The sequence below is a fragment of the Roseomonas marmotae genome (genome assembly GCF_017654485.1).
In the GTDB taxonomy this organism is placed as follows: domain Bacteria; phylum Pseudomonadota; class Alphaproteobacteria; order Acetobacterales; family Acetobacteraceae; genus Pseudoroseomonas; species Pseudoroseomonas marmotae.
Map to the genome: position 1 here is coordinate 1 of NZ_CP061093.1, position 52,816 is coordinate 52,816.

The following is a 52,816-nucleotide window of genomic DNA, read 5'->3' on the forward strand; positions in this document are numbered from 1 at the left end:
CTTTTACTACAATTGCTTAATTCGGGTTCTTGTCGGCCTGGAGACGAGTCTCTGTCGGCGTCACGCCGAGCCATGGTCGGTGTCAGGACGAGTTTCTGTCTGCCAAAGGCCGAGGTTGCGTCGGCGTGGTGACGACAGGCTGAGGGGGCGTCGGCGTCACGACGAGTCCGTGCTGTGGATAACCCTGGCGTAACTCAGGCAAGACGGAGCCGGGCCAGATGTCGGCGTCACGACGAATCACGGTCGCCGTCACGACGAGAGGAGGCCCGAAAAGCTCGTCGCCACGCCGACATCCTGCAACCGGTGCTGGCATCGCGGGCATGCCTCCGCCACAAAGATCGGGTGCTCCCGGCCAGGGGCACAGGACGTGGCCAGAATGGCGGACCGATGGACGAGCAGCAGGCCTTCGAATTCGGACCGACCGACAGCCCCCTCGTGGGCAAGGTCAAGGGTGACCGCAATACCATGCGCTTCAACTTCTTCTCCCTGCGGCGGGAGAAGGAGACGGAGCTGCCACGCTACGACGACGGCAAGACCTGGATCGAGGTGGTTGGCACCAAGCACGGTGTCGCCTCGATCTGGGACAAGGAACTGCTGGTCTATTCCGCCTCACTCCTGGCCGACAAGATGAACCGGGGCGAGAAGCTGCAGCCCCGCATCACCTTCACCGCACATGACTTCTTCCTGACCACTGGCAGCTCACCAGGTGGCTCGGCTTACGAGCGGCTGGAGGAATCCCTGGCGCGGCTGAAATCCACCTTCATCCGCACCAATATTGAAACCGGTGGGGAAGGCGAGGATCGCGGCTTCGGCTGGCTCGACGAATACAAGATCCTCTACCGCCGCGGTAAGGACGGACAGAAGCACATGCGGGCGGTGGAGCTGACCCTCTGCTCCTGGCTGTTCCGCGCCATCGTGCAGGACAAACACTTCCTCACCTACAGTCCCAGGTATTTCGAGCTGCCGCCCGTCGCCAAGCGGCTCTACGAGATCGCGCGCAGCGGCCCGCCCGGCGGCTTCCGCATGAACCTGGCCAAGCTGCGCAATCGCGTCGGTACCAGCCAGGACCTGCGTCGCTTCAAGGCTGAACTCGCCGCCTATGCTACCCATAAACGCAGCCTTCCGGACTATGGTATCGCCCTGATCGACCCGCGCCTGCGCCGCGCGCTGGACAAAGGCTTCCCCAAGCCCAGCGGGCAGACGCCGCTGAAAGCCTGGATGGTGGCTTTCTATCCCACCAGCAATGTCACTTCGCTGGAGCCGCTGGAAGCCATGCCGATGCTGGAGGAAGACGAGCCTGAGGGGGAGCAGCCCCTCCTGCCGGCGACCTGACGTCCGGGCCGGGCCAGGGGGCGCTGCCTCCGCCCCCCCCTTGCAGGGTCCGGCTGGGAGCCCTCGAGGACCTCTGCGCCAGCCGCCGCGTCGCTCCACCGTCCTGGAGAGGCTATCCCCCTGCCAGGGAGGGCCTGGAGGAGGCGCCTCCGCCAGCCAGGGCATCCCTGGCAACCCCCACGGAGCCATCCCGCCGGAACACCGCTCCGTGGCGCATCAGGATCTGCTGAACCTTGGCCAGGGTGCGGCTGGTGACATTGCCCTCGCTCTCGATGCGGCTCAGCGTATTGACCGAGATGCCGGCCGCTCGCGACAGGTCGCGCAGCGTCAGCCCGACTGCCGCGCGGGCCATGCGGCACTGCGACGCGTTGATCAGCATGGCCATCAGGCTCAGCGCCCCGGCGTCAGGTTGATCTCGATTTCCCGCACCTCCAAGGTCGGCGAAGTGCCGATGCGCACACGCACCTGGCCGCCACGTGCCAGGCGGCGGATCTCCCGCAGGCAGGCATCCTGGATGCGCTGGGCGATGTCCTCTCCGAAATTCGCGGCACGGTCGCGGCTGACCTGCGCACGCAGCCGGGAGGCGGCCAGGCTGGCCGAGTTGCGGCGGTGATGAATCAGGCTGATGAGGGCGGCGGCCATGTCGATTTTCCGGGTTTGCGGCTGGGGGGTCAGGCGTGGCGGAACAGGCGGCGCAGCAATGCTGTCTCGGCCAGGGCAGACAGGAGGCCGGCACCCGTGGGCCGCCCCTCGCATGCCGCGGGCCGGGCCGGGCTGTTGCGGGTCTCGGCGAGGAAGCGGCCGGCGGCAGCACGGTAGGCGCGGCCGACCTCGGTTCCCGTCTCCAGGCTGACGGGACGGCCGGCATTGGAGGCGCGCAGCACCGTCGGGCTCTCCGGCACCACGCCCAGCAGCGGCATGGACAGGATGTCCTGGATGGCAGGGAGAGAGAGCATCTCGCCACGCTTCACCCGCTCCTCGCTGTAACGGGTGACGATCAGATGCTCCCGCACCGGCGCCAGCCCGGAGGCTGCGCGGCGGGAGCGAGCGGCGATATAGCCCATGATGCGGTCGGCATCGCGCACCGAAGTGACTTCGGGGTTACAGACGACGATGGCGTGGTCGGCGTGATGCAGCGCCATCATCGCGCCATGCTCGATGCCGGCGGGGCTGTCGCAGAGGATATAATCGAACTCAGGCGCCAGCAGGTTCATCACATGGTCGATGGCCTCCGGCGTCAGCGCCTCCTTGTCGGCGGTCTGCGAGGTGGCGAGGAGCTGCAGGCCAGGGATGCGCTTGTCCCGCACCAGTGCCTGGGAGAGCTTGGCAGTGCCATGGGCGACATGCAGGAAATCGTAGATCACCCGCTTCTCCACTCCCATCGCGAGGTCGAGGTTGCGCAGGCCCATGTCGAAATCCACCAGGCAGACCCTGTGGCCTTCCAGGGCCAGGGCGGCGCCGAAGGCGGCGGTGGTGGTGGTCTTGCCGACCCCTCCCTTGCCGGAGGTGACGGTGATGACGGTCGCGGACATCGGGATTCTCCCTGAGGTCTGTGGCGGGCGGAAGGGGGTCAGGGCAGGGGGGCGAAACGCAGCGCGCCTTCGGTCAGACTGACCTGGGCCGGGCGCTTGGCCCAGCCAGGCGGAAAGTCCTCGGCGCCGAGATAGAGGCCGGCGATCGAGACCATTTCCGCATCGAGAATTTTCGCAAAGATGCGGGCGGAGGAATCGTCCCCCAGACCCGCGCTGGCCGAGCCGCGCAGCGCGCCGTAGACGTGAATGCAGCCATCGGCCAGCAGCTGCGCCCCGGGCGAGACGGATTGCAGCACGATCAGATCCGCCTCCGCGGCATAGATGCGCTGGCCCGAGCGCACGGGTTCCTGGATGATGACGGGTGGGCGGCGGATGCGCTCTGCCGCGAGGCTCTGGCGCGGCCCGGCCTCCAGCACCCGGCCGAGGCCGCTCGCCAGCGCCGCCTGCTCCACGTCCTTGTCGCGGGCGCGGAAGGCGGCGGGCACCAGCCCACGCTGACGCAGCAGTGCCACGGCTTCCGCCACGCGCGGCGCGGCGGCGGCGGGCAGGGCGGTCAGGTCCAGGATGGCGGGGGCGTCGCGGAAGAGTTCCGCCATGCTGGCGAGGCGCGCCGAGAGAGCGCAGTCCAGCTCCTGTACCGCCACATCGGCAATCTCGACCGTCAGGAAGGGATGCACCCGCCCGCGCAGCCGTAGCGGTGTCCGGTCCGGGAAGGGCGGGGGAGGAAGGTCGCGGACGAAATTCGCGTCGGGCTGGGCAATGGTCATACGCGCAACCGCCTTCTCAGATGGTTCTATGAATTTCGCGAGATGCCCGATCACGGCCATCCACTCAGCCTGGAGCTGATGGGGTTACGACATGCGTATATTTTTCGCAAGGGCTTTCCGCAAGGCTCAGGCTGCCTGGAACAGCGGCGGCGCGGTGGTGGTCAGCCCGTCCAGCCGCGCCAGGGTTTCAGCCATCCAGCGCCGGAACATGGCCTGCCCGTCGTGGAAAGGACCATCGAGTCGGGACTGGGCCACGGGCAGGCATTGCCCCCGCAGCTGCGCCAGGGCCAGGCGGCGCAGCTGCAGTCGCAGGATGGGCGGCTCGGTGGCCTCCGGGGCTGGCAGGCCAGCCGCCTCGCGGAAGGCGGTGGGACTGCAGCGCGGCGGCGCCGTCTCCTCAGGCTCCGGCAGGGGACCCAATGGCCGCAACCGCTCGCCGTCCCAGGCCAGCAGCCGCTGGTCGTGGCGCGCCGCGCCCGGCGGTATGATGAAGCCCGGCACCTCGCCCGGCTGCAGTGCCAGCAGACCCCCCAGCCAGTCCAGCCCGGCCGAGAGCAGGACAGGGCAGGGCGGCAGGCTGGCCGAGGCCAGCAGCCGCGCCGTGCCATCCTCCTGCACCACGCGGGAGCCGCGCGTGGCATGGTCCAGGCTTTCCCCGACCAGCAGGCTGGCGGCGTCGGGATGACGGAAGAGCGGATGCGCCGCGGGCCGGCATGGGATGCTGCCCCCAAGCAGGGCCACAAGCGCCTGCGCCTCCTCCAGAGGCAGGGGATGGCGGAGCGGCGCGTCCAGTTCCAGCCGCGCCTCGCGGATCGCGCTCATGGCCGCGCGGGCTCCCGCGCCGCCATCTGCAGGCGACGCTCGGCCGCCGCCAGCGCCGCGTCCACCGCCACCCGGTCCGCCGTCACGCTATGGCGATGCAGCGCCAGCGGGGGCTCATCATGCGGGTCCTGCTCGACCAGCACGACCTCCAGCGGCCGGTCCGCGCTCACGCCGGCAAACAGCCCCTCCCGATACTGCACAACCACACGGGGCAGGCCATCCGGGCGCAGGAGCTCTTCCAGCTGCGACAGGGCCTGCTCGAATTCCTCACTGCTTCCCTCGACCTGCACGAGATCGAGGATCTCGCGGCCCTGCAGGACGAGGCTGGCCTCACCCGGGCCGCGGCGGCTGATCTCCATCCGGCTTCTCCTGAACTGACTTCAACCGCCTGGGGTGGTGCCATGGCGTGGCGTCGGCATGCAATTGTTTTTCGCATAACTGCCCGGTTGACGCTGTCCTGCCATGCCTGAAGATGCAACGATCTTCTCCGGTCCCCGCCCATGCCGCCTTTCAGCCTGCAGGACAGCCCGCTCGCCCGGGTCGCCGCTTATGACCTGACCGGCGCGGCCGGGCTGGCACTGCTGCGCCGCTTCGATGCCCAATGGCACCGGCTGCCGCCGGAGGAGCGGCCTGAGGCCCTGGACGGGCTGCGCATGGCCCTGCCCCTGGCAGAGCGGGCGGAGGGCCTGCTGGTGCTGCCCGGCGGAGCCCTGGCCTGGCGGGAGGGCCAGCGCGTGCTTCTCTGCGATCCCGCCTCCGCCATCGGCCTCTCCCCCGCGCCTGCCGGCCTTCGGGCGACGGCGCAGGCGGATGGCTGGACCATCGCTCATGCCGGGGATGGCCTGCGCCTGCTGGACGGGCGGGTTCTGTCCCCTCAGGCCGCGACCCTGCTGCCCCGGGCCGGCGCCCTGGCGCCGCTGCTGCCGGCTCTGGCGGAATGGCGTGGGCCGGCGATGATCCACTGGCAGGCCGGCGGGGCCGCCATCTGGGAAATGGTCCCGGCCCCGCCCGCCCTGGCCCTGGCCGTCAGTCTGGTCGGGGAAGTTCTTCAGCCGGGAGAGGGCCTGCCGGCGGCGTTCTGGGCCATGCAGGGAGGCGATGAGGTCTACCAGCACCTCGCCTCGGGCCTCGCTGCGCATCTGGACGAGTTGCTGGCCAGCGAAGTCAGCGATGCACTGCGCTTCGCCCTGGTGGCGAGATGGACCGATGGCGGGGAGAGCGTGTCGAGCCGCCTGGCCGACGGCCTGGCCATGCTGCCCAGCAGCTTCGGGCCAGATGCCATGTCGCCGCCGGGGCTGGCGCCCCTGGCCGGCTGGCCGCAGGCAGCGCGGCTGCGGGCGGGGCAAATGCTTTTCGGCCTTTCCGCGGCCGAGGCCGGTGGGCGCTGGAGTGCCGCCCTGCGTCGGGCCTGCCTCTCGGCCCTGCGCGAGAACGTGTCCGCTGAGGCCTCCCTGCTGACAGGGCCGGCGCTGACCGAACCCGTGCTCCTACACAGCCTGGCTGCCGACCGGCTGGTCCGCGCCACGGCGCAGACCATGGCCGCCCTGGCGCCGTTGGATGCCGCGGAGACGCCGCAGCGCCTGCTGCACCGTGCCGCGACACTCTCCCTGGCCCTGGGCGTGCCACTGCTGCTGGCAGTGCCGGGCTGGGGCCTCTGCCACTGGCTGGATCCGGACGGCGGCCCTGGTGCCGGCAACGCCCCCGCCTATGGGATGGGAGCTTTTCTGGAGGCATTCGAGGATTGAGCCGCCTGCGCGAAATCAGCGATGAGGCGCAGGAAGGTATTGCGAAAAAAATCTGGCTCATGAATGCTGCGCCGGCCCGCATCAGAAGGGGACAGGCGCATGAAGATCTTGGTGGTGGATGATTACCCGACGATGCGCCGCATCGTGCGAAATCTCCTTGATCAGATCGGCTTCAAGGATGTCGAGGAAGCCGGCAACGGCGCCGAGGCTTTGGAAAAGATCAAAATCGCCCGCTACGACATGGTGATTTCGGACTGGAACATGGAGCCCATGACCGGGCTCGAACTGCTGAAGCACGTCCGGGCTGATGCGGCCCTGGCCAAGACACCCTTCATCATGGTCACGGCTGAGAGCAAGACCGAGAATGTGGTCGCCGCCAAGCAGGCCGGTGCCTCCCAGTACATCGTCAAGCCCTTCACGGCGGAAACGCTGAAGGCGAAAATCGCTTCCGTGACAGGCTGAGAGGGAGCGGTGATCGTGGCACCACCCGTACCCGCCGGTCCACAGCAGGGGCTGGCACGCATCGCCGGCCATGTCGCTGCGATTTCCGGCGAGGTGGATCGGCTGCTCGGCCTGCCGATGGGCGGTGCCGGAGAGAACGAGACGCTGGCGCAGGCCATCACCGAGATGCGTGCCATGTCCAGGCTGCTGGCGGAGACGCGGGCGGAGATCGTCGGTCTCTCCCCGCCGCCGACCGGACTGGGCGATACGCTGGATGCCGTGGTGGCGGAAACCGAGCGCGCCGCCATGGAGATCATGCAGCAGGCCGAGCGCGCGCAGGCGGCGGCGAAGCGGCTGCAGACGAGCGCTTCCGATGACCGCGCCGCCCTGGTCGAGGTGGAGGATGCGGCCACCTGCATTCTCATGGCCTGCGCCTTCCAGGACATCACCGGCCAGCGCATCCGCAAGGTGCTCACGGCGCTGCGTCATGTGGAAGGCCGTATCGCTACGCTGGTGACCCTGATGGGCATCAGCCAGGAGGAACGGCCGGCCCGCGTCGTGCCCGACGCCGAGACCACCTTGCTCAATGGCCCGAGTTCGGATGCCGAAGGCGGCCTGGCGCAAAACGCGGTGGACGATCTGTTCAATTGACGTGCCGGCCATCCGCCCGGGCAGGGCGGGTGGCCGGCCGGACTTCAGCCAGGAAGAACTCTGATGGCGTTTTTGGTCGGCCAGGATCTGGTGGCCCTGCTGATGGGCCTCTCGCCGGAGGCGGCGCCGCGCCGCGCCGGCCTGCCGGCCGACCCGGCACAGGAATTCTCTCAACTGCTGGCCGGTCAGGCGCCGGAGATACCTGCCCCGCCAGCACCCGCCCTCCCGGCCAGCGGATCGGGACGCTTGCCCCCGGCGACGGCTTGGCCCTGGGAGACCCTGGCCGCCGCGGCCGAGGAAGCCGATGCGCTGGCCGGTGCATTCCATCTTCCGTCCATGTTGCCGGAAGGGTGGGACGGGGAGCGGGATGAGGTTCCCTGGCCTGAGGCTGCTGCGTCGGGCGCTGCTTCGCCTGACATGCCAGAGCCCGGGGCCGCGCCATGGCAGCCCCTGGTCCAGCCCCCCATCCCAGCCATCGCCGACCCGATGTCGCCGGTCCCCATATCCGCCGCGCTGCCCCACGCGGCCATACCCGCGAAGCCCGCCATGGCAGAGGAAATGCCCGCTGAGGCTGCCAGTCAGCCTTCCCCGGCGGCAGACTTCCAGGGTGATGACGGCGGGCCCGTCCAGGCGACTGGCGCCGCCTCTGGCGCGGCGGCCACGCTCCTGCTTGCCACCGGCGCCGAGCGCCGGCACGAGGGGCGGTGGGAATCCGGCCTCACCGCAGCAACGCTGCGGCCAGAGCGGGACTTCGATCCGCTGGAACCGAAGGCATCGCTCCCCAGGCCGCCCGAAGCTGCCAGCGCCGCCCCAGTGGCAGCGCTGGCCGGGGAAGCGCCTGGGGGCGGCCAGGTATCCGGCACCACACCCGGCCCCGGCGCTGCGGAGCCTGCCCCGACGCCACTGCTGCCCGCCGCGACGCTGCCGGAATCCCGGGGTGAGGCTCCGCGTCACACGGTGCCGGCCGCTCCGCCCACGCCCCGCCCATCTCCGATGGCCGAGGCAGGGCATCAGATCGCACTGCGCGCGGCCCGCGCCGCGGCCCAGGGGGTGGAGAGCATTTCGGTCGATCTGCGTCCGCCTGAACTGGGCCGGGTCGAGCTGCGCCTGACCTTCCAGGATGGCAGCGTGCAGGTCGCCCTGGCCGCCGAGCGCGCCGACACTTTCGAAGCCTTTCGCCAGGACCGGGCGAATCTGGAACTGCAGATGCAGCAGGCCGGACTGCAGCTCGGCGGCGGCGGGCTGGATCTGCAACACGGCCGATTGCCTCGTGAGGCTCCGGAACAGCCCCGGTCGGCCATTCCCGCCAATACCGGCGAGGCTCCGGCGGAAGAGGCCACACACGCCCCCCGCCCGCCTTCGGACAGCCTGATCGACCTTATCGCCTAGAAGCCCCTTCCGCAGGATCCCCTACCATGGTCACCAGCACCTCCGCCATCGGCGCGACGAGCAGCGCCAGCGCCGGCAGCAGCGCCGCAACGACCAGCCTCAGCAGCAGCAGCCAGGATTTCGATCGCTTCCTGAAGCTGCTGACGGCGCAGATGAAGTATCAGGATCCCATGCAGCCGACGGACCCCACGCAGTTCGTGGCGCAACTGGCGCAGTTCTCCCAGGTGGAGCAGCAGACCAAGAGCAATACCCTGCTGCAATCCATCCTGACGGAGGTCAGCGGCACCGGCAGCCTGGTGCAGACGGCCGGCCTGATCGGTAAGAGCGTGCAGACCGGCATCAGCCATGTCACCTTGCCCGCCACCGGCTCCGCCGCGCCGGTCAGCGTTTCGATTCCCACCACCAGCATCCTGACGAATCTGAGAATCGAGGTGCTGGACAGCAACAGTCATGTGCTGCGATCCCTGCCCGTGTCAAAGGGCGATTCCAGCTTCACCTTCGATGGCCGTGACGCCAATGGCAGCCGCCTGCCCGCCGGCAATTATCCGCTGCGCGTAGTGGGCGAGAATGCCGGGAATATCCGCCAGGATGCCGGCACCATCAGCAGCGCCGGCAAGATCACCGAAGTCCGCCGCGACCATGGCGGCAACTTCGTACTGGCGCTGGAGAACGGGAATACCGTCTCGCAGGACGACATCGCCCGCCTGACGCAATAGGCGCGCCCCGCGCGACGCCTCTTCAGCTGTGCAGCAGGCGCGTGATCACGACGTCCCGCAGCCCGTCCTCCCGCACCTGCGCCAGGCTGTCATAAAGGCTGTCCCGCAGTAGGGCCGGGTCAGTCTGGCCCGGCCGCAGCTGGTTGCGCTCCGACATGGCCATCAGTTTGCGGAGCACTGCCTGGCGCAGGCGTGGCGAGACATCCCTGAAGCCCTGGGTCTCGGCACTCCTGGTCTCCAGCGTGACGGAGACGACGACATAGCTCATCCGCCGGCCCGCCGCGGGCAGGTTCACGGTGAAATCTCCCAGCGCCAGGAACTCGTATTCCTTCTTTGCGGCCTCCGCTGCCACGGCCGGGCCGGCGCCCAGAGAGGAAGCCAGCAGCGCGGCGGCGAAGCAGCTCAGCAGGGCACGGCGGGACGACGATCTCGGCATGGCGGCACTCCGGCTCAGGGCAGCGCGAATGTCGCAGTGCACCCTGCGGACGGTCAACAAGAATGTCTCATTTTCTGTGACGCCGCTAAATTTATGCCTTGCGGCGCGCTGCACCCTGCTGTGCCCAGATGATGCCGATGACCCTGGCCACCGCCTCGAAATGCGCCGGCGGGATGGTCTCGCCCAGTTCCACTGAAGCATGAAGCGCGCGTGCCAGCGGCTTGTCTTCCACTACGGCCACACCGGCGGCCTCGGCCAGCGCGCGGATCCGCAGTGCCAGCGCATCGACGCCCTTGGCGACGCAGACCGGCGCATGGTCCTGCCCGCGCTCATAGCGCAGGGCCACGGCGAAATGGGTGGGATTGGCCAGCACCACCGTCGCCGTCGGCACATCAGCCATCATCCGCCGCTGCGAGCCCTGGCGCTGCTTTCTGCGCCGCGCGGCTTTCAAATGTGGGTCGCCCTCAGTGGAGCGCATCTCCTCCCGCATCTCCTGCAGGGTCATGCGCTGGCGCCGGGCATAGTGGAAGCGCTGAAAGCCGATATCCACAACCGCGATCACGGCCGCCACCAATGTCACCGCCCCCAGCACGGCGACGATCATCTGGAAGATGATGCCGGGGAAGGCCGCCGGGTCCAGCGCCGCCATGCCAGCGCTGTCACGGTAGAGCGGGCGGCCCACGATCCAGCAGGCCATCGCCACGGCTCCGGCCTTGACCATGTTCTTGCCGAACTCGAACAGGCTTTTCGGCCCGAGGATCCGCTTGAGGCCCGCCATCGGCGAGATGTGGGAGAACTTGGGCCGCAGCCGCTCCCCCGATACCACCACGGTATTCTGCAGCAGATGCGGCAGCAGCGCGCCTGCCATCAGCAGCCCGAAGACCGGCAGCAGCGCGATGGCCATGGCCTGTGCCACCGTTTGGCCGGCGGCGCGGAAGCCCAACGCGTTCAGGGCCAGGAAGGCCTCCGGCTGCTCGATCAGCGGCAGCAGCACCTCACCCACCCGCCGCGTCGCCAGGCCCCCGGCTAGGCCGATGGCCAGCAGCATCGCGGCATAGAGGCCGAAGTTGGAACCCTCACGCGAGGAGGGTACATCGCCCTTCTGCCGCGCCTGCTCCAGCTTGCGCGGAGAGGCGTCGAGGGTTTTCTCCTGGCCGCTTTCCTCCGCCATCAGCGCGGCAGGGTAAAGGCATCGGCATAGGCGCCGAGGCTCTCATGCAGGATGTCGGGCGCGACAGCGGCCAGCAGTTGCAATCCCACGAGCAGCAGCGCCGGGGCGCCGATCATGAAAACCGGCATGGTCGGCATGGCGCGGTTGATGCCGGCCATGGCGAGGTTGAAGAGCATGGCCAGCGCCAGGAAGGGCATGGCGAACTGCAGGGCCAGGCGGAAGCCGCGCGCCGCCATCTCCGCCACCATCTGCGCCGAGGGCGCCAGCGGCGGCGGCGCGCCCAGCGGCACCATGGCGTAACTCTCGGCCAGGGCACGCAGCCCGCTGTGATGCCCGCCGATGGTGAAGAGCGCCGCGAGCCCCCCGGCATAAAGCGCTGCGCCGATCGCGGCGGACTGATCGGCCCCGAGGCCGAGGACGAAGGCGTTGCTGAGGCCGATACTCTGGCCGATCACCTGCCCTGCTGTCTGGATGGCCGAGAGCAGCAGGCGGGAGAGGGTGCCGAGCAGCGTGCCCGTCGTCACCTCCATCGCCACGGCGGCCAGGACGGCCCAGACCCCCGGCACCGGCAGCGCCGGCCCCGCCAGCGGCGCGATGCAGAGGGCGGCGGCCAGCCCGGCCAGCAGGCGCACCCGCACCGGCACGCTCTGCTCGCCGAAGCCCGGCAGCAGCATGAAGGCGGCCGAGATGCGGCAGAAGACCAGCGCCAGCCGGTAGATCTCGGCCGGCAGCCAGGCGGCCAGGGGCAGGGCGCCTTCCACCGTCAGATCTGGCCCACGGTTCGTAGCTTGGCGCGCTGATGCACCTCGGCATGGGAGATCACGGCGATGGTGGGATTGATGCGCTCCACCAGGTGCCGCACGAAGGGCCGTACCTGGGCGGAAGTCAGCACCGCCGGCCAGTCGCCCCTGGCGGAGGCCTCGGCGATGCGGGTGCGTGTGGCGCTGACGAGATCCTGGATCTTGCTGGGCGCCATGGCGAAGCTGCGGTGGTCGCCTTCCTCATGGATGGCGGTCCCGACCTCCTGCTCCCATTCCGGCGAGAGCAGGATGGCGGTGATATAGCCGTCTTCCTGGGCCAGCCCGCGGCAGATCTGCAGGGAGAGGCGCTGGCGCACATGCTCCGTCAGCAGGGAGACGTTGCGGGTGGAGCCGGCGGCTTCATGCAGCGCCTCCAGGATCAGCGGCAGGTTGCGGATGGAGACGCGCTCGGCCAGCAGGGTCGCCAGCACCTTCTGCACGGTGGCCAGCGGCAGGATGGCGGGGATGAGGTCGGAGACCAGCCGCTGCTGCTCCTTCTCCAGCCCGTCCAGCAGCTTCTGGGTGGCGGCATAGCCCTGCAACTGGGCCATATAGCCCTTCAGCACCTCCGAGAGATGCGTGGTCAGCACCGTCTCGGCATCGACGACCGTCAGGCCCTGGGCCATGGCGCCTTCGCGCAGATGCGGCTCGATCCAGCGGGCGCGGATCCTGAAGCTGGGCTCCAGGGTGTCGATGCCAGGCACGGTGATCTCCTGCCCGCCGGGGGCGAAGGCGAGCAGCTTGCCCAGCATCAGCGTCTCCCGCGCCACCTCCACGCCCTGGACCTGCACCGAATAATCGCCGGAGCCGAGGTCCATATTGTCCTTGATGCGGACAGCCGGAAGGATGAAGCCGAATTCCAGACCGAAGGCGCGGCGCAGCTTCCTGATCTTCTCGGTCAGCCCGCCCTGCCGGCCCGAGGTCAGCGAGACCAGTCCCATGCCGAGTTCCAGCCGGACATCATCCACGCGGATCAGCTCGGCCATGGATTCCTCGCGCGTCGCGGTCTCCGCCTCCGGTTCCCCGGCCGCTGCGGCCTCGGCGCGGCGCTGCACGGTGCGATGCGCGAACCAGCCACCGCCGGCGGCAATGACGGACAGCGCCATGAAGGGCAGGAAGGGCAGGCCAGGAAGCACGGCGAACAGCATGGAAAGGCCGGCCGCGAGGTAGAGCGGCTTCGGCTGCGCGCCGAGCTGGCTGATGAAGGCCTTGTCGGTGGAGCCGCGCACGCTGCCCTTGGAGACCAGCATACCCGCGCCGACCGAGACGATCAGCCCGGGGATCTGCGAGACGATTCCATCGCCGACGGCCAGGGTGACGTAGTTGCCCGCCGCCGACGGCAGATCCATCCCGTGCCGGAGGGTGCCCACGATGATGCCGCCGAGCACATTGACGACGGTGACGATGATGGAGGCGATGGCATCGCCGCGCACGAATTTGGAGGCGCCGTCCATGGCGCCGAAAAAGGAATTCTCATCCTCCAGCTCCCGCCGCCGCCGCTTGGATTCCGCATCGTCGATGGAGCCGGCTGCAAGATCAGCGTCGATCGCCATCTGCTTGCCGGGCATGGCATCCAGGCTGAAACGCGCCGCGACCTCGGCGATACGGCCCGCGCCCTTGGTCACGACAATGAAGTTGACGATGATCAGGATGGTGAAGACGATGACGCCGATAATGAAGTCGCCGCCGACGACGAAGCTGGCGAAGCCGTGGATGACGCTGCCGGCCGCATCCAGCCCCTGATGGCCATTTGCCAGGATCAGGCGCGTGGTGGCGAGGTTCAGCGCCAGTCGCAGCAGGGTCGCCACCAGCAGCACGGTGGGGAAGACGGAGAAGTCCAGCGGCCGCTCGATCCAGATGGCGACCATCAGGATCAGCACGGAGAGGGTGATGGAGGTGGCCAGGCCAAGATCGACCAGCCAGCTCGGCATCAGCAGTACCAGCACCGCCAGCAGCACCACCATGGCCGCCGCGAAAAGCAGATCCTGATGTCCGACGGCGCGGCTCAGGCGCGCGAGGACGCTCATGCTCTCAGAGCCCCACGATCAGCTGCGCGATCTCTTCCGTGTAGGTCTGCAGCGCCGCGAAGCCGAGCGGCAGCGACAGCATGACCGCGACCATGGTCATGATGATCTTCGGCACATAGGAGAGCGTGACCTCCTGGATCTGCGTCAGCGCCTGGAAGAGGGAGACGGCGACGCCGGTGATCAACGCCGCCATCAAAGGCGGCCCGGCCACCACCGCGGTGGTATAGAAGCCGTTGCGCAGGACCTCGATGACATCGCCCTCGTTCATGGCCCGCCTCAGACCGCCATGCGCAGCACGTCGGAATAGGCGCCGACCACCTTGTCCCGCAGCTGCGTCATCGTCTGCACGGTCAGCTCGGCGGCGCTGGCGGCCTGCACGACCTCCTGCACATCCGCCGTGCCGGCCACGCCTCGCGCGCTGACCACCTCCGCGCGCCGCAGCGTGGCCAGCGCGTCGCGCGCGGCACCGCTGACCATGCTGCCGAAATCCGCCGAGGGCGTGGCATTCGCGCCATAAGCGCGCAGGGCCGCCGAAACCGGCATGATGGCCGGAACCGGATTAGACATGTCTAAGACCTCAGGATGTCCAGGGTTTTGCCGTAGAGGGAGCGGGCCTGTTGCATGACGGCGATGCCGGCCTCGTAGCTGCGCTGGGCGCCGCGCAGGTCGGCCTGTTCCAGCAGCGTGTCGACATTGGGCAGCTTCACATAGCCCAGCGCATCCGCTGCCGGATGGGCGGGGTCATACTGCGTGCGGAAGTCCCGCTGATCGCCCATGATGCTGCCGGTGCGCAGGAGCGAGGCCCCCGTGGCGCGGTCCACCGTCTGCCGGAAGGAGAGGAGCTTGCGCCGGTAGGGATCGCCTCCCGGCACGGCGGCAGTGGAGGAGGCATTGGCGATATTCTCCGCCGCCACCCGCATCCGCACCGCCTGGCTGTTCATGCCGGAGGCCGCAGTGGCCATGGCCTGGGTCAGCGGCCCGGCGCCGCCGATGGGCTCCACGCGGATCATCAGCGGCTGCTCACGGCCGTGCGCAGCAGGGCGGCGCTGCGCTTGTAGACGACGGTGGCGAGGTCGTAGTTCTTCGCCACGTCGGCCTGTTTCACCATCTGCTCCTCCAGATCCACGGTATTGCCGCCCGGGTCCTCGCTGTAGGAATTCGCACGATCTGCGGTGATGTTGACGCCGCCCCGGCTGCTGCCGAAATGGCCGGGCTGGCTGCCCGCCAGCCGCAGCGGCGCGGCGCCACCCTGGGTCCGCAGCAGGGCGCTTTCGAACTGGAAAGGCCTCACATCCCGCGCTTGGAAACCGGGCGTATCGGCATTGGCGATGTTCTGCGCGAGCACATTCTGCCGCTCCGCCAGATGCCGCATCCGGGCGCCGGTGATGCGGAAGACGTCGATGCCATCGAGCATGTGGAGAAACCTGCTCCCTGCGGATCCTGTATCCCAGGCATAGCCTCTGCCTTGCGGGCATGTCGAGTATTTTTCGCATAGACGGGTCGCGTGTTTGCCGCCAGGATATCGCCGCACCATCAGGCCTTCAGCGGCCGTTGGCAGAAGGCAGCACGGCCATGACAGAATATTTTCGCAAAACCGGCGCGCCGCGTCCCGAAACCCGCTCCGCCGCCAGCCTGGGCGATGCCCCCGCATTGTTGCGGCAGATGCCGCGCGTGACGCGCTGGGGCCGGCTGGCTGGGGTACGCGGCGCCGCGCTCTCTGTGGAAGGCCTGGGCGGCGGTCTGGCCATCGGCGACCGCATGCTGGTGCGCCGTCCCGCCCAGCCCGCCATCGAGGGCGAATTCGTGGCCTTCGAGGGCAGGGCCGCACTGGCGGTGCCGGAAGGGCATACGGAGGGCCTGGCCCCCGGCGCCCGTGTCTGGCTGGAGGAGCCGCTGGCGCTCGCGCCTTCCGATGCATGGCTGGGACGGGTCATCGACGGGCAGGGGCGGCCGCTGGACGGCGGCGGGCCGCTGCCTTCGGGCCGCCGCGTGGTGCCGCTGCGCCGCGCGGCGCCGGATGCGCTGCGCCGCCGGCTCGTGGGGCCGCGGCTGGAGACGGGCCTGCGCTCGCTGGATGTGTTCACCCCCATCTGCCGGGGGCAGCGTATGGGCATCTTCGCGGCCTCGGGCGTCGGCAAATCGACGCTGATGGGCATGCTGGCGCGCTTCGTGGAGGCCGATGTCGTCGTCGTCGGGCTGATCGGCGAGCGCGGGCGGGAGGTGCGTGAATTCCTCGACCAGACTCTGGGCGAGGCCGGGCGCGCGCGCTCGGTCGTGGTAGTCTCGACCTCCGACCAGCCGGCGCTGGCGCGGCGCCGCGCGGCGCAGGCGACACTGGCGGTCGCCGAGCATTTCCGTGCCGAGGGCAAGCAGGTCTTCCTGCTGCTGGATTCCGTCACGCGCCTCGCCCATGCCCAGCGGGAGATCGGGCTGGCAGCGGGGGAGCCGGCCACCGCCCGCTCCTATACCCCTTCGGTCTTCAACGAGTTGCCGGCGCTGCTGGAACGCGCCGGGCCCGGGCCGGAGGGGGAGGGCGACATCACAGCCGTCTTCACCGTGCTGGTCGATGGCGACGATCATGACGAACCCATTGCCGATGCAGTGCGCGGCATCCTCGATGGGCATGTCGTGCTGGACCGCCGCATCGGCGAGCGCGGGCGCTGGCCGGCGGTCGATGTGCTGCGCTCGGTCAGCCGTACGCTGCCACGCTGTCATGCGGCCGAGGAGAATGCGCTGCTGACGGAAGCCCGCCGCCTGCTGGGCGCCTATGCCGATATGGCGGAGATGATCCGCCTGGGCGCCTACCGCGCCGGCAGTGATCCGCTCGTGGACTTGGCCATCCAGCGCCAGCCGGCGCTGGAGGCCTTCCTGAATCAGGGCGTGGACGAGCGCTCCGCCACACCGGAAGCTTTCGCGCGCCTAGCCGCCGCACTGCGGGAATGAAAGGCGCGGGGCGGCGGGCCTTCAGCGGCTCCCGATGACCGAGAAAAGCGCCGCCGCGCTGCTCCCCGCGAGGTGGTCCCCACCCCAGCCGATGGGCTGCACCAGGGCCACGATGCCGGAGGAACTTGCCAGGGCCCGCGCCTCCGCCACGCTGGATTGCGCCACATAGCGGTCCAGCAGCTTGGCCAGCTTGGCGGGATCCTTGAAGTCCCCGATGTCCATCCGGCTTTGCAGGGTGGATTTCTGCTGGTCTACATCCAGCCGGCCAAAGCTCTCCGGCAGCCCCAGCACGCTCTGCACCACCGCCGCCAGCTTGCGGTCGGCGATCACGTTGTACCAGCTTGTGACCTGCGGCAGGCTGCGCTTGGCATAGACGGCCTGGCGCAGGCTTTCCGATGTCTCGCCCAGCGATTCCTCGAAACGCGCCTGGGTGTAGAGGGAGACGATCTGCTCCACCGTGGCACTGTCCGCGACGGTGGTGCCACCCTTGGCGGGGATGGCCTGGCTGCCCGCGTTGCTGGCGCCGAGTCCGGCGCGGGCCGTGCTATCCGGATCAGCGTAGAAGGCGAAGTCCGTGGCGGTGCCACGGCCCTTGGCATCGCTGAAGATCAGCTTGCCGCCCAGCGCCGCGACGCTGATATCGCCGCGCCCGCCATCGGCTTTGCGGAAGGCGGCCTGCAGGCTCGCCGCCAGGTCCATCCGGTTGCCGATACCCTCCAGGGAAAGGGACGTGATCGCCACGCCGCCAAAGCGGCCGCTGAAGCTGGTGAAGGCCTGCCCCTGGCGGATGCCCTCGACCTCCACCGTGGCTCCGGAGGGAACGGCCGGGATCTCCGGGATCCTCAGCCCGCCATAGTTGAGCGCCGAGGCAATCTGCTTGTAGCGGCCATCGACCATCCGCGCCGCCACGGAGCCCTGATCCTTCGGGTCGCTCTCCAGCACCTTCTGCATCAGCGCGTTCATGCCGACCTGGGCATCCAGGCCAAAGGCCTTCAGCACCATCTCCTGCAGCCGCCGGTCGGCCAGCAGCTCCTTCGCCGTCCCGTTGGTGGGAAGGGCCGCGCGCAGATAGGCGATGTCACGTTGCAGGCCGGGATCCCTGCTGAAAGCCTTGAAATCCGCGATGGACTTGCCCTGCAGGATCTTCCAGCCGGCGATGCCACCGGGCAGGCCGGTGCTGATGATGCCGACGCTCATGCCTTCAACGAGGCCTCCTGATCAGGCCTTGCCGCATGACAAGGGATGGGCAGGCGCAGCGGTGCGCGGCCGGTTCCGCATCGCACGCGCTCCGCCTCCGCGCGACAGAGCGAATGGACCAGTCTCGGCGGGTCCGGAGTAGGATCGATCATCATTCTCAGCTCCGAAGCCGTGTCGGGATGGGGGCAGGACGATCGCGGGGATTCAGGGCGCTCGCGCCGCCTCGGACATGACGCCGCGCCGGCTGGGCATGGCTTGCTCCCGCGCCGTGCCCTCGCGCCGGAAGCGCTCGGGTGGGTCGAGATCCAGCAGCGCCGCCTCGTACATTACCAGCTCACGTAGCGCAGACAGTGCGCGATAGGTATTGCCGGCCTGCATCTGTCCCTCGGCCTCGTCCAGCAGGCTGATATGCTCGGGCTTCAGGAAGGCGCCGCGCAGCCGGGCGATCTGCTCGGCGAATGCATCCGTGCGGCCCAGCACGGGCTGTGCGTGCAGCAGCACGCCCTGCGCGGCGAAATAGGCGCGACGGACGGGGGTAGAGGCATCCTCGGCCGGTAGAACATCCTTCTCGCGCACGATCTGCGCCTTGGTCTCCAGCATCAGATAGGCGCGACGGTCGCCATTGGTGACGACGGCGCCATTGATGAAAAGCTTCTCGCCTGGTGCAAGCTTCAGAATCAGGGACATCACAGGGCATCCGGCTGCACGGTGGGATCGGGCCGCAGGCCCAGCATCACCGCGCGGTTGATGTCGATCAGTGCCTGCGGGCTCTTGCGCTCGCGCAGCACGCGGTCGCTCTCGGCGAAGACCCAGCGCGCCAGTGACAGCAGCTGGGCACGCAGCGTGATCTCGCAGGTATTGGCTTCCTCCGCCAGATCGGCGGCGAAGGCGGTCCAGAGCATGCGGTTCTCATGAACGGCGCCGGGAAGGGCGGCGGGGCTGCCGCCGGGCAGGGCCGCGAGCTCCAGCAACGCGGCGGCACGGGCCAGTACGCGGTATTCGATGACCCTCGGATGTTCCGTCTCACGAATGACGGCGCCATAGGCCGCTCCGGCACCAGCGGAGCGTTGCAGGGGCGCCTGGAGAAGGTCGGGGGGAGCAAGGCTCAGCATCGGATTCTTCCTTGGTCACGCGCCGGGCCGGGAGCGCCGGCGCTGTGCATGCGCGGGCCGGAAGGCCAGCCGACGCTCTGCGCCGGCTGGCCCTTGGGGCCGGGTGGCGCACGGCTGGAACCGTGCGCCCATCCGGCTTACTGGAAGAGACGGAGGATGCTCTGCGGCGCCTGGTTGGCGATGGAGAGCGCCTGGGTGCCGAGCTGCTCCTGCACCTGAAGAGCCTGCAGGCGGGCGGCCTCCTCCGACATATCGGCATCCACCAGCGCGCCGAGGCCGGTGGTCAGCGTATCCACCAGCTTGTCCAGGAAGTCCCTCTGGAGGTCGATGCGGGTGGCCGTGGTACCGAAGGCGGCAGCCGCATTCGCCGCATTGGTGCCGGCTGCGTCCAGCTTCTGCAGCAGCACGTCGTAGTCAGTCTTCGAGGAGTTGAAGCTCAGCACATCATCCGTGCCATTTCCGCTCACGATGGACAGCTTACCCATGGAATCCACCGAAGCGCCGAAGCTCGTTCCTCCCGTCGGCGCCGCCGTGTTTGTGAAGGCAGCCGTGCCGGTATTCCACTTGGTCGCGCCAGTGCCGGTCACCAGCGCGTCCCGCAGCTTCTCGGCGATATCCTTACCGGTGACATTCGGGTTGGTCACATCGGCGGCGGCCACGGCGATGACATAGACATTCTCATCTACATTAGTGCCGTCATAGATCTTGTCGCCGGTGGCCATACCATTGTCGACGACCTTCAGCTTATAGGTGTGGGCGCTGTCCGCATCGGTGGCCGATGTCTGCACCTGCACCACGAATTCGTCGCCGAGCTGCAGCGGCTTGTCGGCGAAAGTCATGTCCAGGCGCCGCACACCGGCATCCAGGTCGAGATCGGAAGTGCCGAGGCCGAGAGTGGCGGAGCCTACCGCGGCGCCCACCCCCATCTCCACCTTCAGCGAGTTGGAGGTGCTGTAGACATCGTTGCTGACGGAACCCAGGCGCAGGGTGGAATCGCGGTTCTTGGTGCTGATGGTGAAGGTATTGGTACCGGACACGCGCTCGGCCGTGAACTTGTCCTTGAAGCCCGCATCGGCATTCATGAAGGTCATCAGGTCGTCGATCGTGCTGATATCCTTGGTCAGCTTCACGGTCAGGCTGCGGTTGGCGCCCTTCGCGTCGACATAGTCCACAGCGACCTCGTTGCCGGTCTTCAGCGCCAGTGTGGCGCCCACGCTGTAGGTCAGCTTCTGCACGCCGTCGTTCTGGTTGGCCAGCGTCTGGTCGGCGCGGGAGAGCACAGTCAGGTTCTTCAGGCTGGAAAGCATAGAGCCTTCCTCGACCTTCAGGTTCTGTTTGGACAGATCGGCATAGTCACCGGTGGAGACGCCGTTGACCGTGTTGACGGAGGTCAGCACGCGCTGCGTGCCATCTTCGTTGATCAGGTTGACGCCCTTGAAGGTGGCGGCGGCGACGATGGAGTTGATATTGTCTACATAGCCGTCGATATCCGCCTGGACCTGCGCCTTGTCGACTGCCGGATTCTGCGCCGAGGTGACCTTCGTGCGGATTTCCTTGACGATATCGTTGATCTTCTCGGCGGCGGTCTGAGCCGTCGCGACGATGGCGGAGGAGACCGAGAGGTTCTCGCTGACCTGCTTGGTATTGGCGATGTCGGAACGCATCGCGGTTGCCACGGCCCAGGTCGCCGCATTGTCCTTGGCGCTTGCCACCTTCAGGCCGGTGGAGATGCGGTTCTGCGTGGTCAGCAGGCTCTTCTGCGTCGCCTTCAGCGACTGCAGCGCCGTGAGCGCGCCATTATTGGTGAGGATCGAGCTGGCCATGTTTGCGCCCTTCAAGGGTTCCGGTTCGGGGAGCGCCTTCTGACGCGGTCATCGCCTGGCCGTCCGGTGGAGTACCTCGGCGGCGACACCTCCGGTCTATCAGAGAGGAATTATTTTTCGCAAGCATCGGCGGTGCCTATGCGCGGTTTTTTCGCCAAGTCTCCGACCCGCTCCGCCAGTGCCGCCATCACGGCCGCCCAGGGCTCGCCCCGGCGCTGTCGCAGCAGCCTCAGGCTGCGGTACCATGGCGTGTCCTCCCGCCCGCGCATCCAGCGCCATTCGGCGTTGAAGGGCAGCAGCACATGGCACGGCACGCCCAGCGCCCCGGCGAAATGAACGGTGGAATTGTCGATACTGACAACGAGATCCATGGCCGCCACTTGCGCCAGCGCGTCCTCCGCGCTGCTCAGGGCATCCACCTCCGGGTCGATCAGCAGTGGCAGGCCAGCGGCCTCGGCGCTCAGCTGGCCGGGTTCCCCGTATTGCAGGCTGACAAAGCGCAGTTCCTCCATCGCCAGCAGGGGCGCGAACTCCGCCAGAGAAATGGAGCGGTGTCCGGATTTCGTGTTGCGCGTGTGCCAGGCCAGCCCCACCAGTGGCCGCCCGTCGGAGTAGCGCCGGCGAAGGCGGGCACGCCGCTCCGGATCAGCGTTCAGATAAGGCTGCGGCGCCCGCGCGAAATCCGCCTCCCGCCGCCGCAGCAGGCGCGGCAGGTCGCCGATGGCGATCTGCGCCCGCAACTCCGTGCCCGAGTCGCCCGAGAGGTGGAAGGCGACGCCGGGAAAGGAGCGGGCGAAGGCGGGCCGCAGGCGCGGTTCGCAGAGCAGGGTCAGCCTGTGCCCTGCCGCCAGCAATTCTGGGATCATGCTGGCAAACATGATCTCGTCGCCGATCCCCTGCTCCCGCCAGACCAGGACGCGCCCCTCCGGCAACGGGCGCCCATCCCAGGGCGGTAGTCCGAAGTCGTAGCGCGGGTCCTCTGCCCGCCACCGGGCATCGGCCAGGTCCCAGCCCTCGGCGAAGCGGCCCAGCATCAGCAACTGCCGGGCGCAGTTGACACGCGGCACCGGGTCATCCGGGGCCAGGGCCCGCGCGCGCTGGCAGTATTCCAGCGCCTTTTCCGGCCAGCCCATATGGGTCAGCACATTGCCCAGATTGCTCAGCGCCGCGGCATCCTCCGGCGCGCCCGCCAGCACGAGGCGCAGCGAGGCCTCGGCCTCCTCCAGCCTGCCCTGGCGCTGCAACACGCCGGCCAGGTTGTAATGCGCGTCACGCCAGCCCGGGCGCAGCCGCGCGGCTTCCCCGAAGGCCTCGGCCGCCGCCGGCAGCCGCTCCAGCCCCTGCAGGACCACGCCCAGGCCAAGCCAGGCATCGGCGCTGTCGGGCGCCAGCGCCACGGCCTGTCGCATCGCGGCCTCGGCGCCGCTCCAGTCCTGCATTTCCTGCAGGCACAGGCCGAGATGCAGTGCCGTCTCCAGCCGCGCGCCGCCAGCCTCCTGCGTGGCGCGGAAGGCGGCAGCGGCCTCCGGCCAGCGGGCCAGCCGCTCCAGCGCCAGACCAAGATTATAGAGTGTCGCCGGCTGGCCCGGCTGCTGGCGCAGGGCGGTGCGCAGCGACTCGGTGGCGGCGGCATTCTGGCCGGTGGCCAGCAGCGCGGCGCCGAGATTCTGCCAGCCGGCCGCATGGTCCGGCCGCAGCCGCAGGGCGGCGCGGAAGGCCTCGGCAGCCTCGGCCGGACGGTCCATCGCCGCCAGGAGGTTGCCCAGGTTGAACTGTGTCTCCGGCGATTCCGGCCGCAGCCGCGCGGCCTGGCCGTAGGCGGCCAGCGCCTCCTCCAGCCGGCCCGCGGCCCGCAGCGCCATGCCGAGGTTGCGATAATACTCGGCCTCCGGGCGCAGGGCGACGGCGCGGCGGATGGCGGCCACGGCGCCGGCATAATCCTCCTGTTGGAAGCGGGTGAGGCCCAGCAGGTTCTGCGCGTCGCTGTGGCGCGGCTGGCGGCGCAGCAGGGCGCGATAGAGGCGCTCCGCCTCCCCGAGACGCCCGGCCTGATGGTGCCGCATCGCCAGGGCCAGGGAGGGCAGCGCGCCCCGCGGATCGGCTTCGGCCGGCACGGGCGGGCTCAGGCGCTGCGATCCAGGCTGGCAGCCAGGGTATGGCGCAGCGGCCTGCGGCGCGGCCCCGGAAAGTCGCTGCCCTGCGGCCCATAGGTGCCGGGATCAGCCGCCCGGGCCAATTCGCTGCGGAGGCGGTCCCGCACCGTGCCCAGGGCATCGGTCACGGCGCCCAGCACCATGCCATTCTCCTCGGCCGCGGCCATCATGCCACGCAGCGCCGCCCGCTCCGCGGCGCCCTCGGGCGGGCCCAGGCGCTGTAGCGCCAGCAGTGCTTCCCGCTTCTCCTCCATCAGGGCACCGAGCATCGAGAGGGGCGCGCTGCCGGCCACCTCCGTCTCCCTCCAGAGCACCGCCTGCAACCGCGCGGCGGCTTCGATCAGCGCGCTCATCGGGCGCCCCGTGCCACGGCGGCACGGCCGGCGATCGCACGCTCGATGGCCGGTGTCAGGCCGAGCTGGCCACGCGCCGCCAGGGCATCGCCCAGCGCATGGTCCATGAAGCTGTCGAAGGCTCCGGCGCCGGCGCCTCCATCGAAAAGCCCCTGCCGCTTCGGCGGCCGCGCCGCGCTGACCATCCCGGCGGCGAAGCTGGCCTCCAGTTGCCGCGCCACGTGACGCCCACCGGGCGATACGGAATCCATCATGTCCGACCTTTTCCACAGATTTTCCACGCGCCTGTCGCGGCGCTGGCCCCATCTTAGCGAGCTGTCAGGAAATTTTCGCATAACACCACGGACGAACTGCCGCCAGAAGGGGCCGGCTTCCCGATCTCCAGAAGGAGCGGACCCGCCGCGGAAAGTTGCGGCCAAGCAGGACCCGCCACGATGGGCACGACCTGGGACGAGTGCGAAGAGGACGGCGAAACCATCCTGGCGCCACGCCGCCGGCAACAGCAGCGCCGCCGTGCGCTGGCGCCCGAGTTGCGCGGGGAATTCGACCGCCGCCTGTTGTGCGGCGAGGATATCCTGAACCTCTCGCGCGCCTTCGACATCGAGCCCTGGTACGCGCAGCGCCGCGCCAGACGGGTGCTCAGCCGCGCCAGCCGCGATCGGGAGGTCTCCCCTTTCCTGGCGCCGCTGTCGGAGATGGAGGAGGACATGACGCCTCTGCAATATGCCTGTGGGCTGCTGGGGCTGCGCGTGCGGCCACTGCGCAACGGTTACTATATCCTGGACGGCCGTCAGGCCGGCCCGCGCGAGGTGGCGCGCGCCGCCAACCGCCTGCTGCGGGAGCGCGGGCTGCAGGAGATCCCCTATCCGGGCCTCACACCCCTCTATAAATGATGCCCGAACTGATGCCTGGCCGGGAACAGGGCTCGCCATGATTGCCGCCCTCCCACCCTGAGGGCCCGGTCAGGCGCCGGCCTGGCCCAACGGCAGGCGCGCGGCGGTATCCCGCAACTCGCTTTCCAGCGCCACCAGCCCACCGGCGCCATCCCGGGCCAACTCGGCCGAGGCACCGGCCGCCGCCTGCGCCACCTCCGCCAGTTCCTGCAGGGCGGCCTCGGCGGCGGCGACCAGGGCGGTGGTCTGCGTCAGGCCAGCCTCGGCCGTTTCCTCTCCCGCCGGAACGGTGTTCACGGAGAGGGAGAGCGCATCTCCATCCGCAGGCGCGGCGGGGACCTGCACGGGCTCGGGCTCCCGCCGGCGATGCAGGCCCAGCACCCGCGCGCCACGGGCGATGCCGATCTCCTCATAAACCAGCTCGGCCTCCACCATGGCAGTGCGGCTGATCTCGATGTCCCGTGCCACCAGCGTGCCGCGCATCGTGCCGTCGATTTGCGCATGCTCGACCGTGACCTTTCCCTCGATCAACCCGCCTGGCGCGACCAGTACCGATGCGGCGTGCAATTCTCCACGCAGCACACCCTCGATTCGTACGGCGCCGCGGCTGCGGAGGCGACCTTCCAGCTCGCTTTCGGGGCCGATCAGCATGGCCGGCGCCTCGATCCGCGCCGGGCCAGGCCGAACCACGGTGGAGGCCGGTGGGGCGGCGCGCGGCGCTGGGGCGGGACTAGGGGCGAGTACCGCGTGCTCAGCGGTCAGGTCGATGCGCTCATAGGTGATGCGGGGCTCCCCGCCGCTGGGCTTACCGAAGAAGCTCATCTGTCAGTCCCGTTCTAGGACGGCGATTTCAAGCCCGACGGCCGGGCCAGCGCTGCCGATGCTTTTCTCTACGAATTTCGCATATCGGATGCAACTGTTTCGCACGGGATGGGCGGCAATTTCCCGCATACGGTGTGCCTGTCATCATTCAAGGCAAGGATGAGTAATGCAGCCCGGCTAGCGCCAGGGCTTCGTCTAAGTGCCGGCCATCCCGCAGCGCCAGCGACAGGCCGGTCTGCCAGATAGCGGCCAGCGGCAGCCCGGGCCGGCCCAGCGCCGCACCCAGAGCCGCGAGTCCATGGCACAGTCCCGCCGCATCCAGCTGGCCCAGCAGCGGCGCCTCTGGCAGGGCAGCGGGCAGGGCCAGCCCGGCCGGCCAGGGCAGCCGCTGGCCCGCCAGATGCAGCCAGCCGCCCGCCGCATCGACCTGCCCCATGCGGCAGCCCAGCAGCAGTTCCGGCGCCGCCCCCGTGGTTAGCAGCAGTGCGAGGGCGCGGTGCAGATCCGGCGCCCCCGCCGCGGACATGGCCAGCAGCCGCGCGCAATCGGCCTCCTCCAGCAGGGCCAGCCCATCGGGAGCAGGAAGGAACAGGGGATTGTCGAGGTCGGGCAGGTAGAGCGCTCGCAACGCGTCGATGGCTGCGGCCAGGGCTGCCTGCTCCAGCAGCATCGCCGCCGCACCACCCAGGGCGGCCTGGCGGCGGACCCGCATTGCTGCCAGATCCGTCGGTGTCAGCGCCGCCAGGGGCAGGGCGCAAGCCGGGTCAGCCATCAATGGGGCCAGGCGGATCATGGGGGCCAGATGCGTGCCGCCCTCAGCCAGCGGCAGGGTACCCTGGTCGGTGGCCCAGCGCCGCAGCGCCTCAGCCCCGCTGCCCAGCACGCGTCGGGGCCCCAGGCGGATCGTGGAGGGCTTGATGCCCTCAGCCGCCAGCGCGGCCCAGGCGGCGGCGGCGGCGGCATCGGCGAAACCGCCGCGCCCGAAGGCACCCGGCCCTCTACCAATCTCCACCTGCCAGTCGCCGTCCGGCCCCAGTCTAGGGCGCGCCACCATGCCAGGAATCCCCCGCTGCCTGGCGCAGCAGAACCCGCACCCCGCCGAATTGCAATATTTGCAAATCCGGAGGGTGCGGGCGCAGCTTATCCGGCAACGGTTCCCAGCCCGGCCGGAGCTGGCGGACCGAAGACGGGAGCGGCCGGCGCCGGCCAGGCGCTGCCCTGCCGCAGCAGCGGCGCGAATTCCTCCGGCAGCCGCGCCTCAATGGCCACGGCGGCGCTGTCAATCTCCACCGAGCCGCCAGCCAGAAGCTGGGTTTCCAGTTCCACGCTACGGGCGGAGGGATCGGCCAGGCGCAGCGTCTCCCGCACCTGGGCCAGGGCCGCGCCCCGCAGCGCCTCGAGCACCTCGGTGCGGCTGAGGCGGATGGTGTGATGAACGAAGAAGGGGGAAGGGCGGGTCATGAGGCTTCTCCTTTATCTTAGTTTTTCGCATGGCCATCCTGGCCACGCTCGCCGGTTTTTTGGCGGCACCGCGTTTCTAGCACGCAAAATGGAAAGCTGCCATATTTCGCTTAAAGACAATGATGAAGCAAATTCCTCTGCCCCTTGCCTCCGGGACCTCTTCTGCATCCGGAGCGGCAATGCCCGGGAGCGTCACCCGGGTCCCGCCGGGTTGTCGCCTCTGGTCGATTTTTGCTTCTGGCAAAGGAAGCGAAAAAAGGGTAAACGACGACCAGCTCACCAGGGCTTGCCAGCAGGTGACGAGACAGGGCCCGCGAGGGTGACAGGAACGGAGACGGCATTCGATGGCGCGCGCGAAGGCGACCACCCGGCGGGCAGAGAGCAGGCTCACAGGGAACCGCTCCCCCATGCAGGGCGGGCGGATCGTGCAGATCCGGGGCGGTGAGGCTGACATGCCCGCCTTCTCCATCGAGTTGATCACTCCGCAGGCGGCCACGGAACTGCTGAGCCGCAAACGCCCCAGCGCCTCCGAGAACCCGAACGCCATCAATGCCTATGCCGAGGCGATGCGCGAGGGGCACTGGATCCTGAACGGCATGCCCATCATCCTCTCCCGCGCCGGGGTGCTGCTGGACGGGGTGCAAAGGCTGCGCGCCTGCATCAGGGCGGAGACGCCCTTCCTGACCGTGCTGGCGCAGAACATCCCCGATGACGTGCTGCATACCATCGACCAGCAGCGTCGCCGCTCCTTCGCGGGCGTGCTGGAAACCCGCGGCATTCCGCATGCCCATGCGCTGCAATCGGCGCTGGTCAAGCTGATCCGCTATGACGACGGCCGCATGCTGCGCGGCGCCGGCACCGCCTCCTGGTCCCGGATGGACCGGGTTCTGCGGGCGAATCCGGATCTCGAGCAGGCGGTGAAGATGTCGCTGGAGAGCGAGGCGACCGTGCTCTCCGAGGCCGTGCGCACGCCGCTGCTCTTCATGGGCTTCCGGGTGAACAAGCCGGCGACCCGGCGCTTCCTCGATGCCATCGCCTCTCCCGAGAAATACGCGCCGATGGAGCCGGGCGCGCGGGTGCGCGACCTGATCGACATCACCCGCGGTGACCCGGCGACGCGGCTGAAGCCCGTCACCCTCTTCGCCGTCTGCATCAAGGCGCTGAATGCCACCTTCAGCGGAAAGCACCAGCGCAGCTACACCTGGATCGACAAGACCGCCAATCCGCAGAAGGGCGAGGATTTCCCGCATCTTGAGGGCTACCAGGGCCTGCACGACCCCGGGCTGAGCGACGAATCCGAGGAGACGGCGGCGAAGCTGCGCGCGGTGGTCGAGAAGCTCTCGGCCGAGGAAGGCGTCTTCCCGCTGGCCATCGAGACCATTACGCCGCAGATCGCCGAAGCCTACCTCACCCACAATACCCGCAACCGCAAGATCGTGGCGGCGCATGTGGATGCCATCGCGCGCGACATCCGTGCCGGCAACTGGATGATGAATGCGCAGCCCATCTGCTTCGCGCGCGACGGGCGGCTGCTGAACGGCCAGCACCGGCTCTCCGCCGTCATCCAGGCGGGCGAGCCGATCGAGGTGCCGGTGATGCGCGGGCTGCCGGAGGAGGCCTATGCCACCTACGACATCCATGCCAAGCGCGGCCCGCAGCTGGGCTCGGCCTTCGAGAATTTCGGCGACAAGCCGCTGGTGGCCGCGGCCGCCGTGCTGCTCTGGAAGCGCGAGCTGAAGCCCTCGGGCGTGCGCAATGCCAAGCCCACCCCGGCCGAGGTGATGAAGATCGTCGAGCAGCATCCCCGCCTGCTGGAGATGCGGACCTTCGGTCGCAAGATGATCGAGTTCGGCCGCGGCTCCGTCCTGGCCTATGCAGCCTATTGCATCGAGCGGGATGATCCCGAACTCGGCAGGATTTTCCTGGACCGATTTGAAACCGGCGCCGACCTGCCGCGCGGCCACCTGATCCTGGAGCTGCGCAAGCGCATGCAGATCCTGCGGCGGGAGCGCACCAGCCAGGATGAGCAGTTGAAGGAGGTCCTGGGCGCCTGGGCGCGCTTCAAGGAGAATCCGGACCTGGAGCGGCTGAAGCGCGCCTCCTGAGGCGTGCCACGGTCAGTCCGGGCAACGAGGCCCGCGCCATCACGGCGCGGGCCTTTCCCGTTCAGCCCTGACCGCCGGCGAGGGCGGCAGCCACGCGCCGCGCGAAACCGGCCGGGTCGCGCGGGGTATCGCCATCCTGCACCCGCGCCAGGTCGAGCAGCAGCCCGGCCTTCTCCGCCAACGCCGTATCGGTCTTGGCCTCCTCGGCCAGCCTGCGGATCAGCGGGTGGCGCGGATTGACCTCCAGCACCGGAAGCCCGCCGAAATCCCGCCCGGCGCGGCGCAGCATGCGCTGCATCTGCAGGTCCGGGCCGTGCTGCGCGGCGGCCAGCACAACGGCGCTGTCCACCAGGCGATCGGTCGCGCGGACCTCGCTGACCTCCTCCTTCAGGGCGTCCTTCAGCAGGGGCAGCAGCATCGCCACATCCGCGGCCTCGCCCGCTTCCTGCCCGCCAGCGAGTTTGGAGAGATCAACCGTGCCCTGGGTGATGCTGCGGATCGGCTTGCCCTCGAAACTGTCCAGCCGCTCCGGCCAGAAGGCGTCGATCCCGTCCGAGAGCAGCAGCACCTCCACCCCCCTGGCGCGGAAGCCCTCCAGCTGCGGCGATTTTGCCAGCGCCGCCGGGTCCTCGCCCAGCAGGACATAGATCGCCTCCTGGCCCTCCTTCATCCGGCCCAGATAGTCGGCCAGCGAGGTCCAACCCTCCACGGCCGAGGAACGGAAGCGCAGAAGGGCCGCGACTTCCTTGCGGTGCTCGGCATCCTCCCAGACGCCTTCCTTCAGCACCGGGCCGAAATTCTCCCAGAACCTGGCATAGTCCTCGGCATTCCCGGCGCGGGTCTTCAGCTCCGACAGCACGCGGTTGGTCACGGCCTTGCGGATCCGCCCGAGCACCGGCGTCGCCTGCAGCATCTCCCGCGACACGTTCAGCGGCAGGTCCTCGGTATCCACCACGCCCTGCACGAAGCGCAGCCAGGGCGGCAGCAGCCCGGCCTCGTCGGTGATGAACATGCGGCGGACATGCAGCCGCACCCGGCTCTCCCGCTCCCCCTCCACGGCCTGGAAGGGCTTCATGCCGGGTATGAAGAGCAGCGCGCTGTAATCCAGCATACCCTCCGCCCGCCAGTGCAGCGTGGCCCAGGGCTCGTCGAAGGCATGGGCGACATGGCGGTAGAAATCGGTGTAGCTCTCCTCGCTCACCTCCGATTTCGGCTTGCGCCAGAGCGCGGTGCCCTCATTCGCCGGCTCGTCCTTCCCGTCCCGCGCGACGGTAATGGGCAGGGTGATGTGGTCGGCCCATTTGCGGATGATGGCTTGCAGGCGGAAGGGTTCGAGAAACTCCCCGGCATCGGCCTTCATGTGCAGGACGATATCGGTGCCCAGCTCCTCCCGTGTGGCGGGGGCGAGGGTATAATCGCCCTTGCCTTCGGAGGCCCAGGTCCAGGCCTCTTCGCTGCCGGCGCGGCGGGAGGTGACCTCGACCCGGTCGGCGACCATGAAGGCGGAATAGAAGCCGACGCCGAACTGGCCGATCAGGCTGGGCTTGTCGGTGGCCGGCGCATCAGCCAGCGACTTCGCGAAAGCCAGCGTGCCGGAACGGGCGATGGTGCCGAGATGCTGGGCCAGATCGGATTTGGACATGCCGATGCCGGGGTCGGAAATCGTCAGTGTCCGGGCGTCCTTGTCCGGCACCACCCGCACCCTGGCCTCGGCCGGCAGGCTGAGCTTGCTGTCGGTCAGCGCCTCGAAACGCCGCCGGTCCACGGCATCGGCGGCATTGGCCACCAGTTCCCGCAGGAAAATCTCGCGCTCGGAATAGAGCGCATGCACGACCAGTTCGAGGAGGCGCCCGACCTCGGCGCCGAATTCATGCCGCTCCACGGTATCGCTCACCACAAACTCCCTCGAATAAGGCGTTGTTTCAAAGAGATATGTGCGGCATCGGGGAGTGTGTCAATCAGCCAGGAGGACTGTGGCGGAGGCCCTGTGCCGTTGCGATTCCTCCTCTTCCGCAGCGACCTCGGCCCGGCGCGCGGCCTGGCGCCGGGTGGCCAGGGCGGCCGCGTCGCGCGCCAGCTCCAGCCGTTTGATCTCGGCAAAATCCTCCCGCAGCGCCGCGCGCAGCGTGTCCTCCTGGGTGCGCAGGAGGCTTGCGGCGTGGAGCATCTGCCGCCGCCGCCCGGAGGCCATGGGAGACCAGGCCGACCAGAGCGCCATCTCCTCAGCCCGGCCACGGGCCTGCTCCGTCTCCTGCGTGAAGGCCTGATCCTGCGCGGCCAGGGCCTCCTCGGTTGCCGCCACCTGGCGCCCTGCCTCGGCCAGCGCGGTGCGGCGATCATCGGCACGTTGCCGTGCCAGGCGGATCAGGATCGGCAGGCCCTTCATCTTCATCCCTTCCGGCAAGACAGCCCTGGCAGCGACAATGCCGGCGTGATAGCACATGACTGTTTTTCGCATAAAGGGCGAAGATGCGCGTGCGGACCTGGATGAGCGGCATGATCGCGATGGCAGCGGTGCTCGGCGCTGCCGCGGCCTGGTCCCTGCGGCCGGGCGTGCCGACGGCGATGACAGCGGGAGGGATTTCGGGCTCGGCCTTCGCCGTGGCGCCCGGGATGCTGGTGACCAACGCGCATGTCGCGCTGCGCTGCCGTGCCCAGGGCCTGCCGCTGCGCGTGCAAGGACGCGGCGGATGGGAGGTGTCCTTGCTGGACCCGGAGGCCGATCTCGCCCTGCTGCGCGGTCCCTCCGGCAGCGGAATGGTGCTGGCGCTCTCCGCCGCCCTGCGCCTGCCGCGCGGCACGCCGCTGCTGGCCATGGGCTATCCCACCGCCGGGACCGAAGGGCGGCTGGCCGGGCAGTTGCAGGGCAGGCAGGGCCGGCTGCTGCGCGCCACGCTGACCGTACACGACCCTGAGGGGGGACAGGCCACCAGCTTCGTCATGGCCGACCACCTGGGGCGGGAGTTGGAACCGAGCTGGGAGGATGGGCTTCGCTACTTCGGCGCAGGCCAGGAGGCGCGGCTGCGATGGCGGCTGGAAATCGATGCACCCTCGGCGGGTGGCAGTTCCGGCGGACCGGTTCTGGATGCGGCGGGGCAGGTGGTGGGGGTCGTCTATGCCGGCGGGCGCGGGCTGACGGCGGCCATTCCGCTGGAGGATCTACGCGCCTTGCTGGCCCGTGCCGGGGTGGCACCGGTGCTCGGCAGCTTCTTCCCGCAAGGGCTGCCGGACTGGGAGGCGGTGCAGGCCAGTGCCGCCCGCGCGCTCTCCCGCATCACCTGCTGATCAGGCCGCGGCGGCGGGCGCGACCGGCAGGGGCGTGGTGGGGCTGGCCGGCAGAGGCAGCGTCCGGCCCTGGTGCAGCGCCCCGACCGCAGCAGCCAGCGCGGCCTCTCCCTGAGCCGCCAGCCGCAGTACCAGATCGCGCAGCGCGGCATCGAGCGAGAGGCTGTCAGGCCCTTCAGCCATCATCGCCGGCGCGGATTCCGGAAGCTGCGCGCCATCGGCAGCGGGCTGGCCTTCCGGCAGAATCCACAGCCGCTCGGCATAGCCGCGCAGGGCATGCGCCGCATGGGCGGCCGGTGCACCGGGCGCGCCCGCCAAAAGGTAGACCTGCCCGTCCCCGGCGCGACGGAACCAGATCTGGGTGCCGCCCGGCAGACAGGCCCCGGCATGCCAGGGCGCCGCGCCGGCCAGGGCGAGCAGCGCCATCCGTCGCCGCTCTGTCTGGGGCTGCCCGAGGATCGCCCGGCTGGTGGCGGCCGCTCCGGCAACCCTGAGTTGTGACGCGGCATGGGCGAGTTGCTGCCGTGCCGCCGCTTCGGTGGCGCAGGCCGGGCCTTCCAGCGCCAGAGTCAGCATGGGATCGAGATATTCCGGGGTCAGCGTGCCACAGTCGCGGCTCATCCGGACAAGGGCAAGCTGGTCCAGGGCAGCGGCGGCAGTGGTCAGGAGCGGCGTCAGTCCCAGCATGGTCACGTCCTTGCCCTTGGGGCGCAACAGGGCGCGTGTGCAACGCCCGAACGCTCGCGTAATACGAGCATATCTCCTGCGTTACTCTCTTTTTTGATGCTGGGCCAGATTTTTCTCTAGATCTGGATATCCGGTTAACCATTTGATAATACTATATTATATTCGGATGACCTTCTTTCCAGTGCCTCTGAAAGACACAAAACTCCTGCACAGGCTGCGAGACTGGGCCGGATTTATTGAATATTATGAGACAAATCTCGTAGAAGGAATCAGTCCGATGCGCTTCGCCGCGCCTGCCTTCTGCTTATCCGGCCTGCTGCTGGTCCTGCCCTGCCCCGCCCTGGCGCAGCCCGCGCTGTCCTCGGAATCTCCGCCGTCCTGGTCTTCCACGCCTCATGCGCGGGGGCCAGCCCCACGTCAGCGGCAGGGGCATCGGGCCCAGGGCTCGCAGTTGGATGTCACCGGCCTTCTGGACCAGGCGCCGCCCCCGGCGCCAGAACCGCCCCCGCCTCCCCGCCGCCCGATGTTCAGCGATGGCTGGAGCCGCGACGGCTTCGGCGGCCGGCCTTCCGCCTGGCGATAAGCGGCGCATGTCCGGCGCCCCCACCGGCTTCGTGCTGATCCATCGCGACCTCGGCCTCTATGTCGGCCGCACCTTCGCGCAGTCCTTCTGGTCCAAGCTAAACGGCGCCGGGCGCCAGGCCGTGGCGACCTTCCCCAGTGAGGCCCAGGCCCGCTGGCACATCGACCTCTGGGAAGGCGGCTGGCCGGAGGATCAGGCGGCCTGCGGCCTCAGCCTGCATCCGGTGGGGGTGGACCTGCCGGATGGCTGGGCCAGCATCACCGCCCTGCGCGCCGCCGGACTGGGGGAGCATCTGGGTGAGTTGGCCCATCCCGGCTGGCGCGCCGCGACGGGCCATTGCTGAGCCGGCGGCTCAGATGAACTGCAACTCAGCATGCAGTGCGCCGCTGGCCTTCAGCACATTCAGCACGGAGATCAGGTCGCGCGGCGCCAGGCCCAGCGCGTTCAACCCGTTCACCAGCGCCTGCAAGGTGCTGGCCCGGGGCAGCACCGCCAGCTGGCGGCCACGCTGATCATCCACCTCCACCTGCGTGCGCGGCAGCACCACCGTCTCGCCATTCGAGAGCGGGCCAGGCTGGCTGGCCACCGGGCTTTCCGTCACACGGATCACCAGGTTGCCATGGGTGATGGCCACCGGCTCCACCCGCACCGAGGCGCCGACGATGATGGTACCGGTGCGCTCATCCACTACCACCCGGGCGGTGGTCTCCGGCCGCACCTGCAATCCTTCCATCTGCGCCACCAGCGCCGGCAGCCGGTCGCGGAAGCCGAAGGGGATCTTCACCTCCACCGTGCCGAGGTCCAGCGCCTGGGCGCTGCCGGGGCCGAAGCGAGCATTCAGCACCTCCTCGATCCGGATGGCCGTGGTGAAATCGGGTGCGCGCAGCGCCAGGCGGATGCTGTCGAGGTTGCGAAGGCTGACGGGCACCTCCCGCTCCACCAGCCCGCCGCCGGGCACCCGCCCCTGGGTGGTGACGCCCGAGGAAATGCTCTGCGCCTGCCCCGCCGCCTGGAAGCCGCCCACCACCACCGGGCCCTGCGCCACGGCATAGACCTCGCCATCCGCGCCCAGCAGCGGCGTCACGATCAGCGTGCCGCCATTCAGGCTGCGGCTGTCGCCCAGCGAGGAAACCTGCACATCGATGGGCGTGCCCTGGCGCGCGAAGGGCGGCAGGGTGGCGGTGACGATCACGGCGGCGGTATTGCGGGTCTGCACCCGCGCATCGGCCACATTGATGCCCATCCGCTCCAGCATCGCCGCCAGGCTCTGCTGCGTGAAGGGCGTGTTCCGCAGCTGGTCACCCGTGCCCTGCAGGCCGATGACCAGGCCGTAGCCGACAAGCTGGTTGCCGCGCACGCCTTCGATCGAGACGATATCCTTCAGCCGCACCTGCGCCCACGCCGGCAGGGCAACGAGACAGGCCAGGGCCAGGGTCCAGAGAAAACGACAGGTCAGGCGGCGCGGCATGGGCAGGGTCCTTCCGGCTCAGGCGCTGTAGCGCAGGCCGGCCCGGGCCAGCGCGGCATGCGGCAGCAACTGCGGCTCCAGCCCCAGCAGCGTCCGCAGATCGGCCAGCGCATCGCGCAGTTGCAGGGCACGGTCCGGCGCCCGCGGCATCTCGCTCTGCGGCATCAGCGCCAGGGCGCCACGCCAGAGCAGCACCGCCGCGTCGCGCGCCAGCGGCGTGGCAAGCATGAAGGCCTCCCCGCATTCCTCCACCGTGCAATCCAGCGCACCGGCCATGGCGGCGACATCCTCCTCCTCCAGTGCCAGGGGAATATAGGGATTGCTGAACCCTGGGCTGATCAACTGGGTCACTTCGGATTGTCCGTCCTGTGCGAGGGGGTCAGAGGTAGTTCACCAGGCTCAGCTTGGAGAGCTGCGCGGTGATGGAGTAAGTCGCCTGCAGCTGGATCTGCATCGTGTTGATCTGGTCGGAGAGGCTGTAGTAGTCGGCCCGCTCCAGGTCGTTGATCTGCGCCGTCGTGGCCTGCACGCCATGGTCATGGATCTCCGCCACCCGCTCCAGCCGCGCCTGTTTGGTGCCGAGCGTGCCGGCCAGGGTGGTCAGCTGCGTCTGCGCGCCGCGCATCAGCTCGCCCGCACGGTCGCAAAGGGCGGTCCTGGCATCCTCGCTGAGCCTGCTGGCGCCATTGCCCAGAAGCGACGTCATGGCCAGCGCCTTCAGCGCATCCCGGAAGGCGCCATGATCGGCGCGGACGTCATAGGCGAGCGCCTGCCCGTCACCGATCCGCACCAGATTCGGCGCGCCGTCCCCCGTCCTGGAGGAGGAGCCGTAATAACGGCCGTAGAACTCCGAGCCGCCGTCATCAAAGGCATCCTCGATATCCTGCATCAGCCCCGCAATGTCGTCGGCATCCAACGCGCCGCCCTTGGTGGCCACGGCAGCCTCCAGCATGGACTGAATCCGCGCCGGCAGCTCCGCGATCCCGTCCAGCGGCCGCGTGGCGCCGTCGGTGCCGCCAAATACCTTCTGCCCCTGGAAATCCGTGTTCAGGAGATCGGCGATGGAGGCGAGCAGGTCGGGAGTATCGGCAGAGAGCATGGTATAGCTCTGCTGCTTCAGCACATCGGCAGCCAGGATCTGCGCGGAGACATCCTGGAAGATGTCCCTGATCGACGTCATGGCGGTCTGCATGGTCTTCATGCGCTCGCCGGCGAGGCTGGTGCCGTTCTTGATCGCCCCGCCCTGCTGGATATCGCTCCGCAGCCGATAGAGCAGCGAGGCGCCGATACCCATATCCAGCACCGGGTCGCTCTTTCGGCCGGAGGCGACTTCGGCGGTCGCACGGGCGAGTTGCGCTTGCAGGCTCTGCAGACTGGCCTGCCGGCCGATCGCGACGCCCGCCGGGGACACACGCTCCATCATCGGGGCTTCTCCTTCAACGTCTGAGGCTGCCGAGCTCGTCGAGCATTTTGGCGGCGGCCTGGATGACCTGTACCGAGGCCGAATAGGTCTGCTGCACCATCAGCAGCCGCTGCAGTTCCTCATCCACGCTGACCGCCGTCTTGTTGGTCAGGTCCTGCCGCGCCTGCAGGGCGATGCTGGCGCGGGTGATGGCACGGTCAGTCCAGGTGCCGCGCTCGCTCTGCATCAGCCCGACAACCTGCGAGGCAGCCTGCGGCAGCCCCATCGAGCCCGGCAGGCCGGTGCCGCTGTCGTAGTCGCGGTTGCGCCCCAGGGCGTCCAGCCAGCCCAGGATGATTCTGTTGTCGGAGGTACTGCCCTCGACCACCGCCCCCATGCCGTCGCGCATCCGCCAGAGCTGGCCCAGCGACGGTGGGGCGGTGCTGGGATCGGCCACCTGGTCCGGGTCGACCAGCGCATTGATGCCGATGAGACGCGCCATGCCGACGGCTGGCGCTGCGGGGTCGAAGCCGGCGGCGCCATCACGGGTGAAGAGCCCGGCCTGACCGGCGCCAAGGCTTGGATCGGCCTCCTGGAAGCTCTCCGCCAGCCGGCCCGCCACCTGGTCCAGCATATCGGCGAAGCGCGGCATCACCTCGTCCCGAAGCTTCAGCCCGGCGGCGATGCTGCCGCTGTCGGAGACGCGCAGCACCATGCCGCCGACGGTGATGTCGGAGAGGCCATCAGTATAGGGGGCGCTGCCGTGGCGGCGGATGTCGGAGGCGATCTGCGGCGTATGGCTGAAGGCCAGCGCGCGCGGATTGCCGCTGTCGAAGAGCGTATTGCCGCCATCGGTCATCACCAGCAGCCGGCCCGGCCCGTTGTCATGGACGCGGATCGGCAGCCTGACGGCGATATCCGCGAGGAGGGTGTCGCGCTTGTCCTCGTATTCGGCGGTGGAGGCGCCGCGCGCGGCGGCCAGCGCCCTTTGCCGCTCCACCTCCTGCAGATCCCGTAGCGCCGTGTTCACGGCATCCACATCCCGCGCAACGCCGAAGTCGGCCTCAGTGCGCGAGCGGCTGATGGCGGCATCCATATCGTGGAAGCTGTCCACCAGATCCTGCGCTGCCGCCAGCGCCTCGCCCTGCACCACGGCATCGTTCGGCGCGGCAGAGAGCGCGGTCATCGCCTCCTGAAAGGCGCCGAGGCGGGAGGAGAGGGAGCGCTCATCGGCCGGCTGGCCGATTACGCTGGTATAGCTGGCCAGCAGGGATTGCAGGCGGCCGGCGAAGGCCTCGGCGCCATTGGCGGCGCGGGAGGCCGTGGCCAGGACGGTATCGGCGGCGCGCTGGACCACCCCGGTCGCGACCCCGCTGCCGGTGCCGCCCACCAGGTTCTCGCTGCGCGGCAGGTCGCGCCGCACAAAGCCTGGGGTCTGCACATTGGCCACATTGTTGGCGATGACCGAGGAGGCCCGCTGCTCGGCGGCCAGGGAGGTCAGCGCCGCGCTCAGTGCGGCTTGAAGGGACATGGCTTGGGCTCCCGGTCAATTCATGACGTTTCGCATCGTGGTGGGGCCGAGGCAGCGGCCCCGCCATGCCTGCTCACCGCTTCAGATTGGTCGCTTCTTCCAGCATCTGGTCGGCGGTACGGACCACCGAGGCATTGGAGCTGTAGGCGCGCTGCGTCTCGATCAGGTTGGTCAGTTCCGTGCCGATATCGACATTGGAGGATTCCAGTGCCCTGCCCGAGGTGGTGCCGGCAGAGCCCTCACCCGGCGTCAGCAGCCGCACCGCACCTGCCGCGCGCGACATCTCATAGGCATCGCCGCTGACGGGGTTCAGGCCATCGGCATTGGGGAAGACGGCAATCTTCAGCTGGTAGATCGGCCGGGACTGTCCATTGGAGAAGGTTGCGATGACCTTGCCGTCATCATCGACCGAGACCCGCTCCAGCATGCCGAAGGCCGAGCCGTTCTTCTCGATCTTGGTCGGCACGAAGTTGCCGCTCAGCTGGGTGATGCCGGAGACGCTGCCGGGCACGCCGATCTTGAGCGGCAGCGTCATGCTGCCGAGCTGCATGGTCAGGGTACCGAGACGCGTGTCATAGACGCCCCTGGTCTGGTCGGCGGTAGCCGGCATCGTATATTTGCCATAGGCCGCTTCCGGCATGGCGGCGGAGATGGGCGTGGTCGCCGGCGGCACCGGCGCGGTATCGCTGACCACGGACTTGATGGTGCCCGCCTTGTTGGCGCCGGCGCTGGCACCCCAGAATTCGACCTCCACCTGCCCGACCAGCCGCGATTCATCCGTCACCGGCGCGGCGGGGTCGCCGCCGGTCGCGCTGTCATAGACCTGCATCAGCCAGCGGTTGGTATCCGTGTCGCCCGCGGCTGCGGCCGGCAGCGCGATGAAGCGGTAGGTCAGGGTCTGGGTTCCGCCCAGGGCGTCATAGTAATCGACGCTGCTGATATGCGTGTCCACGCCCGGAGGATCGGCCGAATAGGCCGTATTGCCGGCAGGCAGGTTGGCCCAGAAGGTCATCTCCGTGGTCGGCGCGGAGGAGACGCTGATATTGTTGATATTGACCGTCGCCAGGCCATCGACATTGTTGTCGCCCAGGGTGCCGAGCGGCAGGCCATCGGCGCCGAGCTTCACGCCCTGCAGATAGTAGCCCCCGGCATTGACCAGGTTCCCGTTGGCGTCCGGGCGGAAGGAGCCCGCACGGGTAGCGAGATATTTGCCGTTGCTGCCCGGGGTTTCGTTCACCACCAGGAAGCCGTTTCCATTGACGGCGATATCGGTATCGACGCCGGTACTCTGCACCTGGCCGAGCTTTGTGATCTCCACCCGGTTATGCGCGGCGGTGCCGGCCAGCGCCGAGCTGCCATGGCTGGAGCCTTCCAGCACCAGGCTCTCGAACTGTGTATCGATCCGCTTGTAGCCAACAGTGGAGCTGTTGGCGATGTTGTTGGAAATGCCGGAGAGCTTCGTGGCCTGGGCATTCAGGCCCGAGACGCTGGTCCGGAGAGCGTTGATGGCCGTCATCGGCGATCCCTGCGGTGGTTGCATGTCACGGAAGTGACGATCTGGGGAAATGGCGGGCGCGTGCTCCGCCGCTTGAGGTCAGGCTCGGGGCAGGCGGGCCCGTTTCGGGCAGGTCCGGCGCCGGCTTCTGCCGGAGGGCCGGGGCAGTGCGGAGGTGTCATCGGCGCGGCTCCGCGGCGGCGCGTTGCGTGACGAGGCCGGCGCGCATCACCGTAATGGCGATGCGGCGATTGCGGGGGTCGTTCGGCGCCTCCCGCAACAGCGGTTCGACCGAGGATTTTCCCTCGATCCGGTGCATCCGCGCCGCCGGCACGCCCTCCTGCTCCAGCACCCGGCGCGCGCTGTTGGCGCGGTCGCTGGACAGTTCCCAGTTGCCATAGGCGCCGCGGGAGAAGGCCTGCCCATCCGTGTGGCCGGCCACCACCACCGCGTTCGGCACCGTGGCCAGGATGCCGCCCAGCACATGCAGGATACGAGCGAGGCGCGGGGTCGGCTCGGTGGCGCCGGCGGCGAACATGGGCGCGCCGTCGCGATCGAAGATCTGCAGCCGCAGCCCTTCCGACGTCATCTCGACGCGCAGATTCTGTACGAAGTCGCGCAGCGTGCCATCCGTCGTGCCGAGCTGCCGCTCCAGCTCCGCCTTCATGGCTTCCAGCCTCTGGCGGTCGATCGGGTCGCGCAACCCGCCATCCTGAGCGGCGGCGGCCTCGGCTGCCTCACCGTTATTCGCGGACTCCCCGCCATCGCTGTCCCGCCGCAGCCCGCCCTCACTGACGGTGGTCAGTGGATCGGTGCGGGATTCCCCGGCGACCAGCATGGAGGTGCCGCCGCTCAGCACGCCGTTGCCGGCCGGCAGATCAAGAATGCTGGATGCGTTGAAGAACTGGGCGATGCCGTCGCGCTGCGCCTCGGTGGTGGAGGAGAGCAGCCACATGACCAGGAAGAAGGCCATCATCGCCGTGACGAAATCGGCGTAGGCGATCTTCCACTGGCCGCCATGATCCTCGTCACGCGCCACGTGGTGCCTCTTGACGATGATCCGACGCTTGTCGTTCTCGGCGCTCATGCGGCGGGGTAATCCGGGCTGATGCTGGTTCGCAGCCTATACCGGAGATTTTTCGCATTCAAGGGCGTTGATCCTCGCCACGGTGCCTCACCGTCAGGCTGCCCGACAGCGCCAGGCGGTGCAGCACGGCCTCGAAGGCCTCCTCGAGCTCCGCCACCATGGCAGGCGGCAGCCTGCGGACGGTCTCCAGCACCGCGTCCAGCCGCCGTTCCTCCAGCCGCCCGCGCAGTTCGATGCGCCCGCTGACAGGCAATGCAAGGCGGATGGCGAAGGCCCCTCGTCCGGCCTGGTTGCCGCCGGTGGCGCCTGGCGGCCTCACGCGGTCGGGGCGCCAGAAAAGGTCGATCCAGGCCAGGCCCTCGCCGCTCCGCAACGGCAGCCGCTGCCCGGCCCAGAAGGCCGCCTCCCCCAGCGAGGCCGGCGGCTGTGGCGCGCCACCCAGCAGAGTCAGCATCGCCTTCCGCGGCAGATGCAGCGCCTCGCCCAGACGGGCCAGACGCTCCTCGCCCAGCCAGAGGCCGGGATCCGGCCGCAGCGCCGCCAGGGCCAGGGGCAGGACCAAGCCGGCCCCGCCGCCCGGCAGCAGCGCCTCCAGCCCCGGCAGCGCGGGGGGCGGCGCCAGGAGGCGTGCCTCCCCCTGCTCCTCCGCAGGGCTGCCGCGTGGCGGCACATGGCCCACGGCACGTGCCGCCGCGGCATAGCCTGCCTCAGCCTCCCGCCCCGGCGCGCCGGGGCGGAAGACGGGGTCGATGGGCGCCACCTCCCCGTCCATGGCTAGCCGGCAGTGCCGATCTCATCCTCTTCAAGGATGAAGATGCGGCCCTCATCGGCCAGGCGCTTGGCGATGGTGATGATGTCGGTCTGCGCCTCCTCGACCGCCTTGCGCCGCTGCGCCGGCATGTTCTCGATCTCGTCGCGCATCATGGTGGCGGCGCGTTCGGACATGCTGGCCAGGAACAGTTCGCGCAGCTCCAGGCTGGCGGCGGTCAGGGCCACCTGCAGCCTGTCGGCCGGGCATTCCGCCACCAGCGTGGCGAAGGTGGTGCGATCGACGCGGATCAGGTCGTCGAAGGTGAACATGATGCGGCGGATGCGGCTGGCGGCATGTGGCTCGCGCACCTCGATGTGCTTCATCAGATGCTCGACCAAGCCCTTGTCGGCGCGGTTCATGATCTCCGCCACGATCTGAGAGCTGTCGCGCTCGTAGCTGCGGTTGAGGTTGGTGATGAATTCCTTCTGCAACGTCTGCTCGATATCCTGCAGCACGCCCTTCTGGATGCTGTCCATCCGCACCATACGCAGCACGATCTCGTCCACCGAGGCCTCGGGCAGCAGCGCCAGCACACGCGCCGCATGCGCGGCCGGCAGCTTCGCCAGAATCACCGCCGCGGTCTGCGCCAGCTCGGTCCGCAGATAGGTCGCCAGCACCTCCGGCGAGATATTCGCCAGTTTCTCCCACATGGTCTTGCCCTCGGGACCACGGATCTCGTCCATGATCTCGCTGACCTTCTCGCTCGGCAGCAGGCGCTTCAGCAGGCGCTCGGTGGTCTCGGCGGTGCCGAAGACAGTGCCGGTGCGGCCGACCTCGGCGCGGAAGCGCATGATCACGCGCTCGACCGTGTCGATATCCACCTTGCCCAGATGGGCCATGGCGCGGCTGACGCGGCGGATCTCCTGTTCCTCCAGCCGGCCGAACAGAGTCTGGATGCGGTCCTCATCCAGCGTCATGAACAGCACGGCCACATCGGCCAGCGGATCGATCTTGGCGGGGGGTGCGTCCACCGGACGGATGGCGCGGCGCGCCTCGGGGGCTCTCATCGGTCGGTGCTCCGGACAGGCGGAGTGAGGAGGGGGGTGAGGAGCGCGGCGAGCATGGCCACCACCTCGGGCGGCGCCACGCCTCCGGGGGCGATGCGCGCCAGTTGCTCCGGCAGATCGGCGCCGGCCGGGATGGAGAGCTGCTGGGCCCCGGCGATGGCGGAGAGGCGCTCCTCCAGCACCGCCAGCGCCACGGGAGGCGGGGCAGGCTGCCGCGCCGCCGCCCAGCGCAGGGCGGCGGCCAGGCGGCGCTTGCGGCGGATGCGGCGCGATGTCCCGCTCATGTCGAGAAGCCCCGCGTCAGCGCGCCCGCCACCAGCGCCCAGCCGTCGATCAGCACGAAGAAGATCAGCTTGAAGGGCAGGCTGACCACCGAGGGCGGCAGCATCATCATGCCCATTCCCATCAGCACCGAGCTGATGGCCATGTCGATCGCCAGGAAGGGCAGGAAGAGCAGGAAGCCGATCTGGAAGGCCTTGGTCAGTTCCGAGACCAGGAAGGCGGCCGCCAGGATATGCAGCGGCACCTCCGCCCGCTGCCCGCGCGGCAGCGGGGCCGTGAGGGCGCCGGCAGGCGGCTTCCATTTGGCGATGTCGATGAAGAGCATCAGCTCCTGCTCCCGCACATTCGCCTCCATGAAGTCCCGGAAGGGACGGATGGCGCGTTCGGCGGCCTGTTCCTCGGTGATGCTGCCTTCGATCAGCGGGCGTCCCGCATCATCCCAGCTCCGCTCCAGCACCGGCGCCATGACGAAGGCGGCGAGAAACAGGGAGAGGGAGACGATGACCGTGTTCGGCGGCGACTGCTGCAACCCCAGCGCGGTGCGCAGCATGGAGAGCACGACGACGATGCGGGTGAAGGCGGTCGCCACCACCAGGATGCCCGGCGCCACGGCCAGCAGCGTGGTGATGACGATCAGCCCGACGACATTGGTCGTCAGGCTCTGCCCGCCGCTGGCCACGGCATTGGCGCCCTGCGGCCCAAGGCTGAGCGAGACGCTCTGCGCCAGGGCCGGCGGCGCGGCCAGCAGCAGCACCGCCAGCGGCGCGATGAGGGGACGCGGCATTCTGCCGGTCTCTGTCAGGAACGGTCGGTCAGGCGGCGGATGAGACGATCTCGGTGATCGAGATCGAGAGCCGGCCGTCATCGGTGATCTGGATCTCGCCGCGCGCGATCAGCCGCTCATTGGCCAGCAGGTCCACCGGCTCCCCCACCTTCTTGTCGAATTCGATGACGGAGCCCCGGCTGAGATTGAACAACGCGGCCATCGGCAGGCGCTTGTTACCCAGCACCACCTGCACATTGACGGGAATATCCATGATGCGCGGCTTGCGCTCGCTCAGGAACGGGTTGTCGCTGTCCAGGGGAAGTTCGCTGGTCATGGCTTGATCTCCTGCGAAGGCTCGGCGGGGGCGCGGGGCGCCTCCAGAATGGCGATGGCCTGTGCCGCCAGGACATCGGGACGATAGACAAGGCCGCCGGAGACCCAGCTGGCCTCGGCGCTGCCGGGCGGCATGGCGGGCTCCGGCAGCAGCCGCAGGCGGGAAGGCGCATCCCCCGTCGGGGGGAACCCATCCCGCTGCAAGGCAGCCAGAGTTTCGGGATGGGCCGTCAGGAGGATGACATCCTCGCCGCGCATACTGACCGCCTCGGCCAGCATGGCCGCCACCTCGGCCCCGGCGGCGCGCGCCAGCAGCTGCGGGAAGACGGCCTCCAGCGCCGCCACGACAGCGGCGCGGGCCTCGCCATCCATCACCCGGCGCTCCTCGGCGCGTTCGGCCAGCAGGCGCTCCAGCGCCTGGGCGGCCAGTTGCGCGCCCTGCGCGGCACGGCGGGACAATTCGTCTTCCAGCCGCGCCGCCGCCGCGGCCTCCGCCTGCGCGGCGCCCTCGCCACGGCCCTGGGCCAGGCCCTCCTCATGGCCGCGGCGGCGGCCGGCCTCGAAGGCGGCGGCGCGCAGGCGCTCCTCCTCCCGCAGCCGGGCGGCGGAACCATCCTCCCCCGCCAGCAGGGCGCCCAGCGAGGGCGGCAGATAGGGGCGGGCCATCGGGGTCATGCCGGCGCCCCTTCCTGGATCCAGGCCCGCACCACGGACAGAGCTTCCTCCGGCCGCGTGTCGATCAGTTCATTCAAGGCATTCAGGGAGGAGATGCGGATCTGGATATCCTGGCCCACCGTGGCGATGGCCTCCTCCATCGGATCCAGCGCCATGGCGGCTTCCGCGGCGGCGGCATCAGCGACGGCGAGGGCAGCGGCCAGGCGGCGCAGGCGGCTGCGGCGGCGCAGCAGGAACAGGATGGTGCCCAGGCTTCCCACCAGCAGCAGCCCGGCCACCAGCAGCTGGGCGTTGCTCATCCGCCATCCGCCCGGGTCGTCGGCGGAGGCGAGGCTGCCCGCGCCCTCATCGGGGATGAAGCGCAGGGTATCGACCGTCACGCGGTCGCCGCGCTTCTCGTCGAAGCCGACAGCCGAGCGCACGAGCGCCGCCAGCCGCTCCAGTTCCTCCCTGGGGCGTTCCTGCACTTCACCATCCGGCCCGGTCACGCCATCCACCACCACGGCAATGCTGACACGCTTCACCGCGCCCGGCTCGCGCGTCGTCTCCTCGACCTTCGAGGAAATCTCGTAGTTGATGGTCTCGTTGCTGCGCTGGGCGGTGCTGGCGCTCCGCTGCGCAGTGCCACCGGTCTGCTGGTTGGGCAGGTTCTGGCCGACCGTCACGGGCTGCTGGCCACGCCCGTCCTCGCTGCTCTCGGCCTCCGTCTGGCTCTGCCGGCCGCGCTCCACCTGCCCCATGGGGTCATAGGTTTCCGCCCGCGCGACGGTGCGCGCGCCCTCGATCTCCACCGCCGCCACGGTCCGTACCCTGCCGCGCCCGACAATGGGTTCCAGCAGGTCCAGCACCGCCTGGCGCAGCGCCTGTTCCTGCGCCTGCCGCAACTCGCCGATCCGCCCCGCCACGGCGCCGCTGCCGCCATCGGCCGCGAGGACGATGCCGGAGGGATCGACCACCGAGACATCCTCCTGCCGCAGCCGCGGCACGGCACCCGCCACCAGCAGCCGGATGGCGGAGGCCTGGGAGGCCCCGAGCCGCTGGCCGGTGGCGGTGATGACGGTGACGGAGGCGGTGGGCGGCGGCGCGTCGCGGGAGAAGCTCTCACGCTCCGGCAGCACGATATGGACGCGGGCGCTGCGCACCCCCTGCATGGTGATGATGGTGCGCGCCAGCTCCCCCTCCAGCGCCCGCACCCGCTGGATGCGCTGCATGAAGGAGGTCATCTGCATCGGGTTCGCCTGGTCGAGCAGCTCGTAGCCGGCGCCGCCCTGGCGTGGCAGGCCCTCGCCGGCCAGCTGCATCCGCAGCCGCGCCACCTGCTCGGCCGGCACCAGCACCGTTCCGTCGCCGCGCGCCTCGACCGGCACCTTCATCTCTTCCAGCCGCGCGACGATGCGCCCGGCCTCCGAGGGCTCCAGCCCGGCATAGAGCAGCCCGTTGGTCGCCTGCGGCGCGCGGGCCACCAGCACCACGGCCAGGATGGCGGCGGCGGCCACCGCGGCCATCGCACCCAGCTTCACCGGGCCCAGCCGGGCCAGCGCGGGGCCGAGGGCGCCAAGGTCGAATCCGGGTCGGAGGGTGCTCACCTGCTGCATCGGTACCTGTCGTCCCGCTCTGACCATCCATCTTTCGCATATCCCCCCGCGGTCATAGAAGCCGTGGGCTTTGCGGTGCCAGACGTTTTTGGCATGGAATGCGAAAGCGCATCGGGTTACATCTGCCGCCGCTGCTCTTGTCGCGCGAAAAATCGCATCTGCCGGGAGTTCCCCGCCATGTCCGCCTCAATCATCGACCTTTCTGCGAAAAACCAACGTAGGGGCGGCGGCCGTATGCTGCTCTTCTGCCTGGGAGCGCTGCTGCTCTTGGGCGGCGCCGGCACCGCTGCCTGGACCCTGGTGCCAGGCCTTCCCGATTCCATGCGAAAAATTCTTCATTTCAGCATGGCTGCGGATGCCGGGGAGGAGGGCGCCCTGCCCCCCCTGGCCCGGCCCGTCTTCGTCGAGCTGCCGGAGATGACGCTGACCCTGCCCAATGCCGGCCGCCCACGTCAGCTGCGGCTGAAGCTGGCCATGGAGATGGTGCCCGACCCCGACCAGCCGTCGGAGCGGCTCAGTCCCCGCATCTATGACAGTCTGGTGCTCTATCTCCGCACGCTGCGGGACGGGGAACTCGACGGGGCTCTGGCCATGGACCGTCTGCGTGGCGACCTGCACCGCCGCCTCGACCTGCTGCTGGGCGAGGGGCGGGTGCGGGATGTACTGATCACCGGCCTGGTCCTGGCCTGACGCCATGAGCGGAACCGAGGACAATGGCGCCGCCGGGGAACCGGCGGAGGATCCGATGGCCGACTGGGGTGCCGCCGGCATGGCCATGGGCCAGGGCGACATCGACAGCCTCTTCGGCGGCCCCGATCCGGCGGCGACCGAAACGGCGCGTACCGGGCTGGAAGCTCTGGTCGGCGGCGCGGTGCGCCACGAGAAGCTGCCGATGCTGGACATCGTGGTGGACAGGCTGGCCCGGCTGCTGACCACCAGCATCCGCAAATTCACCGCCGACAATGCCGATGCCATGATCGACCGCATGCGCCCCGTGCGCGTCGGCGCCTTCCTGGACACCGTCACCCTGCCGGCGATGATCGGCATCATCCGCATCGAGGAATGGGACGGCTATTGCCTGGCTGCCCTCGATTCCCGGCTGATCGGCTCCATCGTCGATATCCTGCTCGGCGGCCGCCGCAATGCGGTGCAGCCGATCGAGGGCCGCCCCTATACGCCGATCGAGCGCGCCTTCGTCGAAAAATTCGTAGGCGTGCTCACGCAGGATATGGGCCGCGCCTTCGAGGCCGTCTCCCCCGCCACCTTCCGGCTGGAGCGGTTCGAGATCACGCCGGGCTATGCGCTGATCACCAAGCCCACCGCCGCCGCCCTGACCTTCCGCGCCGAGATCACCATGGAGGGGCGCGGCGGGCATATCGACTTCCTGCTGCCCTATGCCTCGATTGAGCCGGTGCGCGACCTGCTGAGCCAGGAGGTGCTGGGCAAGAAGGTCGGCGGCGACACCATCTGGCGCAGCCATCTGGCGGAGGAGCTGCCACGCGCCAGCGCGGAGCTGACGGCGGTGATCGACAGCCGGACCATGTCCTTCGCCGAGGTGGCGCGCTGGCAGCCCGGCTCCGTCATCGCGCTGGACCGTCGGCCCGAGGACAATCTGGATGTCTTCTGCCAGGGCCTGCTGGTCTGCCGCGCCCGCATGGCCGCGCGTGACGACCGCGTGGTGCTGCGGGTGGAGGATTGCGTGATCGAGAAGACCTGGCCCGGCGACACGCCCGTCCCCGAGGACCGCGGAGAAACCCTGATGGAGACGCCCCGATGACATTCGTGCAGATCCTCGACGCCGGCGCCATTGCGGTGCTGGTGGCGCAATCCGGCTGGATCCTCCTGCTCTATCGCCGGATGGGCCGGTTGCGCGTGGCGCTGGATTCCGCCGGCGATGTCATCGATCAGCTCGATGCCGCTTCCAGGCGGCTGGACGGTTCGGCCGGCGGCATCGTGCAGAAGGTGAAGGACGGCATCGGCGAGGTGGACAGCAAGATTCAGGCCTGCCGCCGCGTGGCGCAGGAGCTGACCGCCGCCTCCCGCCAGGCGGAGGAAGTGGCGGCGCGGCTGGACCAGGCACTGCGGCAGAACCGCCGGCTGCAGGCGGCCCGCGCCGCTGCGCCACCACGTGAGCTGGCCGAGCCGCTGGGCCTGGCCGAGCGCCTGGCCGGCCGCGCCCCACCACTGCTGGAACTTGCCGCCACTCCCTTGCCGGGCCATCCGGCATCGGACGAGGTGCTGGCCGAACTGGCGGTGGAGCGGCTGCTGGCCAGGGAAATGCCCTTTCCTGCCATGCCGGAGGCGGCGGAGCGGCGGGTCTTCCGCCTGACGCTGGACTGAGGCCGGGGAGATCGCATCCATGAGGATTGAGACAAGGACGTTCGGTCCGGCCGCCAGGCTCTTCGGACCCCGGCTGGGACTGCCGCTGATGGCCCTGGGGCTGGCGGCACTGCTGCCGGGACGGCTGGAGGGATTGACGGCGTTCCTGCCCGTCTGGCCGCCCGAGGCCATCGCTGCGCCGCCAGCCCCGCCGCCAGCGCCGCCTCTTCACCCTGTCGCCCTGCGCGAGGGGGTGGTGGCGCTGCCGCGTGTCTCCGAGACCCTGGCTGGCCCGGCACGCCCCAATCCGCTGGGCGAGGACCGTCCTGGCGAGGGCCGGTTGCTGCTGGAAGTCGGCCGCCGGCAGGCGGAGGTGGAGCGGCGCGAGCGCGCCGTGGAGCTGCGCGAGGCCCGCCTGCAGGCCGCCGAAGATTTGGCCCGCGCGCAGATCGCCGAACTGACGCGGCTGCGGCAGGAGATGGAGCAGCTGGTGGTGCGGGAGGGTTCGGCTGCCGAGGCTGATCTCGAGGCGCTGGTGGCGCTCTACGTCAATATGCGGCCACAGCAGGCGGCGAAGGTGTTGGACAAGCTGGAGGCGCCGCGCGCCGCCATTATCCTGCTGAAGATTCCGGAGCGGCAGGCCGGGCCGATCCTCGCCAATATGGAGCCGCTCTCGGCCCTGGCGGTGACGCAGGAGATCGCCGGGCGGCGCGACGCCTTCCGGCGCTAGGGCCGGCGGGTCCGTGGCGCCCGGCGACGGGCGCCGGCAGGACGCCAACCGGGCGGGGGTGAGCGCCCCGCCCGCGGCCTTCAGGCGGCGGAGACCATGCCGCCGCGGCGGATCATTCCTTCCGCCCAGGCCGGGATGACGGCGCGGCAGCCCTCCGGCCCCAGCAGCGCATAGCCGCCCTCCGCCAGCGCCGTGACGGCACCGCCCTGCCGATCGAGCCCGGAGAGCGGGAAGCAGAGGTCGCAATCCAGCAGGCTGGCCAGCCCGGGTTCCGCCATCCGCGGCAGGAGTCCACGTGCCAGCCGCAGCAGCGCGTCCAGCGACCCGGCGCTGGCCAGGGGCTGCGCCGGCTGCGGGCTATCCAGCCGCGCCAGAAGCAGTTGCCAGGCCAATTCCCCTTCGCCGTGCCGCAGGTCGATCTGCCAGCCCTGACGCCGGGCCCGCCACAGGCCGCCGCCGGGCTGGAAGGCCAGTGCCTCCCCGCCCAGGCTTTCGGGCGGGATGGGCAGGGCCACGCGGATGCGCAACCCGCGCAGCCGGGCAGCGATGCGCCGTTCCTGCCGTTGCCGCAGCCAGAGCGCCAGGCCAAACAGCGGCAGCGGCGCGGCGGCCCAGGGCTGCGGCACGGCCAGCCCTGGCAGGGCGCCGAGCGCGGCACCGGCGCCGGCCAGCGCGATCAGGGCGGTGGAAGTCAGCAGGCTGAAGCCGTGTTGGCGCTGCGGCGGCATGGCGGCACTCCGCGAGGATGGGTTTTCCGCTGGCCAGCCTGCCACGTGGGATCGTAATATTTCGCGAATTTTCGCACGAAATACGGGTTTTATGCGAAAATCTTTTGACGAGGCCCGCTCCCCTTGCGAAGAAAGATCATCCCCTAACCTGCCAGAAAGGCTCCCCATGCCGATGCAGACCCTCCCGAACGAGATCGCCCAGAACAAAGCCGCACCCTGGCCCGCCCTGGGCGAGGCCGCCATGGTCAAGGCTGCCGCGCTGGGCCGGCGAGACGGGCTGGCCGGCCGCTTGCGCGATTTCAACCTGGAGGAAAGGGAGGGCGGGCTGGCTGTGGTCGATGCCGCACAGCGCGAGCCGATGCCGGGCGCCCCGCTGTCCTGGCAGCATTCCCGGCTAATGCTGGCGGCAGTACGCCAATGCTATGCCGCCGGCCTGCACCACGGCGCCGATGTGCGACGGGAGAAGGAGCGCCGCGCCGCCACGGCCGCTTAGTGTCAGGAAGACCCATATTCGGCGATAACCGCACTGGCTCGCCGCTCGATCGGCGAGCCAGTGCGGGCGAACAGTATGTCTGTCTGAGCCAGCACCGTGCCGATGCGCCGCAGGTCGAGGATGTCGAACGGCAGGAACCCGAGTTGGTGCAGATGCGCCACGATCTCCGCCATACGCGGCGCGCCAGCATTGTAATCGACCAGCGAGACTTCCAGCAGGATCAGCTCGGTGCGGTCCAGGACCGTCTTCGCTCCGGCCAGGACATCAAGTTCGGCACCTTGCACATCGAGCTTCAGAAACACGTTCTTCCGCTGCACATGCGACGCGAGTGCTTCGTCGAGCGTACGCATTGGCAGCGTGACCTCCTGGCGCGCGAATGCCGTATTCTCGGCGTAGAGGGATGAGCCCGTCTCGGCCAGGAAGAACGGCACGCTCTCGGCACGGCGGGAACCGAGCAGGCCGCTCACCACCTCGACGCGCCCAGGCGCAAGCGCCGCGGCCTGGTGCAGCACTTCAGCCTTCTCCGGCTGTGCCTCCAGCATCACGAACTGCGCGCCGGGGAACAACGGGAGCGCCATGCGCGTCCAATCGCCGCGATAAGCGCCGATGTCGACGACCAGGTCCGGTGCATAGCCAAACCGCTGGACACGCCGCAATCCGGCCTCCACGCGGTTTTCCATCGCGTTGGCCAGCGGTTCGAGATCCGGGTGATTGCTGAGCTTGGAGAGCCAGTACCGCCCGGTACGCGAAACGGCAAGGTTACGTGCCAATCTGCCTAATACGCTCGACCTCAGCGCCATAGCCCCTCGCCCCGCCTGGTGAGAATCCTATGGCAGTTTCGTTTTTATTTGTGAACAATATTCAGCCGGCGCTGGGATCGCGATCATCGCGATGCCTGTGCCCAGGCTGATCTTGATAGCCAGGTGTCTCGACCGGGCTCGCATGGACTGACAAGCATGCACGAGCGGATCGGCGCCGCCAGCCGAGGCGATAAGCTGGTGTTCCAGATGCTCGGAGTGCTAGCCGGGTGATCTTCCACCAGATGGCCGAAAGGGATTCAGCGCGTGGACGCCCGCGTACAGGTGGAGGGCGTCTTTGCCTGCGAGGTGGAACCGTAACCCGCCAGCGAGACGGTGACACCGTAATGGAGCACGCTCGAAGACCGCGGCCACGGCATGGAGTGATCGCGGTTCACGACCCATAGGCCCGCTGCGCCGAGGCCGCATGGCCGGGCATGGGCTCCTGCCGCAGCGCCTCCAGCAGCGGGGCGGGCAGGCGGGTGCTCTCGCCGGGCGCGGTGCCGGTCTCCTGGACCGCCTGCCCCCGCCCCATGCGGCTGAAGACCTCGACCAGCGCCGAGGCCATCATCCGCTCAGGCGTATGGGCCACGCGGGCCGGGGCGCCGCTGCCCCACCAGAAGGGCTCGGCGCTGGCGATGGCTTCCCCCGGCTGGGTCGCGCTGGTGACAGCGGCGAATTCCACCGGCCCCTTCGGTGCCTCTAGGCCGAGTTGGGCATAGACCCTCCCCACCCGGTCGCGGATTCCATCCAGGAACTGGCGGGCGGATAGCGGCGCGCCATCGCCGCCATGGAACAGCCTGGCATTGGCCCGCGCGGCGCCGGGCAGCAGGTCGGCTGCGGCGCGGGAAGGGTCCTCGGCCACGGCGCGCAGCAGCTTGTCGGCGCCGGCCACGCCCAGGAAATGGCCGAGATACAACTCCCCCACATCCGGCTTGCGCCCCAGCGCGGGGGTCAGCGCCTCCGACACGTCCTTCAGATGCTCGGCGCCCAGCCGCGCGGAGAGTTCGGGATCGTCGCGCAGCGCCAGGATGCGGGCGCGCTCCGCCGGCTCGGTCACGGAGAGGCGGCCGGAGGCGGTGCGAATGATGCCCTCGGCCTCCCGCGCCAGCCCATGTGTGGCGCCGTGGCGGTGCACCACATCCAGCCAGGTCTGGTCGATGAATTGGAAGAGCCCGCGCGCCGAGGAACCGGGCGCCTGCGCGGCAGGCTGGAAGCCGCTTTCGATGGCGGCCTTGGCGGCCAGCACGCCGAAGCCGACGCCTGTGCTTTCCGCCGCGCCCCGCAAGGCGCCGGCGACGGGCCGGGAGAGGCTGTAGCGGCCCAGCGTCTCAGCCGTGCCGCCGGCTTCCGGCATGACGCGGGTAAGGCGCGGGCTGTCCTGCGGGGGGAGCACACTGGGAACCATGAGACCTCCGGCGGGTGTATGCGAAAAACTTCTGTAGCACGTTGTGATGCGAAATGATAAGAGCAAAACCCTGGCACCCCCCGCGTCACAGGCAAGGCCCCCGCATCGATGATCCAGCTCGCCGGAATCCTCGGAGTCTTCGTCGCCATCTTCGGCGGCTATCTCATCGCCGGCGGCCATATGGCCGTGATCCTGGGCGCCCTGGGGCCGGAGCTTCTGATCATCGGCGGTTCCGGCCTGATGACCATGCTCATCGCCAATGACGGTGCCGGCGTCCGCAAGATCCTGAAGTCGCTGGGCCAGGTCTTCAAGGGCCCGCGCTGGAAGAGCACCGACTACAGCGACCTGCTGAGCCTGCTCTACCTGCTGCTGCGGACGCACCAGAAGGAGGGCGCGGCGAAGCTGGAGAAGCATATCGAGAAGCCGGACAGCTCCTCCATCTTCTCGCGCTATCCGCGGCTGGCACGCGATGCCGCGGTCAGCGGTCTGGTCTGCGACACGATGCGGACCATCACGCTGAACAACAAGGATCCCCATCTCGTCGGCGAGATGATGGAGGCCACTATCGAAAAGCGCGCGGCCGAGGATATCAAGCCCGCCAGGGCGTTGCAGACGGTGGCCGATGCCTTTCCCGCGCTCGGCA

61 protein-coding genes (1 of these 61 cut by a window edge) are annotated in these 52,816 nt (G+C 69.2%); 18 read left to right on the forward strand and 43 right to left on the reverse strand.

The genetic code is table 11. The features are described 5' to 3' along the window. Positions 1-387: 387 nt before the first annotated feature. Complete coding sequence (locus IAI58_RS17995) at positions 388-1,332, forward strand: replication initiator protein A (RefSeq protein ID WP_207448793.1); 945 nt, start codon at positions 388-390, stop codon at positions 1,330-1,332. A gap of 112 nt (positions 1,333-1,444) precedes the next feature. Here the strand turns inward: IAI58_RS17995 and IAI58_RS18000 are convergent, their stop codons facing one another. From IAI58_RS18000 to IAI58_RS18025, 6 genes are all read right to left on the reverse strand, one after another. After that, complete coding sequence (locus tag IAI58_RS18000; protein WP_237182523.1) at positions 1,445-1,717, reverse strand: helix-turn-helix domain-containing protein; 273 nt, start codon at positions 1,715-1,717, stop codon at positions 1,445-1,447. 5 nt (positions 1,718-1,722) lie between these two features. Further along, a complete protein-coding gene (locus IAI58_RS18005; RefSeq protein WP_207448796.1) occupies positions 1,723-1,974 on the reverse strand; it encodes a hypothetical protein in 252 nt (83 codons plus the stop codon). Positions 1,975-2,003: 29 nt separating this feature from the next. Beyond that, complete coding sequence (gene minD / locus IAI58_RS18010; RefSeq protein WP_207448798.1) at positions 2,004-2,864, reverse strand: septum site-determining protein MinD; 861 nt, start codon at positions 2,862-2,864, stop codon at positions 2,004-2,006. Positions 2,865-2,902: 38 nt separating this feature from the next. Continuing rightward, positions 2,903-3,631, reverse strand: a complete 729-nt coding sequence (minC, locus tag IAI58_RS18015; protein ID WP_207448800.1) for a septum site-determining protein MinC — start codon at positions 3,629-3,631, stop codon at positions 2,903-2,905. Positions 3,632-3,757: 126 nt separating this feature from the next. Next, the gene (locus IAI58_RS18020) at positions 3,758-4,453 is read right to left on the reverse strand and encodes a hypothetical protein (protein ID WP_207448802.1); all 696 of its coding nucleotides are present in this window, start codon (positions 4,451-4,453) and stop codon (positions 3,758-3,760) included. Next, complete coding sequence (locus IAI58_RS18025) at positions 4,450-4,812, reverse strand: hypothetical protein (protein WP_207448804.1); 363 nt, start codon at positions 4,810-4,812, stop codon at positions 4,450-4,452. Before IAI58_RS18025 ends, IAI58_RS18020 begins: the two co-directional genes overlap by 4 nt. A 141-nt stretch (positions 4,813-4,953) precedes the next feature. On the opposite strand from IAI58_RS18025, the gene IAI58_RS18030 reads away from it, so the two are divergent. From IAI58_RS18030 to IAI58_RS18050, 6 genes are all read left to right on the forward strand, one after another. Further along, positions 4,954-6,198, forward strand: coding sequence for a hypothetical protein (locus IAI58_RS18030; protein WP_207448806.1), 1,245 nt, complete (start codon positions 4,954-4,956; stop codon positions 6,196-6,198). Then, on the forward strand, positions 6,195-6,320 hold the full coding sequence (locus IAI58_RS23340; RefSeq protein ID WP_272874860.1) for a hypothetical protein: 126 nt from the start codon (positions 6,195-6,197) through the stop codon (positions 6,318-6,320). The genes IAI58_RS18030 and IAI58_RS23340 overlap by 4 nt, the downstream gene beginning before the upstream one ends. Beyond that, complete coding sequence (locus tag IAI58_RS18035) at positions 6,298-6,660, forward strand: response regulator (RefSeq protein ID WP_207448864.1); 363 nt, start codon at positions 6,298-6,300, stop codon at positions 6,658-6,660. Before IAI58_RS23340 ends, IAI58_RS18035 begins: the two co-directional genes overlap by 23 nt. A 15-nt stretch (positions 6,661-6,675) precedes the next feature. Then, a complete protein-coding gene (locus IAI58_RS18040; RefSeq protein WP_207448808.1) occupies positions 6,676-7,290 on the forward strand; it encodes a protein phosphatase CheZ in 615 nt (204 codons plus the stop codon). A 63-nt stretch (positions 7,291-7,353) separates the two neighbouring features. Next, positions 7,354-8,679: a flagellar hook-length control protein FliK gene (gene fliK / locus IAI58_RS18045; RefSeq protein ID WP_207448810.1), complete on the forward strand. Its 1,326-nt coding sequence runs from the start codon at positions 7,354-7,356 to the stop codon at positions 8,677-8,679. 26 nt (positions 8,680-8,705) lie between these two features. Next, positions 8,706-9,395, forward strand: a complete 690-nt coding sequence (locus IAI58_RS18050) for a flagellar hook assembly protein FlgD (protein ID WP_207448812.1) — start codon at positions 8,706-8,708, stop codon at positions 9,393-9,395. Between the two features lie 22 nt (positions 9,396-9,417). Here the strand turns inward: IAI58_RS18050 and IAI58_RS18055 are convergent, their stop codons facing one another. The 8 genes from IAI58_RS18055 to flgB all read right to left on the reverse strand — a co-directional run bounded on the left by IAI58_RS18055 (position 9,418) and on the right by flgB (position 15,243). After that, a complete protein-coding gene (locus IAI58_RS18055; RefSeq protein ID WP_207448814.1) occupies positions 9,418-9,831 on the reverse strand; it encodes a flagellar basal body-associated FliL family protein in 414 nt (137 codons plus the stop codon). Between the two features lie 91 nt (positions 9,832-9,922). Next, the gene (locus IAI58_RS18060) at positions 9,923-11,002 is read right to left on the reverse strand and encodes an EscU/YscU/HrcU family type III secretion system export apparatus switch protein (RefSeq protein ID WP_207448816.1); all 1,080 of its coding nucleotides are present in this window, start codon (positions 11,000-11,002) and stop codon (positions 9,923-9,925) included. After that, positions 11,002-11,763 carry a flagellar biosynthetic protein FliR gene (locus IAI58_RS18065; RefSeq protein WP_207448818.1) on the reverse strand — a complete coding sequence of 254 codons (762 nt, stop codon included), beginning with the start codon at positions 11,761-11,763 and terminating at the stop codon, positions 11,002-11,004. Before IAI58_RS18065 ends, IAI58_RS18060 begins: the two co-directional genes overlap by 1 nt. 2 nt (positions 11,764-11,765) lie before the next feature. Then, positions 11,766-13,829: a flagellar biosynthesis protein FlhA gene (gene flhA / locus IAI58_RS18070; RefSeq protein ID WP_207448820.1), complete on the reverse strand. Its 2,064-nt coding sequence runs from the start codon at positions 13,827-13,829 to the stop codon at positions 11,766-11,768. A gap of 4 nt (positions 13,830-13,833) precedes the next feature. After that, positions 13,834-14,097 (reverse strand): flagellar biosynthetic protein FliQ, encoded by a 264-nt coding sequence (locus tag IAI58_RS18075; RefSeq protein WP_207448821.1) that lies wholly within the window; start codon positions 14,095-14,097, stop codon positions 13,834-13,836. An 8-nt stretch (positions 14,098-14,105) separates the two neighbouring features. Continuing rightward, positions 14,106-14,396 carry a flagellar hook-basal body complex protein FliE gene (gene fliE, locus IAI58_RS18080; RefSeq protein WP_207448823.1) on the reverse strand — a complete coding sequence of 97 codons (291 nt, stop codon included), beginning with the start codon at positions 14,394-14,396 and terminating at the stop codon, positions 14,106-14,108. Positions 14,397-14,398: 2 nt separating this feature from the next. Next, entirely contained in the window at positions 14,399-14,839 is a 441-nt protein-coding gene (flgC, locus tag IAI58_RS18085) for a flagellar basal body rod protein FlgC (RefSeq protein WP_207448825.1), read from the reverse strand. After that, positions 14,839-15,243 (reverse strand): flagellar basal body rod protein FlgB, encoded by a 405-nt coding sequence (gene flgB, locus IAI58_RS18090; RefSeq protein ID WP_207448827.1) that lies wholly within the window; start codon positions 15,241-15,243, stop codon positions 14,839-14,841. The genes flgC and flgB overlap by 1 nt, the downstream gene beginning before the upstream one ends. A 158-nt stretch (positions 15,244-15,401) precedes the next feature. On the opposite strand from flgB, the gene IAI58_RS18095 reads away from it, so the two are divergent. Beyond that, positions 15,402-16,772: a FliI/YscN family ATPase gene (locus IAI58_RS18095; RefSeq protein ID WP_237182952.1), complete on the forward strand. Its 1,371-nt coding sequence runs from the start codon at positions 15,402-15,404 to the stop codon at positions 16,770-16,772. A gap of 21 nt (positions 16,773-16,793) precedes the next feature. On the opposite strand, the gene IAI58_RS18100 is transcribed toward IAI58_RS18095, so the two are convergent. From IAI58_RS18100 to IAI58_RS18130, 7 genes are all read right to left on the reverse strand, one after another. Continuing rightward, complete coding sequence (locus tag IAI58_RS18100; RefSeq protein ID WP_207448829.1) at positions 16,794-17,969, reverse strand: DUF1217 domain-containing protein; 1,176 nt, start codon at positions 17,967-17,969, stop codon at positions 16,794-16,796. Between the two features lie 204 nt (positions 17,970-18,173). Then, the gene (locus tag IAI58_RS18105) at positions 18,174-18,656 is read right to left on the reverse strand and encodes a flagellar biosynthesis repressor FlbT (protein WP_207448831.1); all 483 of its coding nucleotides are present in this window, start codon (positions 18,654-18,656) and stop codon (positions 18,174-18,176) included. After that, a complete protein-coding gene (gene flaF / locus IAI58_RS18110; protein WP_207448833.1) occupies positions 18,656-19,081 on the reverse strand; it encodes a flagellar biosynthesis regulator FlaF in 426 nt (141 codons plus the stop codon). The genes IAI58_RS18105 and flaF overlap by 1 nt, the downstream gene beginning before the upstream one ends. A gap of 137 nt (positions 19,082-19,218) precedes the next feature. Continuing rightward, positions 19,219-20,904, reverse strand: a complete 1,686-nt coding sequence (locus IAI58_RS18115) for a flagellin N-terminal helical domain-containing protein (RefSeq protein WP_207448835.1) — start codon at positions 20,902-20,904, stop codon at positions 19,219-19,221. 110 nt (positions 20,905-21,014) lie between these two features. Next, positions 21,015-23,018, reverse strand: coding sequence for a tetratricopeptide repeat protein (locus tag IAI58_RS18120; RefSeq protein ID WP_207448837.1), 2,004 nt, complete (start codon positions 23,016-23,018; stop codon positions 21,015-21,017). Positions 23,019-23,026: 8 nt separating this feature from the next. Next, positions 23,027-23,410: a hypothetical protein gene (locus IAI58_RS18125; RefSeq protein ID WP_207448840.1), complete on the reverse strand. Its 384-nt coding sequence runs from the start codon at positions 23,408-23,410 to the stop codon at positions 23,027-23,029. Then, positions 23,407-23,664, reverse strand: a complete 258-nt coding sequence (locus IAI58_RS18130) for a rod-binding protein (RefSeq protein WP_207448842.1) — start codon at positions 23,662-23,664, stop codon at positions 23,407-23,409. Before IAI58_RS18130 ends, IAI58_RS18125 begins: the two co-directional genes overlap by 4 nt. A gap of 180 nt (positions 23,665-23,844) precedes the next feature. Here IAI58_RS18130 and IAI58_RS18135 point away from each other — a divergent pair, with 180 nt between their 5' ends. Next, positions 23,845-24,303: a hypothetical protein gene (locus tag IAI58_RS18135; RefSeq protein WP_207448844.1), complete on the forward strand. Its 459-nt coding sequence runs from the start codon at positions 23,845-23,847 to the stop codon at positions 24,301-24,303. Positions 24,304-24,372: 69 nt separating this feature from the next. Here the strand turns inward: IAI58_RS18135 and IAI58_RS18140 are convergent, their stop codons facing one another. From IAI58_RS18140 to IAI58_RS18150, 3 genes are all read right to left on the reverse strand, one after another. Further along, complete coding sequence (locus IAI58_RS18140) at positions 24,373-25,125, reverse strand: bactofilin family protein (RefSeq protein ID WP_207448846.1); 753 nt, start codon at positions 25,123-25,125, stop codon at positions 24,373-24,375. 148 nt (positions 25,126-25,273) lie between these two features. Next, positions 25,274-26,179: a hypothetical protein gene (locus tag IAI58_RS18145; RefSeq protein WP_207448847.1), complete on the reverse strand. Its 906-nt coding sequence runs from the start codon at positions 26,177-26,179 to the stop codon at positions 25,274-25,276. 86 nt (positions 26,180-26,265) lie between these two features. Next, on the reverse strand, positions 26,266-26,586 hold the full coding sequence (locus IAI58_RS18150) for a methionyl-tRNA synthetase (RefSeq protein WP_207448849.1): 321 nt from the start codon (positions 26,584-26,586) through the stop codon (positions 26,266-26,268). Positions 26,587-26,930: 344 nt separating this feature from the next. Here IAI58_RS18150 and IAI58_RS18155 point away from each other — a divergent pair, with 344 nt between their 5' ends. Further along, positions 26,931-28,691, forward strand: a complete 1,761-nt coding sequence (locus tag IAI58_RS18155; protein WP_207448850.1) for a hypothetical protein — start codon at positions 26,931-26,933, stop codon at positions 28,689-28,691. A 61-nt stretch (positions 28,692-28,752) separates the two neighbouring features. Here the strand turns inward: IAI58_RS18155 and htpG are convergent, their stop codons facing one another. Then, on the reverse strand, positions 28,753-30,585 hold the full coding sequence (gene htpG / locus IAI58_RS18160; protein WP_207448852.1) for a molecular chaperone HtpG: 1,833 nt from the start codon (positions 30,583-30,585) through the stop codon (positions 28,753-28,755). A gap of 60 nt (positions 30,586-30,645) precedes the next feature. Beyond that, positions 30,646-31,077 carry a hypothetical protein gene (locus IAI58_RS18165; RefSeq protein ID WP_237182525.1) on the reverse strand — a complete coding sequence of 144 codons (432 nt, stop codon included), beginning with the start codon at positions 31,075-31,077 and terminating at the stop codon, positions 30,646-30,648. Between the two features lie 83 nt (positions 31,078-31,160). On the opposite strand from IAI58_RS18165, the gene IAI58_RS18170 reads away from it, so the two are divergent. Next, positions 31,161-31,976 carry a S1 family peptidase gene (locus IAI58_RS18170; RefSeq protein WP_208776176.1) on the forward strand — a complete coding sequence of 272 codons (816 nt, stop codon included), beginning with the start codon at positions 31,161-31,163 and terminating at the stop codon, positions 31,974-31,976. Here IAI58_RS18170 and IAI58_RS18175 read toward each other — a convergent pair whose 3' ends face one another. Further along, on the reverse strand, positions 31,977-32,663 hold the full coding sequence (locus IAI58_RS18175; protein WP_208776177.1) for a hypothetical protein: 687 nt from the start codon (positions 32,661-32,663) through the stop codon (positions 31,977-31,979). Positions 32,664-33,253: 590 nt separating this feature from the next. On the opposite strand from IAI58_RS18175, the gene IAI58_RS18180 reads away from it, so the two are divergent. After that, entirely contained in the window at positions 33,254-33,589 is a 336-nt protein-coding gene (locus IAI58_RS18180) for a hypothetical protein (RefSeq protein WP_207448659.1), read from the forward strand. 9 nt (positions 33,590-33,598) lie between these two features. Here the strand turns inward: IAI58_RS18180 and IAI58_RS18185 are convergent, their stop codons facing one another. The 13 genes from IAI58_RS18185 to fliF form a co-directional block, all read right to left on the reverse strand. After that, a complete protein-coding gene (locus IAI58_RS18185; protein ID WP_207448661.1) occupies positions 33,599-34,714 on the reverse strand; it encodes a flagellar basal body P-ring protein FlgI in 1,116 nt (371 codons plus the stop codon). An 18-nt stretch (positions 34,715-34,732) separates the two neighbouring features. Then, on the reverse strand, positions 34,733-35,065 hold the full coding sequence (locus IAI58_RS18190; RefSeq protein ID WP_207448663.1) for a polysaccharide deacetylase: 333 nt from the start codon (positions 35,063-35,065) through the stop codon (positions 34,733-34,735). Between the two features lie 28 nt (positions 35,066-35,093). After that, positions 35,094-36,137, reverse strand: a complete 1,044-nt coding sequence (locus IAI58_RS18195; RefSeq protein ID WP_207448665.1) for a flagellin — start codon at positions 36,135-36,137, stop codon at positions 35,094-35,096. 13 nt (positions 36,138-36,150) lie between these two features. Further along, entirely contained in the window at positions 36,151-37,647 is a 1,497-nt protein-coding gene (gene flgK, locus IAI58_RS18200) for a flagellar hook-associated protein FlgK (RefSeq protein ID WP_208776178.1), read from the reverse strand. Between the two features lie 73 nt (positions 37,648-37,720). Next, positions 37,721-39,163 carry a flagellar hook protein FlgE gene (locus IAI58_RS18205; protein WP_207448669.1) on the reverse strand — a complete coding sequence of 481 codons (1,443 nt, stop codon included), beginning with the start codon at positions 39,161-39,163 and terminating at the stop codon, positions 37,721-37,723. A gap of 157 nt (positions 39,164-39,320) precedes the next feature. Beyond that, positions 39,321-40,229, reverse strand: coding sequence for a flagellar motor protein MotB (locus tag IAI58_RS18210; protein ID WP_207448671.1), 909 nt, complete (start codon positions 40,227-40,229; stop codon positions 39,321-39,323). A 58-nt stretch (positions 40,230-40,287) separates the two neighbouring features. Further along, a complete protein-coding gene (locus tag IAI58_RS18215; RefSeq protein WP_208776179.1) occupies positions 40,288-41,001 on the reverse strand; it encodes a hypothetical protein in 714 nt (237 codons plus the stop codon). A gap of 2 nt (positions 41,002-41,003) precedes the next feature. Continuing rightward, on the reverse strand, positions 41,004-42,047 hold the full coding sequence (locus IAI58_RS18220) for a flagellar motor switch protein FliG (protein WP_207448675.1): 1,044 nt from the start codon (positions 42,045-42,047) through the stop codon (positions 41,004-41,006). Further along, a complete protein-coding gene (locus IAI58_RS18225; protein WP_207448677.1) occupies positions 42,044-42,331 on the reverse strand; it encodes a hypothetical protein in 288 nt (95 codons plus the stop codon). The genes IAI58_RS18220 and IAI58_RS18225 overlap by 4 nt, the downstream gene beginning before the upstream one ends. Beyond that, positions 42,328-43,113, reverse strand: a complete 786-nt coding sequence (fliP, locus tag IAI58_RS18230) for a flagellar type III secretion system pore protein FliP (protein WP_207448679.1) — start codon at positions 43,111-43,113, stop codon at positions 42,328-42,330. The genes IAI58_RS18225 and fliP overlap by 4 nt, the downstream gene beginning before the upstream one ends. A gap of 28 nt (positions 43,114-43,141) precedes the next feature. Next, the gene (locus IAI58_RS18235) at positions 43,142-43,429 is read right to left on the reverse strand and encodes a FliM/FliN family flagellar motor switch protein (RefSeq protein WP_207448681.1); all 288 of its coding nucleotides are present in this window, start codon (positions 43,427-43,429) and stop codon (positions 43,142-43,144) included. Then, positions 43,426-44,103: a hypothetical protein gene (locus tag IAI58_RS18240; RefSeq protein ID WP_207448683.1), complete on the reverse strand. Its 678-nt coding sequence runs from the start codon at positions 44,101-44,103 to the stop codon at positions 43,426-43,428. The genes IAI58_RS18235 and IAI58_RS18240 overlap by 4 nt, the downstream gene beginning before the upstream one ends. Continuing rightward, positions 44,100-45,689, reverse strand: a complete 1,590-nt coding sequence (fliF, locus tag IAI58_RS18245) for a flagellar basal-body MS-ring/collar protein FliF (RefSeq protein WP_208776180.1) — start codon at positions 45,687-45,689, stop codon at positions 44,100-44,102. The genes IAI58_RS18240 and fliF overlap by 4 nt, the downstream gene beginning before the upstream one ends. A gap of 243 nt (positions 45,690-45,932) precedes the next feature. On the opposite strand from fliF, the gene IAI58_RS18250 reads away from it, so the two are divergent. Genes IAI58_RS18250 through IAI58_RS18265 form a run of 4 tightly spaced genes read left to right on the forward strand, consistent with a single transcriptional unit; the run spans position 45,933 to position 48,747 of the window. Then, positions 45,933-46,388 carry a flagellar basal body-associated FliL family protein gene (locus IAI58_RS18250; RefSeq protein WP_237182520.1) on the forward strand — a complete coding sequence of 152 codons (456 nt, stop codon included), beginning with the start codon at positions 45,933-45,935 and terminating at the stop codon, positions 46,386-46,388. Positions 46,389-46,392: 4 nt separating this feature from the next. Next, on the forward strand, positions 46,393-47,475 hold the full coding sequence (locus IAI58_RS18255; RefSeq protein ID WP_207448689.1) for a FliM/FliN family flagellar motor switch protein: 1,083 nt from the start codon (positions 46,393-46,395) through the stop codon (positions 47,473-47,475). Beyond that, on the forward strand, positions 47,472-48,038 hold the full coding sequence (locus IAI58_RS18260) for a hypothetical protein (protein WP_207448691.1): 567 nt from the start codon (positions 47,472-47,474) through the stop codon (positions 48,036-48,038). The genes IAI58_RS18255 and IAI58_RS18260 overlap by 4 nt, the downstream gene beginning before the upstream one ends. A gap of 19 nt (positions 48,039-48,057) precedes the next feature. Continuing rightward, positions 48,058-48,747, forward strand: a complete 690-nt coding sequence (locus tag IAI58_RS18265; protein WP_207448693.1) for a MotE family protein — start codon at positions 48,058-48,060, stop codon at positions 48,745-48,747. Between the two features lie 80 nt (positions 48,748-48,827). Here the strand turns inward: IAI58_RS18265 and IAI58_RS18270 are convergent, their stop codons facing one another. Further along, positions 48,828-49,475 carry a hypothetical protein gene (locus IAI58_RS18270; protein ID WP_207448695.1) on the reverse strand — a complete coding sequence of 216 codons (648 nt, stop codon included), beginning with the start codon at positions 49,473-49,475 and terminating at the stop codon, positions 48,828-48,830. A 166-nt stretch (positions 49,476-49,641) separates the two neighbouring features. On the opposite strand from IAI58_RS18270, the gene IAI58_RS18275 reads away from it, so the two are divergent. Beyond that, positions 49,642-49,968, forward strand: a complete 327-nt coding sequence (locus tag IAI58_RS18275) for a hypothetical protein (protein ID WP_207448697.1) — start codon at positions 49,642-49,644, stop codon at positions 49,966-49,968. Between the two features lie 2 nt (positions 49,969-49,970). Here IAI58_RS18275 and IAI58_RS18280 read toward each other — a convergent pair whose 3' ends face one another. Together IAI58_RS18280 and IAI58_RS18285 are read right to left on the reverse strand one after the other, a co-directional pair. Continuing rightward, positions 49,971-50,738 carry an FkbM family methyltransferase gene (locus IAI58_RS18280; RefSeq protein WP_207448699.1) on the reverse strand — a complete coding sequence of 256 codons (768 nt, stop codon included), beginning with the start codon at positions 50,736-50,738 and terminating at the stop codon, positions 49,971-49,973. A gap of 421 nt (positions 50,739-51,159) precedes the next feature. After that, positions 51,160-52,173 (reverse strand): hypothetical protein, encoded by a 1,014-nt coding sequence (locus IAI58_RS18285; protein WP_207448701.1) that lies wholly within the window; start codon positions 52,171-52,173, stop codon positions 51,160-51,162. A gap of 108 nt (positions 52,174-52,281) precedes the next feature. Between IAI58_RS18285 and motA the strand changes: the two genes are divergently transcribed. Next, positions 52,282-52,816 carry the 5' portion of a flagellar motor stator protein MotA gene (gene motA / locus IAI58_RS18290; protein WP_207448703.1) on the forward strand. It continues 359 nt past the right edge of the window, so the window shows 535 of its 894 coding nt (coding positions 1-535); its start codon is at positions 52,282-52,284; its stop codon lies beyond the right edge, outside the window.

Excerpts from the sequence above, each read along its gene's own strand:
- IAI58_RS17995 (WP_207448793.1), top strand. The coding sequence starts at position 388 with ATGGACGAGCAGCAGGCCTTCGAATTCGGACCGACCGACAGCCCCCTC.
- IAI58_RS18000 (WP_237182523.1), bottom strand. The coding sequence starts at position 1,717 with ATGGCCATGCTGATCAACGCGTCGCAGTGCCGCATGGCCCGCGCGGCA.
- IAI58_RS18005 (WP_207448796.1), bottom strand. The coding sequence starts at position 1,974 with ATGGCCGCCGCCCTCATCAGCCTGATTCATCACCGCCGCAACTCGGCC.
- minD (WP_207448798.1), bottom strand. The coding sequence starts at position 2,864 with ATGTCCGCGACCGTCATCACCGTCACCTCCGGCAAGGGAGGGGTCGGC.
- minC (WP_207448800.1), bottom strand. The coding sequence starts at position 3,631 with ATGACCATTGCCCAGCCCGACGCGAATTTCGTCCGCGACCTTCCTCCC.
- IAI58_RS18020 (WP_207448802.1), bottom strand. The coding sequence starts at position 4,453 with ATGAGCGCGATCCGCGAGGCGCGGCTGGAACTGGACGCGCCGCTCCGC.
- IAI58_RS18025 (WP_207448804.1), bottom strand. The coding sequence starts at position 4,812 with ATGGAGATCAGCCGCCGCGGCCCGGGTGAGGCCAGCCTCGTCCTGCAG.
- IAI58_RS18030 (WP_207448806.1), top strand. The coding sequence starts at position 4,954 with ATGCCGCCTTTCAGCCTGCAGGACAGCCCGCTCGCCCGGGTCGCCGCT.
- IAI58_RS18035 (WP_207448864.1), top strand. The coding sequence starts at position 6,298 with ATGAAGATCTTGGTGGTGGATGATTACCCGACGATGCGCCGCATCGTG.
- fliK (WP_207448810.1), top strand. The coding sequence starts at position 7,354 with ATGGCGTTTTTGGTCGGCCAGGATCTGGTGGCCCTGCTGATGGGCCTC.
- IAI58_RS18050 (WP_207448812.1), top strand. The coding sequence starts at position 8,706 with ATGGTCACCAGCACCTCCGCCATCGGCGCGACGAGCAGCGCCAGCGCC.
- IAI58_RS18055 (WP_207448814.1), bottom strand. The coding sequence starts at position 9,831 with ATGCCGAGATCGTCGTCCCGCCGTGCCCTGCTGAGCTGCTTCGCCGCC.
- IAI58_RS18060 (WP_207448816.1), bottom strand. The coding sequence starts at position 11,002 with ATGGCGGAGGAAAGCGGCCAGGAGAAAACCCTCGACGCCTCTCCGCGC.
- flhA (WP_207448820.1), bottom strand. The coding sequence starts at position 13,829 with ATGAGCGTCCTCGCGCGCCTGAGCCGCGCCGTCGGACATCAGGATCTG.
- IAI58_RS18075 (WP_207448821.1), bottom strand. The coding sequence starts at position 14,097 with ATGAACGAGGGCGATGTCATCGAGGTCCTGCGCAACGGCTTCTATACC.
- fliE (WP_207448823.1), bottom strand. The coding sequence starts at position 14,396 with ATGTCTAATCCGGTTCCGGCCATCATGCCGGTTTCGGCGGCCCTGCGC.
- flgC (WP_207448825.1), bottom strand. The coding sequence starts at position 14,839 with ATGATCCGCGTGGAGCCCATCGGCGGCGCCGGGCCGCTGACCCAGGCC.
- flgB (WP_207448827.1), bottom strand. The coding sequence starts at position 15,243 with ATGCTCGATGGCATCGACGTCTTCCGCATCACCGGCGCCCGGATGCGG.
- IAI58_RS18095 (WP_237182952.1), top strand. The coding sequence starts at position 15,402 with ATGACAGAATATTTTCGCAAAACCGGCGCGCCGCGTCCCGAAACCCGC.
- IAI58_RS18100 (WP_207448829.1), bottom strand. The coding sequence starts at position 17,969 with ATGAGCGTCGGCATCATCAGCACCGGCCTGCCCGGTGGCATCGCCGGC.
- IAI58_RS18105 (WP_207448831.1), bottom strand. The coding sequence starts at position 18,656 with ATGTCCCTGATTCTGAAGCTTGCACCAGGCGAGAAGCTTTTCATCAAT.
- flaF (WP_207448833.1), bottom strand. The coding sequence starts at position 19,081 with ATGCTGAGCCTTGCTCCCCCCGACCTTCTCCAGGCGCCCCTGCAACGC.
- IAI58_RS18115 (WP_207448835.1), bottom strand. The coding sequence starts at position 20,904 with ATGGCCAGCTCGATCCTCACCAATAATGGCGCGCTCACGGCGCTGCAG.
- IAI58_RS18125 (WP_207448840.1), bottom strand. The coding sequence starts at position 23,410 with ATGAGCGCGCTGATCGAAGCCGCCGCGCGGTTGCAGGCGGTGCTCTGG.
- IAI58_RS18130 (WP_207448842.1), bottom strand. The coding sequence starts at position 23,664 with ATGATGGATTCCGTATCGCCCGGTGGGCGTCACGTGGCGCGGCAACTG.
- IAI58_RS18135 (WP_207448844.1), top strand. The coding sequence starts at position 23,845 with ATGGGCACGACCTGGGACGAGTGCGAAGAGGACGGCGAAACCATCCTG.
- IAI58_RS18140 (WP_207448846.1), bottom strand. The coding sequence starts at position 25,125 with ATGAGCTTCTTCGGTAAGCCCAGCGGCGGGGAGCCCCGCATCACCTAT.
- IAI58_RS18145 (WP_207448847.1), bottom strand. The coding sequence starts at position 26,179 with ATGGTGGCGCGCCCTAGACTGGGGCCGGACGGCGACTGGCAGGTGGAG.
- IAI58_RS18150 (WP_207448849.1), bottom strand. The coding sequence starts at position 26,586 with ATGACCCGCCCTTCCCCCTTCTTCGTTCATCACACCATCCGCCTCAGC.
- IAI58_RS18155 (WP_207448850.1), top strand. The coding sequence starts at position 26,931 with ATGGCGCGCGCGAAGGCGACCACCCGGCGGGCAGAGAGCAGGCTCACA.
- IAI58_RS18165 (WP_237182525.1), bottom strand. The coding sequence starts at position 31,077 with ATGAAGGGCCTGCCGATCCTGATCCGCCTGGCACGGCAACGTGCCGAT.
- IAI58_RS18170 (WP_208776176.1), top strand. The coding sequence starts at position 31,161 with ATGCGCGTGCGGACCTGGATGAGCGGCATGATCGCGATGGCAGCGGTG.
- IAI58_RS18175 (WP_208776177.1), bottom strand. The coding sequence starts at position 32,663 with ATGCTGGGACTGACGCCGCTCCTGACCACTGCCGCCGCTGCCCTGGAC.
- IAI58_RS18180 (WP_207448659.1), top strand. The coding sequence starts at position 33,254 with ATGTCCGGCGCCCCCACCGGCTTCGTGCTGATCCATCGCGACCTCGGC.
- IAI58_RS18185 (WP_207448661.1), bottom strand. The coding sequence starts at position 34,714 with ATGCCGCGCCGCCTGACCTGTCGTTTTCTCTGGACCCTGGCCCTGGCC.
- IAI58_RS18195 (WP_207448665.1), bottom strand. The coding sequence starts at position 36,137 with ATGATGGAGCGTGTGTCCCCGGCGGGCGTCGCGATCGGCCGGCAGGCC.
- flgK (WP_208776178.1), bottom strand. The coding sequence starts at position 37,647 with ATGTCCCTTCAAGCCGCACTGAGCGCGGCGCTGACCTCCCTGGCCGCC.
- IAI58_RS18205 (WP_207448669.1), bottom strand. The coding sequence starts at position 39,163 with ATGACGGCCATCAACGCTCTCCGGACCAGCGTCTCGGGCCTGAATGCC.
- IAI58_RS18210 (WP_207448671.1), bottom strand. The coding sequence starts at position 40,229 with ATGAGCGCCGAGAACGACAAGCGTCGGATCATCGTCAAGAGGCACCAC.
- IAI58_RS18215 (WP_208776179.1), bottom strand. The coding sequence starts at position 41,001 with ATGGACGGGGAGGTGGCGCCCATCGACCCCGTCTTCCGCCCCGGCGCG.
- IAI58_RS18220 (WP_207448675.1), bottom strand. The coding sequence starts at position 42,047 with ATGAGAGCCCCCGAGGCGCGCCGCGCCATCCGTCCGGTGGACGCACCC.
- IAI58_RS18225 (WP_207448677.1), bottom strand. The coding sequence starts at position 42,331 with ATGAGCGGGACATCGCGCCGCATCCGCCGCAAGCGCCGCCTGGCCGCC.
- fliP (WP_207448679.1), bottom strand. The coding sequence starts at position 43,113 with ATGCCGCGTCCCCTCATCGCGCCGCTGGCGGTGCTGCTGCTGGCCGCG.
- IAI58_RS18235 (WP_207448681.1), bottom strand. The coding sequence starts at position 43,429 with ATGACCAGCGAACTTCCCCTGGACAGCGACAACCCGTTCCTGAGCGAG.
- IAI58_RS18240 (WP_207448683.1), bottom strand. The coding sequence starts at position 44,103 with ATGACCCCGATGGCCCGCCCCTATCTGCCGCCCTCGCTGGGCGCCCTG.
- IAI58_RS18250 (WP_237182520.1), top strand. The coding sequence starts at position 45,933 with ATGCTGCTCTTCTGCCTGGGAGCGCTGCTGCTCTTGGGCGGCGCCGGC.
- IAI58_RS18255 (WP_207448689.1), top strand. The coding sequence starts at position 46,393 with ATGAGCGGAACCGAGGACAATGGCGCCGCCGGGGAACCGGCGGAGGAT.
- IAI58_RS18260 (WP_207448691.1), top strand. The coding sequence starts at position 47,472 with ATGACATTCGTGCAGATCCTCGACGCCGGCGCCATTGCGGTGCTGGTG.
- IAI58_RS18265 (WP_207448693.1), top strand. The coding sequence starts at position 48,058 with ATGAGGATTGAGACAAGGACGTTCGGTCCGGCCGCCAGGCTCTTCGGA.
- IAI58_RS18270 (WP_207448695.1), bottom strand. The coding sequence starts at position 49,475 with ATGCCGCCGCAGCGCCAACACGGCTTCAGCCTGCTGACTTCCACCGCC.
- IAI58_RS18275 (WP_207448697.1), top strand. The coding sequence starts at position 49,642 with ATGCCGATGCAGACCCTCCCGAACGAGATCGCCCAGAACAAAGCCGCA.
- IAI58_RS18285 (WP_207448701.1), bottom strand. The coding sequence starts at position 52,173 with ATGGTTCCCAGTGTGCTCCCCCCGCAGGACAGCCCGCGCCTTACCCGC.